This window comes from Phyllobacterium sp. CL33Tsu, assembly GCF_900113985.1.
GTDB lineage: Bacteria > Pseudomonadota > Alphaproteobacteria > Rhizobiales > Rhizobiaceae > Phyllobacterium > Phyllobacterium pellucidum.
Genome location: NZ_FORJ01000008.1, coordinates 1 through 57,671 on the forward strand (window position 1 = coordinate 1; position 57,671 = coordinate 57,671).

The window sequence follows — 57,671 nt, forward strand, 5'->3', positions numbered from 1 at the left end:
ACGCGCTTGTCTAGGAACTGTGGAAGCGAAATTCCGTGCGCTGCCGGTAGGTTTCGCCGGGCACGAGGATCGTGCTTGGAAAATGGGGCTGGTTGGGACTGTCAGGGAAATGCTGCGCTTCAAGACACAGTCCGGCGAACCGTCCGTAATTTCTGCCGCCAAGACCGACAAGCGAAGGAATCATCGCGCCGTCGTAGAACTGCAGGCCGGGCTCGCTGGTATGAACTTGCATGGCAAGGCCATTGCCGCCGGCAAGCGACGCGGCAAATCGCATGCCCTGGCTCAACGGTTCGGAGAGGACGAAATTGTGGTCATAGGGCGTCGATCCCTCGACGGCAATGCGGCGCGGCAAGCGGAAATCGTAAGGCGAACCGGCGACCGGAGCGATCTCCCCGGTGGGAATGAGACCCGCATCGACCGGTGTATAGGCGTCGGCGAGGATGCGCAGGCGGTGATCGCGAATGTCGTTCGAACCGTCGAGGTTGAAATAGCTGTGCTGCGCGAAATTCGCGACCGTCGGCGCATCGGCCGTCGCTTCGATATCGACGCGCAGCGTCGCATCTTCCACGAACCGATACGTGCAGCGCACATCGAGATTGCCTGGGAAACCCTGATCGCCGTCCGGAAGGTGGAGGGTGAGGGTTACCGCACTTTCGTCGTGGTCGACGATTTTCCAGAGACGCTGGGAAACGCCGTCGCTGCCCCCATGGAGAGTTTGGACACCCCGTTCATTGCGGTCGAGAACGATAGTCTTGCCGTCGAGCACGAAGCTGCCATTGGCGATGCGATTGGCATAACGCCCAACGAGCGCGCCGAAATAGGGTGAGCGCTGGGGGTAGGGGGTAAACTCATCGAAACCGAGCACCACGCGCTGGAGTGTGCCGTCGGCCAGCGGGACTTCCAGATCACGAATAACGGCGCCCCAATTCAATATGCGGGCAACCGCCCCCGCTGCAGAGCGAATGGTGACTTCCGATACTGGGTCGCCCTTGAACTCACCAAAGTCTTTCGTATTTGTGACGCCACGCAAAATCAGTGTTCTCCTGCAACGGTTCGGCTGCGCGCGGCAAGCTTTGCCTGCAGCATGACGACGACGAGCAGGAAGAGCCCGCGGATCACCGACTGCCAGTAGGCCGAAAGCGAAATCCAGCCCTTGCCGTTCTCGAAATTGAGGACATTGAACAGGATGCCCAAAAGGAGCACGCCGGCAAGCGTCGCCCCGACCGAGCCGACGCCGCCTGTCAGCAACGTGCCGCCGACAACGACTGCGGCAATGGCAAAGAGCTCCCAGCCGACACCCTCGATAGGCTGGCCGGCGCCGAATTGTGAGGCCAGGATCACGCCGGCAAGCCCGGCAAGCCCGCCGCTTCCGAGGTACACGAGGAACTTGATCCGGTCGGCCGGCAGACCCATAAGGCGCGTCGCGTCCTCATTGCCGCCGACGGCGAGGACGCCGCGACCCGTTCCCGTGAAGTTCAGCACGATCCAGCCGATGAGATAGGCGAGCATCGCGATCCAAGCGGGAATGGGAAAACCGAGGAAATTGTCTTGTCCGATCGAGGTGAAGCCGCTGTCATAGGATACGGATACCGACTGATTGTCGGCAAGCAGCAACGCCGTACCGCTCGCGGCGAGCATCATGGCGAGTGTGGCGACAAAAGGCATTATCCGCAGACGCGTCACGAGGATCGCATTGACGAGACCGACGCAGAGGCCAGCACCGACGCCGGCACCTAGTCCGATCCAGACTCCGTAGGGGCTGGCAAGCGCCGCAACGACACTGCCGAGCGCCGCAGTCGAACCGACCGAAAGATCGATGCCACCGGTCATGATGACGAAGCACATGCCGAGGGCGACAAGCGCAAACATGGAGTTGTAGCGGAGCACGCTGGTGATGTTGAAGAAGCCGAGAAAATAGTCGTAGCGCGCCCAGCCAAAGAGGACGAGCAAAAGCAACGCAACCACGACGCCATAACTTCCAAGCAGGGAGATCAATCTGGTTCTGGTCATGCGCGCCTGCCCTGTTGCTGTATCCAGACCGCGAGCACGATTATGCCAGCCTTGACGACGAGGGCCGCTGCGTCCGGCACGCCGTTGGCGAGCAGCGTATAGCGCACGAGCTGGATGGTCATGGCGCCGAGAAGCGTGCCGATGATGGTTGCCTTCCCGCCGCTGAGAAGCGTTCCGCCGACCGCGACGGCCGCGATCGCATCGAGCTCCATGCCGAGCCCCACGAGGTTGGCGTCGCTCGACGAGTTGATGGCGATGACGATGAGTCCCGCTATCCCCGCGCACAGTCCGCTGATGGCGTAAACCGCCAGCTTCACCTTCGACACCGCGATGCCCGCAAGTTCCGCCGCCCGTTCATTGCCGCCAATTGCGATAATCTGCCTGCCGAAGACGGTCCGTCTCAGCACCCAGGCGGCGGCGACGACCAAAAGCGCCATGAGAACCACCTGGACAGGAATGCCGAAGATGCGGCCGAGACCGATGAACTGAAACTCCGGCACGCGGAAGGTCTGCAAGTTACCGTTGGTCAGCACCTGGGCAATGCCGCGCCCGGCGATGAAAAGCACGAGTGTCGCGACAATAGGTTGAATGCGGAACTTGGCGATTAGCCAGCCATTAAAAAGTCCGAGCAGCCCGGCAATGCCGACCGAGACGATCATTGCCGCAGCAACTGCCAGGCCGACATTGTCGATCGGAATGATCTTGCCCAGGAAGATCATCGGTGCCAGCGCACCTGAAATCGCCATCAGCGAGCCGACGGAAAGATCGATACCGCCGGTTGCGATAACGAGCGTCATGCCCACCGCGACGATGACGATGGTGCAGACCTGCGTAAGGTTGACGTTGAGCGTCTGCATCGTCGCAAAATTACGGGTAAAAGCGAAATTGAAGATGAGGAGCGCGACGAGCGCAATCAGGGTACCGTAGCGCGCCATGAAATCCATGGGGACGAAGGGTCGCGAAACGCTCTGCTGCCGGGTCGTGTCGGTCAAGACAGGGCCTCCGCAATCGTTGGTGGGCTGCCATGCGCCATGGCCGACATCACCGCATCCTCCGTCGCCTCACTGCGGTCAAATGTGGCGACGCTCAAGCCTTCCCGCAGGACGAAGACCCTGTCGGCGCCCTCGGTGACTTCTTCGAGTTCGGATGAGATCATCAATACCGCGAGGCCTTCATCGGCGAGCGATTTGATCAATGACTGGATCTCGCCTTTGGCGCCGACATCGATGCCACGCGTCGGTTCGTCGAGGATGAGCAGGCGCGGGTTCATGGCGAGCCACCGTCCCAGAAGGACCTTCTGCTGGTTACCGCCGGAAAGTTCGCGCACTTTCTGGTCAGGTCCCGAACATTTTACGCCGAGTTGCCTGATGAAACGTTCGACGATTTCGCGCTGCGCCTTCTCGTCGATGATACCGGATTTGCTGAGTTTCGGCATCAAGGCCAGCATCATGTTTTCGGCCACGCTCATTTCAGGCACGATGCCTTCGCTCTTGCGGTCCTCGGTGCAAAATCCCATCCCTGCGGCAATGGCTTCTGCGGGGCCGCGTGGTGCGAATTTTTGCCCGTCGAGTTGCATCGTACCGGCGCGTGGCCGGTCGATGCCGAAGACAAGCCGCGCCGTCTCGGTGCGCCCCGCACCGAGGAGCCCAGCAAACCCCGCAATTTCGCCCTGCCGTACGTCGAAGGAAACATCCTGGACCGCCTGGTTGATTGCGAGATTTTCTGCCGACAACAGAACATCGCCGATCTTGCGTCGATCCCGCTCGCTGAAGGCGGTCGCATGCCCCTCGGCGCGGTCGATCGTGCGCCCCAGCATGGAAGAGACAAGCCCGATCTTGTCGATCTCGATCATCCGCGCAGATTTGATGGTCCGCCCATCGCGCATGATCGTGACGCGATCGCAAACTTCGTAAAGTTCGTCGAGCTTGTGGCTGACGAAAATGACCGAGACACCCTCTTGTTTCAATTGGCGGATAACGTCGAAGAGCACGCTCACCTCGCGTTCGTCGAGCGACGAGGTTGGCTCGTCCATAATGACCAGCTTGGCAGAAAAACCGATGGCGCGGGCAATGGCGACCATCTGCTGGGTCGCCGTGTTGAATTCCATCAACGGGCGGCGCACGTCGATACGCACGTTGAATCGCTGCAGCAATGTTTCGGCTTCCTGGTGCATGCGCTTCCAGTTGAGAAAGCCGAAGCGCCGTGCCTCCCGGCCAAGACAGATGTTTTCCGTGATGGAGCGATAGGGGACGAGGTTGATCTCCTGGTAGATCGTGCTGATGCCGCTCGCCTGGGCCTGATGTGGCGAAAAGACCTCGAACGGCCGGCCGTCAAACGTCACTTCGCCGGCATCGCGGCGATGATAACCGGTCAGCACCTTGATCAGGGTTGATTTCCCGGCACCGTTCTGGCCGATCAGGGCATGGACCTCACCGCGCCCCACTTCGAATGAAGCGCCGGACAGAGCCGAAATGCCGGCAAACCGCTTGTCGATCCCCGTCATCGATAGAAGTGTACCGGTGTTCATTACCAAGCCGTTTCTGCAGAACGTGGAAAAGCTTCGACGCCGAATAGAACACGTCGAAGGAGGGCCAGCGCCCTATTGAGCGCTGGCATGTTGATAAAATCAATAGGCGGTGCTCAGCAGTTCCTTGGCGTTACTGGCGTCATAGAACTGGTCCGGATTGATGAGCTTGGCAGGTATCTTTTCGCCGTTTGCATAGGCGACGGCCGTATCGAACGCTTTTGGACCAAACCGCGGATTGCACTCAACAACTGCCGCGATCTTGCCATCGACAACGCCCTGCACGGCTTCCTTGCCGCCATCGATCGAAAGCACGAGAATATCCTTGCCCGGCACCTTGCCCGCAGCCTCGATAGCCGAAATGGCACCAATGGCCATTTCGTCATTGTGGGCATAGACGACATTGGCGTCGGGATGGGCCTGGAGCAGAGTTTCCGCAACCTGACGGCCCTTGTCCCGAGCGAAGTCGCCCGTCTGCGAGGCTACGATCTTGAAGTCCGAGTTCTTGGCGATGACGTCGTCAAAACCTTTTTTGCGGTCGTTGGCAGGCGACGAACCGGTGGTGCCTTCAAGTTCGATGATCGTCGTCTTGCCATTTGCATTCTTGACGAGCCAATCGGCGACGCGCTGTCCTTCCTCGATGAAGTTGGAACCGATGAAGGTAACGTAATCCTCACCCGGCTTGGCAAGCGAGGCATCGACATTACGGTCGAGCAGAATGACCGGAATGCCGGCATTCTTGGCGGCCTTGATGGCCGGGATCAGCGGCTTTTCTTCGCGCGGGGCAAGGAAGATGAGGTCGACGCCCTGGGCGATCATAGAGTTGACGTCAGCGACCTGCTTTGCGGCGGAACTTGCGGCGTCGGTGTAGACGAGCTGCCAGCCGCGCTTTTTGGCTTCGTCCTGCATGCTGGCGGTCTGAGCGAGACGCCACGGGTTGTTGCTCTCGGTCTGGGCAAAGCCAACCTTGTAGGTATCTTTCTTCTTCAGCGGCGGCGATTCCGCGAAGGCGTTGGCGGCAAACACGGCAGCAGCAAATCCTGCGGCCGAAGTTAAAAGCAGAGTGCGGCGAGTGATGGTCATAAAAATTCCCTCCCAGAAATCAGCGGGGTCGTCCCACTAAGCGATCATCGCTGCTTATAAAAATTAGTCAATAATTATTTATATTGATTAGTCGGATCAACTGCTCCTAATATCGCCAGAGGTTCGGGGCGAGTCGATGCGCCGGGCAGGAGGGTGAACAACGCAAATGAGCGAAACAGTGGAAAAAGACCCCACTGAGAAAACCAAAAGGGCTCGCGTGACCACCCGCCGCAAGCGGGTCAGCAAACGCGTGACCATGACGGATATCGCCCGTGCGGCGGGATGTTCGCAGGCGACCGTCTCATTCGTGCTCAACAAGACTCCGGGTATCAAGCTCGCCGCTGAGACGCGCGAGCGCGTCATCGAAGCTGCGCGCACCCTCGGGTATGCCGCGCCGAGCTTTGCTCACATGGAACCTGGCGAGGCCCATATCCCCCGCATTGAAGGCAAGATCGGGTTCGTGGTCGATCAGCTTGCCACAAGTCCCGAGGCCGTCGTCGCCATCGAGGGTGCGCGGCAGGCGTCATGGAACGCCGGCAATATCATACTTGTTGCGCAGACGCTGAACGATCCCGAAATGGAGCCACGCACCATCCATGCCCTGCGCGAGCAAGGCATATCGGCGCTCATCTACATGGCGATCTTCACCCGCGAGGTGGTGCTTCCCAAGGCGGTCTATGAACTCGACGTGCCGGTCATACTCTTGAACTGCTACTCGGCCGATCACGCCTTTCCCGCCGTTGTGCCCAGCGAAATTGCCGGCGGCCAGCATTCGACCCGCCACCTCATTCACCATGGCCACCGCCGCATTGGCACGATCACTGGCGAACCGTGGATGGAAGCGGCCAAGGATCGCCTGAAAGGTTACAGGCGCGCCCTTGCCACGGCCGACATTCCCTTCGACCCGCAACTCGTCATCGAAGGCGACTGGTCGGCAAGTGCGGGCTATGCCGCGACGCGAAAACTGCTTGAGCTCGACGACAGGCCGACCGCCATTTTTTGCCAGAACGATCGCACCGCCATCGGCTGCTATGAAGCCCTGAAGGAAGCCGGCTTGCGCATTCCCGAGGATATTTCCGTTATCGGCTACGACGACGAGGAAATTTCGCGGCATCTGCATCCGCAGCTTTCCACCTCTGTTCTGCCGCATCGCGCCATGGGCCGTTGGGCAATCGAGCAACTCGACAGCTATCTTCACAACCCGGCCAAGCGCTATCCGGTGACGAAGCTCGAATGTCCGCTCGTCGAGCGACTGTCGGTGACCGATTGTGCTGACCGGAAAGCCGCATATCGCTAGGCCTCTGATTTTCTCTTCACATAGTCGCTTCGATCGATGCCGTGCCGTTGCAGTTTATCGTAAAACGTCTTGCGGGGTATGCCGAGCGCTTCAATTGTCGTTCGCACATCACCATGATTTGCTGAAAGGGCATCGCGAATAAGTTTCGCCTCGTACTTTTCCATGGTCTCAGGCAAGCTTTTCGGGTTAGGCGCCTGACTGGTTTTGGCGTCGGCAACATCGTGGAGCCCAAGCGCCATCCGCTCAGCAAAATGCGCCAGCTCGCGCACATTCCCCGGCCAGTCGTGCTCCATAAGCCGTGATCGAATCGCAGTGGTAAATTCGGGCGGTTCCGATTTGAAACGAGCGGTCGCGCGGTTGAGAAAGTGCGTGAAGAGAAGCGGGATATCGTCCTTGCGCTCGCGCAAAGGCGGAATAGAGACTGTGACGACGTTCAAACGATAGAACAGATCCTCACGAAAATTGGCTCGCTGCTCGGGACTGCCAAGATCGACCTTCGCGGCAGCAACGACCCGCAGATCGACGGAGCGGTGCTCATTGGTTCCGAGCGGCGCAACTTCGCGCGTTTCCAGAACGCGCAGCAATTTAACCTGTGTTGCAAGCGGCATGCTTTCGATCTCGTCGAGGAATAGCGTGCCGCCGCTCGCATGTTCGATACGCCCGACGCGTTTCTTCTGGGCCCCCGTAAACGCTCCCGCCTCATGGCCAAACAATTCACTTTCAATGACCGTATCGGGTAGGGCCCCGCAATTAAGCGCGACGAAATTTCCTTGCTTGCGGCGGCTCCATTCGTGCAACAGGCCGGCGGCCACATCCTTGCCGGTACCGGTTTCGCCGGCGATCAGCACATCGACATCGGCATTGGCGACATGGCGCAAGGTCTTGCGCAAATTCTGAATAACCGGGGTCTGACCGAGCAGAGGCATCGCCTCGTCGGACGATTCGAGTGCCAGGCGCAATTGGCGGTTCTCGATCACCAGCCGCCGTTTCTCCAACGCACGCCCTATGCTCTGCACCAGGCGCTCGGCGGCAAAGGGTTTCGCGATGAAATCATAGGCTCCTTGGTGCATGGCCTCGACGGCCATTTCGATATCTCCATGCCCGGTGATGAGGATAACCGGCAGATCCGGATCGACTGCGCCCAACCTCCGGAACAGTTCGAAGCCGTCCATATGCGGCATGCGCACATCCGTGACGACGATACCCGGGAAATCAGGCGTCAGAAACCGCAGCGCGCTCATCGCATCGGCAAAGGGAGCGACATTGAAGCCGGCAAGTTCCAGCGTCTGGCGATTGGCGTTGCGCAACTCGTCATCATCATCGACAAAAGCAACCGTTGGCTGGATATCCGTCATGCGACCCTCGGCAAATGCACCGTGAACGTCGTCCCGCTCGAACTAGATACGACTTCGATACGGCCTCCATATTCGGCGACGATGTCATGACAGATGACGAGCCCAAGGCCGAGGCCGCGCTCCTTCGACGTGTTGAACGGCGTGAACATCGCCTGCATGATCGCGTCCGGAATACCGGGGCCATTGTCAGAAACGATGAGCGCAACTTCGTCTTCGTTCACCGCATAGCGCAGATTGATACGGCTTTTTGGCCCACCTTCCGTCGCCTCGAGGGCGTTCTGCATGAGGTTGATGAGTACCTGTTCGAGCCGGATGCGATTGCCGTTCACCTTGATTTCGGGGGGCGGGATATCAGTCGTGATGTGTCCCACCGTCTGGCGAAACCGGCTACCGAGCAGAAGCATGGCACCATCGATGATGTCGCAGACGGCGATTCGACCGGTGTCGCCAGTGCCCTTGCGTGAAAACGTACGCAGTTCATCCGTGATGCTGCCGATCCGTTCGGTGAGTCCGGCAATCGATGCGAGATTTGCCTTGGCGGAATCGAACTGCGTGCGGTCAAGAAAGATCTGGGCGTTATCGGCATAGGCGCGGATCGCGGCGACTGGCTGGTTGATCTCATGGGCGACGCCGGCTGTGACCTGCCCGAGGATGGCGAGGCGGTTTGCCTGTACAAGTTCCTGCTGAACCGTTTGGAGCTTTGCTTCCGTCTTCTGCCGCTCTTCCGATTCCATGACGAGTTCCGCGTGGGCGGTGCTGAGATCGGCCGTGCGTGCGGCCACCCGGCGCTCAAGCTCGATCCGGGCCGCGTCCTGTTCGCGGGCCCGTCGCAGTGCAAGGCCCCGTCGTCGCATGACAAATGCCGCCAGTCCAGCCAACGGGGCGAGTACAAGGAGTGCGAGGGAAAGCGCCGTGCGGGTTGCTTCTGCCACGGCGGCTGTCGATGGCGTTAACAGCTGCAACGTCCAGTTGGTGGTTGGAACCGCAGCTTCGACACGCACGAACTCCGCGCTCTTGGTCGCGCCGGGCAAGCGCGCCGCCACGATATCAGGCTGGCTTTGCGGCAACGCAGGAGCGACATTAAGGGGCTCCAGCGGCGCATCGCCAAACTGGAGACTTTCGCGCAGCGGCCGCTTCTGGTCGGCGGGAACCGCCTCGCGAGTCATGAAGCGCCATTCAGGGAAACTGGTGATCAGGACGATGCCGCGTTGGTCGATGACAAAGGTCGGGTCGCTGTTTTTGCGCCAATCGGTTTCCAGTTCATCGAACTCGACCTTCACAACAATCACCCCGAGGAGACCGGAAGGACCGTCGATCCGCTTGGAAATATAAAGGCCAGGACGCTTGCTTATTGTTCCAAGTGCGTAGTGCTCGGCGCTGCCGGTTTCCACCGCCCGCGTATAATAGGGACGGAAGCTGTAATCGATACCGACGAAACTGGTGGGTTCACGCCAATTGCTCGCGGCAACGGCAAGGCCATTGGCATTGAGAAGGTAAATGACAGCCGCCCGGGTTCCGGGAACGAGGCTTTCGAGCCTGCCGCTAATCAGCTTGAACATGCTCTCACTGCCCGACGACAGGGCGCTGAGAACGTCACGGTCTTGCGAAAGGACCAGCGGCAGGGACCGCTGCTTTTCAAGCACCGTCCGCAAGAGGACGGCGTTAAGCTCGGCGCTGCTTTGTGCGCGAGCCCGCAGCGAGTCATAGGCGCGTTCGCGACCACAGCGCGCCGCGCCCAAAAGGCATGCGCCGATCAGGATTGCCGCAACGACGGCGAAAACATATTTCGCCACAGGCTTTGACTTGCCATAGGCGTCGACAGGACCGATTTCTGAAGCGTGCTCCATTTTTCCACCTGTGCATAAATCCGCACAAATAACAATAATTTCGTGCGAAACTTCGCACGGATACGCAGCAACCCATTCTTATGTGCAAATAATATCATTTGTTTTCAATGGTTTATTAAGTTGCACGAAACTGGCACGACGCTTGCAAAACCAAATCTCAAGGCATGGACCATTCCAGCCCTAACCGAGCCTCGGGAGGCTGACAGGCTTTTCTGCCAGACGCGGCTCATACCATGGAGGAAGTCATGAGTCCTGTGACAATCAACACAGCGCCGCAGCCATCGCGCGGCAAGACACCAATTTACGCCCATCTCTATTTCCAGGTCATCGTTGCCATCACAATCGGCATTCTGCTCGGCCATTTCTATCCGGAAATCGGCACGAGCATGAAGCCGCTCGGCGATGCTTTCATCAAGCTCGTCAAGATGATCATCGCCCCTGTCATTTTCCTGACGGTCTCCACCGGCATCGCCGGGATGAGCGACCTGAAGAAAGTCGGCCGCGTCGCCGGCAAGGCAATGATCTATTTCCTTACCTTCTCGACCCTTGCGCTCATCGTCGGCCTTATCGTTGCCAATCTCGTTCAGCCGGGCGCGGGCATGAATATCGATCCGGCGTCGCTCGATGCAAAGGCAGTGGCAACATATACGCAGCAGGCGCATGAACAGAGCGTCGTAGGATTCCTCACCAATATCATCCCGACAACGATCGTCGGTGCGTTTGCCTCCGGCGACATCCTGCAGGTCTTGTTCTTCTCGGTTCTCTTCGGCGTGTCGCTGGCAATGGTCGGCGAAAGGGCAGAGCCGGTCACGAACTTCCTGCAGGCTCTTGCCGCCCCGATCTTCAAGCTGGTTGCGATCCTGATGAAGGCCGCCCCCATCGGCGCTTTCGGCGCGATGGCCTTTACAATCGGCAAATACGGCATCGGCTCGGTCGCCAATCTGATCATGCTGATCGGAACCTTCTATCTGACCTCGCTGCTCTTCGTGTTCTTCGTCCTTGGCGCCGTCGCCTGGTATAACGGCTTCTCCATTCTCGCGCTGATCCGCTATATCAAGGAAGAACTGCTTCTGGTCCTCGGTACGAGTTCGTCGGAAGCGGCATTGCCGACACTGATGGCCAAGATGGAGAAGGCGGGCTGCAAGAAATCCGTCGTCGGCCTTGTCATTCCCACCGGCTATTCCTTCAATCTCGACGGCACCAACATCTACATGACCCTGGCAGCCCTGTTCATCGCCCAGGCGACCAACACACCGCTGACGCTTACCGACCAGGTGCTTCTGCTGCTCGTTGCCATGTTGAGTTCGAAAGGCGCTGCCGGCATTACCGGGGCGGGCTTCATCACCCTTGCTGCCACCCTATCGGTCGTTCCCGCGGTCCCCGTTGCCGGTATGGCACTCATCCTCGGCATCGATCGCTTCATGTCCGAATGCCGTGCCCTCACCAATCTCGTCGGCAATGCAGTTGCCACGATCGTAGTTGCCCGCTGGGAAGGCGAGTTCGACAAGAACCAGTTTGATCTCGCCCTCAACGGCGGCTTCAGCGAAGACGAGGCACTCGTCCCCGCGGAGTAATACTTCCAGCGCCTCGAAGCGAAGGCGGGCTCAATGGCCCGCCTTTTCATTGTCGGACAGTCGCTCACGCCATTCCGCGGCATAGGCCAGGAATTCTTCGCCAAGGGGCTCAACCATAGCGCTTGACTGTTGAAGATCGCATGTGGCGCCAGCGAGCAACGCAGCCCCGAGGCTGGTACCAGTCGAGCCTGGCAGCGCAATGATCTCGCGGCTCGTAAGCGAGCGCAGCGCCGAGAGGTAAACGCCGTTGCGCGAGAATGGGCCCTCCACGACAGTCGGCCCCGAAGCGCCGATCAGTCCAAGGCAGGTATGCGTCATCATGGCGGCATAGAGCGATGCTGCGGAATTTCGCTCCCAGCTACCGGAAGGTTCCCCGTTCGGCCAAACGGCTTTACGTTGCGGGAAGGGGCCGGACCCATTGACGACGCCCGGCAAAATCATCAGCCGTCTGTCCACAACATCGCGCAGCGTACCGGCATCGGGTTCGCGCTTGTCGCCTGCGGTGAGAATGTCGAATTCGCGCCCGCCCATGAACCGAGCGGAGGGCACGGCATGGCCGTTGGCATCGACATTGGCGAGCGTGTCCCGGTCAGGATCAAGGCGTTCGAGCTGCCCGCCGACAGCAAACGAAACGACCCAGGTTCCGGTCGATACGACCGCGAAGGGCGATTTTCGGGTCATAAGGTGGGGAAGCAGCGAAGCGTTGGAATCATGAATGCCGCAATAGACCGGGATAGCCCTGTCGCCGCCGATCTTACCTGCGACAGCGGGCGCCAAATTGCCGATCCGCTCAAAGGCCGAGCGAATGGGCGCCATCAGATCTCGAATACCCAAGGTATCGACGAGGCTCGAATAGGCATTTGCCTGCGGATTCCACAGATCGGTATGACAGCCGAGCGAGGTAACCTCGTTAACGGCAATTCCCGTCAACCGCCACACCCAATATTGAGCATAGGTCAGGATCGTGCGCACCTTGGCGAAGGCTTCAGGAAACTCGGTCTTCTGAAAATGTACCTGCGCACCGACATTCAATCCTCCGGAGAGACGCGGGGAACTGGTCTCCGCAAAGGGCGGGCGCAGCTTCCTGTAAGCGGAGCGCACGCTTTCCGGGTATTCATATTCGTAATCGATCACCGGCATGGCCAGCGCATCATCGCCGAGCAGCGCCGCCGCCGCCCCGTGTGCTGTAACGGAAATCGCATCGACACCCGGCGCCTTAACGAAACTTGCCAGTGCGCCCACAACAAAATCCCAGAGCATATCTACATCGTAATGCGGATATGGGCCCTCGCGGATGACGGTGTTGGCGACGCTGCGCGCCGCAATCTCGGCTCCGGTCGCGGCATCGACGACCACCACTTTGGCATTGGTCTTGCCTATATCGAGGACGGCTATGTTGTGGCGCGACGTCATGGCATATGGAACAGGCAGACAAGTTCGCTCTGCACCGGCGAGTTATCCTCATTGGTCGCCATGATGTCCGCCATATGCGCCCACCATTTCTTCATGACCGGATGATCGGGCAGACCTTGCATTCCGTGATCACTCGGGCGCGTCAAGACACCAAAGAGCGTGTTGGTTTCGCGGTCTAGATGAATCGAATAGTCGCTGACGCCCGCATCATGGAGAAGACTGACGAGTTCCGGCCAGATCGCATCGTGGCGGCGTCGATACTCGGCTTCCATGCCAGGATTGAGGTGCATCTTGAAAGCGTATTTTTCAAGCTCGCTCATGCTGGCTTCCTGCGTCCCAACCGGCGGATGATGATCGGCAGGGTAATCGTTGTGATCAGCAGCAACCCGATGAAGATCGACATGACGATGCCGGGCACATTGAGGAGCCCTAGTCCGAACGTCACGAGCCCCATGACGAAGGCTGCGATAACGACGCCGCCAATCGTTCCCGAGCCGCCTAGGATCGAGACGCCGCCAAGAACGACCATGGTGACGATCTCGAGTTCCCAGCCTTGCGCGATCGAGGGGCGTGTCGATCCAAGACGCGAGGTCAGGCAAACGGAAGCAATTCCCGCCATGAGACCCGTCAAAAGGAACAGGGTGAATTTGATGCGCTCGACATGGATGCCGGAGAAACGCGCCGCGAAATCGTTGTTGCCGATCGCATAGATGCGGCGACCGAAATTGGTCGCGTGCAGGACGACTGCGAAAATCACGGCAAGCACGCCAAAAAGAAAAAACTCGAAGGAAATGACCCAGAACACATAGCCCTGGCCGAAATAGGCGAAGGAAGGTGGGTAGCCGCCATAGGCCTGATCACCAAGCACGATGTAGGCGATGCCGCGAAACAGGCTCATCGTGCCAATGGTCACGACAATGGATGGCAAGCGCAGTCCTGCCACGAGAATACCGTTGATGAGGCCGCAGCCGAGGCCGACGCCAATGCCGATGAGGACGAGTCCGGGGGTGCCGATGCCTGCCTGCGCCGCCGCGCCCATGGCGGTAGAGGCGAGGGCGATAATTGCGGCCACCGAAAGGTCGATCTCGCCGGAAATGATCAGCAGCGCCATGGCAAAGGCGACCATGGCCTTTTCGGTGAAGTTGAACGTCGCGTCCGATAGATTCCATGCGTTGAGGAAGTAGGGCGAGCCGAAGGCGTTGGCGATGAAGATCAGTACCGCCACCATGAATAGGAGCGCTTCCCAACTCGCGAACAGCCGCGTCGTGGATGTGCCGAGGCGATCGGGAATCTGTCGTCTTTCGGAAACCGCGCTCATGCTGCCACCCCTATCTCTTCTGATGCACCGCGATCGCGCAGGATGATGCGGCCCCGGCGGCGTTCCTGGCGCGCGTTGAATATGACGGCGGCAATAATCACCGAACCCGAAATCGCCATCTGGGCGAAGGGCGATATGTCGATAACCGGCAGCGCATTCTTGATGACACCGAGAAACAGAGCTCCGAGCACCGCGCCCGCTACGGTTCCGATTCCGCCAAGGGTCGAGATTCCGCCGATGACGCAAGCTGCGACGGTATCGAGTTCGAAACCGGCAGCGATATCGACATAGGCCACCGCATAGCGCGATACCCAAAGATAGGCGCAGAGCCCGGCAAGCGTGCCGGAGATCACGAAAGCATAGAACCGCGTCCGCCCGACATCGATGCCTGCATAGACTGCTGCCGTGGGGTTACCACCGGAAGCATAGATAGCGCGTCCGAGGAACGTGCGCGACATGATGAGATACATGATACCGACGATAACGATTGCCGTCCAACCGAGAAGCGGCAAGCCGAGAAAGAGCTGCCGCGGCGTCTGCAAGAAGGGCTCGGTCATCTGGTGAGCGTTAACCCAGGCGCCCCCGGAAAGAACGAACGCCATGCCGCGATAAATCGTCAGGGTTCCGAGCGTGACGACGATCGACGGGATGCCCAGCTTCCAGACGAACAGACCGTTGATTGCACCAAGGACAGCGCCTATGCCGAGAGCCACAAGCACGATGGCGGCGAGCGGCAAATCGGGATGAGCCGCATTCAACATCCCCACCGCCATGCCGGTAAATGCCACGTTGGCGGCGACGGAAAGGTCGATAGACTTCGTCAGGATCACCGTCATCTGGCCGAGCGCGAGAATAATCAGGATCGACGTATCGTTAAAGATGTTCGCAAGATTGGCAGGGCGGGCAAAGCCGGGTGAGCGCGTGGAAAATGTTGCGACGAGAATGGCGATGACCACCACCAGCAGCATTTCGCGATATTTGAACAACTGTCTGATCATTTCACGCATTCCCGGTTGCGGCTCGAACCAGCGTCTCGGCATTGAGGTGGTTTCGCTCGTAGATGCCCGCCGAAAGCCCTTCGCGCATGACGAGCACACGGTCGGACATGCCGAGGATTTCCGGCAGCTCAGAGGAAACCATGATGATGCTGAGGCCTTCGCCGGCGAGCTCGCTGATGAATGCGTGAACGGCCGCCTTCGACCCGATGTCGATACCCTTGGTCGGCTCATCAAGGATGAGGATCTTCGGCTGTGTCGCCAGCCATTTGCCGATGACGACCTTCTGCTGGTTGCCGCCCGAGAGCGTTCCGACAGGAACAGAAAGCGCCGCGGCGCGAAGATCGAACCGTTCGGCATATTTCCTGGCAAGCGCGAACTCCGCGGCCGCCCGCAAAAAGCCCGAGCGCGACGTGCGCGTCAGCGAAGGCAGCGATATGTTCTGGTAGATCGGCAGTTCCAAAACCGCGCCGTGACGGCCGCGCTCTTCCGGAACGTAGACGATGCCAGCCTTGATCGCCTCGCCGGGAGAGCCGATCGTGATCTCTTCGCCATGAAGCCGCAGTTTGCCGCCAGACGGCCTGGTCACGCCAAAAAGGGATTGGCAGATCTCCGAACGACCGGCACCCACCAGGCCATAGATGCCGAAAATCTCGCCTTTCCTCAGCGTGAAGGTGATATCGCGAAATTCCGTCGGATGCGTGTAGTTCTCGACGGACAGCACCGCTTCACCGAGCGGAATCTCGACCTTGGGGAAGGCATGCTCGATGGAACGGCCAACCATCAGCCGCACGATCTCGTCCTGCCCGGTGCCGGCAAGCACGCCGCTGCCGACAGCCTTGCCGTCGCGGAACACCGCATAGTTGTCGGCGATTTCATAAACTTCGTCGAACTTGTGGCTGATGAAAAGAATCGCCTTGCCCTGTCCCTTCAGCCGCCGAACGATCTGAAACAGATCATCGACCTCCTTGCGCGATAGTGCCGCCGTCGGCTCGTCCATGATGACGATGCGAGCGTCGACGGAGAGTGCCCGCGCAATCGCCACGAGATGGCGCTGTGCGATCGAAAGATTCTTCAGGCGGGTGCGTGGATCGATATTGCTTTCAAGCGAATGCAACAGCGCAAGAGCCCGCGCATTGACGGCTTTCCAGTTGACGAAACCGAGCCTGGTCTTCGGCGCGTGGCCGAGAAAGATGTTTTCGGCCACCGACAATTCGTCGAAGAGCACCGTCTCCTGATGGATCGCCGTAACGCCGAAATCGATGGCGTCCTGCGCATTGGTGAAGCTGACGGCATCGCCATCGACGCGGATCTCGCCTTCATCAGACTGGTAAATCCCGGTCAGAATTTTCACCAGAGTCGACTTGCCCGCACCATTCTCGCCGATCAGCGCCGTCACCTTCCCCGCATATAGGGCAATGTTGACGTCGTTGAGTGCCTTGACGCCGGGAAACGACTTGGAAATTCCGCGCATTTCGAGAAGCGGCGTCTCCAAGCGTTGATCTGACATGGCAATCTGGTTCATCGAGCATTCCGAGAGTGAAGGAATGCCCGGCAGACGTGCTGCCGGGCGGGGGCAGTGTCGAAAATCAGAAGATTTTCGAGAACTGGTCGATGTTCGTTGCGTTGTAGACGAATGGATCGGCCATGGCGGCTTCGCCGTTCTCGCCCACCTTGATCTTGCCCATGCGGCCGGCATCGATTTCGCTGCCGGGCGCGCCGTCCGTCTCGCCCTTGACGAGGCGATAAGCGATTTGCGTGGCTGAGTAGCCAAGATCGATCGGGTTCCAGATGGCGAATTCCTTGGTAACGCCCGACTTGATCGCGCCGGCCATTTCCGAAGGCAGGCCGAGGCCTGTGACATAGACATCGCCGATCTTCTTGGCATCAGCGACGGCCTGCGAGGCCGCAAGGACACCGACCGTCGTCGGCGCGACGATGACCTTCACGTTCGGCTGCGAGGTGAGGATGCCCTGTGCTTCGCGGTAGCTCTTGTCGGAAAGGTCATCGCCATAGACCGTAGTGACGAGGTTGAGGCCCGGGAAGTTCGGCAACTGCTTTTTCATCTCGGCAATCCAGGTGTTCTGGTTGGTCGAGGTGGTGGTTGCCGAGAGAATGGCGAAATCACCCTTGCCGTCCTTCAGATGGTTGGCGGCGAGCTGCAGGCACATCTTGCCAATGAGTTCATTGGATGACGGATTGAGGTGCATGATGCGGCCGTCCTTGCCGACAGCCGAGTCCCAGGAAATAACCTTGATGCCGCGGGCCATGGCCTTCTTCAATGCCGGAACGAGCGCATCGGGATCGTTGGCCGACACAGCGATGGCGTTTACGTTCTGCGCGATCAACGCATTGATCACCTCGATCTGGCCTTCCGCCGTGGTCGAGGTCGGGCCGGTATAGATGACCTCGACGCCTCCAAGTTCCTTGGCAGCTTCCTGCGCGCCCTTGTTGGCAGCTTCGAAGAAGCCGTTGCCCAGCGATTTGACGACCAGCCCGATCTTTACCGTATCGGCGGCCTGCGCCTGCGTTGCGAGCATGGCAACGGCGAATGCCGATCCCAGTATGAGTTTCTTCAATAGTTTCATTGTCTGTCCTCCCAGAGTTTGAACCATGCGTTGGATAGTGACCGCTACGCCTTCAAGCGACCGAAGCGGAATTTCGTGACTTGTCCTGATTGACCTTGGCGACGATCAACTGAATGCCAGCATCCTCCACCATTTTCCGGTCAGCATCGGTAATGCCGTCATCGGTGATGATGGTCGCCACCCGTTGCAACGGACACAGAATCAGGCTGGAACGGCGCGCAAACTTCGTCGAATCGACCAGCAGCACCAGATCGTCGGCCTGGTTGATCAGCTTCTGCTCGCCCTGGATGATAAGCGCATCGGATTCCATGACGCCGAACGGACCAACGCCCTGCGCCCCCATGAACATGCGCTTTCCGTAGAAGTTGCGGGTCACGTCATTGTCGAAAGGCGACAGGATGATGCTCTGCTCGCGGTAGATGGCGCCGCCCGGCACGATCACCGAACTTTTGGAGTTCTTCACCAGATGTTCGGCAATGGCAAAAGAATTGGTCATGACCTGCAGCCGTCGCGACGCGAGGAAATGCACCATCTGGAAAGTAGTGGTGCCACCATTGATGATGATGGCGTCCCCTTCCTCGCACAGCGCCACCGCCTCCCTGGCAATGGCGCGTTTCTTGTCCGCGTTTTCGGATTCTGAAACATGGAAGTGCCTGCCTGCGAGCGGCGTTAGTTGCGGCGGATGGACGGCTTCGGCGCCGCCACGCACACGGCGCAGCTTGCCCTTGACGTGAAGCGAAGCGATGTCACGGCGGATCGTTGCCTCTGACGCTTCCGTCAGATCGGCGATGTCCTGAATGGTGATGACCGGCTTTTCCTGAACAGCGCTCAAGATGATGCGGTGGCGCTCACGCTCGTGCATTCGTCGTCTCCTCCTGCCAAGATTTATTGCGCAAAGTTGTGATCAGTGTCAATCAACTTCAATCAAATAATTTCATATTGCACTGCACAATGATGCTAATATGATTGGATTTGATTGTTTGTGATTGACAATAAAACCGGTTGTGCTCCATAGCTAAAGGAAATCGCGGCGCTGGCAAATCGCGCCAGACCGGCAATTGACCTATCGGGAGGCGAATATGGCAGACAGGGTCCAACTTCTGGAAAACCGCTGGGACGATGCAAAAGCAGCCGGGCTCGATGAGCCTGGCAAATTGCTCTATCGCTCCAATCTGCTCGGCGCCGACAAGCGCATTACCAATTACGGCGGTGGCAATACCTCGGCTAAAGTCAGCGAAACCGATCCGCTGACGGGCGCGACCGTTGAAGTCCTGTGGGTCAAAGGTTCGGGCGGGGATGTCGGCACCATCAAGCTCGATGGCTTCGCGACGCTGTATATGGACAAGCTGGAATCGCTGAAGTCGATCTACAGGGGCGTCGAGGATGAAGACCGCATGGTGGGGTTCCTACCACACTGCACATTCAACCTGAACAGCCGCGCCGCATCGATCGACACCCCCTTGCATGGTTTTGTGCCATTCAAGCACGTCGACCACATGCATCCCGATGCGATCATCGCCATTGCCGCCTCGAAAAATTCGCGCGAACTGACGCAGGAAGTGTTCGGCGACGAGATCGGCTGGCTGCCCTGGCGCCGTCCCGGGTTCCAGCTCGGTCTCGATCTCGGTGCCTATGTTGCCGCCCACCCCAATTCCAAGGGAGTCGTGCTCGAAAGCCACGGGCTTTTCACCTGGGCCAAAGATGCAAAAGAATGCTACGAACTCACGCTCGATATCATCAACAAGGCAATCGTCTGGCTTGACGCAAAGTCGGGCGGACGCGAGGCTTTCGGCGGTGAAGCCGTCGCGAGCCTCGATAAGCCAATCCGGCGCGCGATTGCCGCGCGCCTGATGCCGGAGATACGCGGTAAGATCGGGGTTTCGGAGCGCAAGCTCGGCCACTTCGACGACCAGCCCGCTGTTCTCGAATTCGTCAATTCGCACGATTTGCGCCCGCTTGCGGCGCTTGGAACAAGTTGCCCGGACCATTTTTTGCGCACGAAAATCCGTCCGCTGGTGCTCCAGTTCGATCCCGCCAATCCGGATGCGGATGCTGTCGTTGCTTCGCTTGACCAGGCGCTCGAAGACTACCGCACCGACTATGCGCGCTATTACAACGCGTGCAAACATGCAAACTCGCCCGCCATGCGCGATCCCAATCCGGTGATATTCCTTATTCCCGGCGTCGGCATGCTGTCCTTTGCCAAGGACAAGGCGACAGCGCGCATCGCCGGCGAATTCTATGTCAATGCGATCAACGTGATGCGAGGCGCATCCTCTGTGTCCGAGTACCAAGGGCTTTCCGAACAGGAGGCCTTCGACATCGAATACTGGCTGCTCGAGGAAGCAAAGCTGCAGCGGATGCCCAAGCCGAAATCACTCGCCGGTCGCGTCGCCTTCGTTACCGGAGGCGCCGGCGGCATCGGACGTGCGACGGCGGAACGCCTGCTCGGGGAGGGCGCCTGCGTGATGCTCGCGGATATCGATCAGGAGGCGTTGAAGCTCGCCCATGACGATTTTGCCAAGCGCTATTCATCTGATGCCGTGCGCAGCGTTCCCTTGAATGTGACTGACGAGGCCGGTGTCATCGCCAGCTATGCGGAAGCGGCCGTGGAATTCGGTGGTGTCGATATCCTGGTCTCGAATGCCGGCATAGCCTCCTCGGCTCCGATTGAGACGACCGAACTTTCGATGTGGAACCGCAACATCGACATTCTGGCGACGGGTTATTTCCTGGTCTCGCGCGAAGCTTTCAGGCTGTTCCGGCGGCAGAAGCTCGGCGGCAATGTCGTGTTCGTTGCCTCGAAGAACGGTCTTGCGGCTTCGCCGAACGCCAGTGCCTACTGCGCCGCGAAAGCCGCCGAGATACACCTTGCGCGCTGCCTGGCGCTTGAAGGCGCGGAGGCAGGAATCCGGGTCAATACCGTCAATCCCGATGCCGTGCTGCGTGGCTCGAAAATCTGGAACGGGGAATGGCGCGAGCAGCGTGCGGCTTCCTCGAACCTTCAGGTGGACGAACTCGAAGAGCACTATCGCAAGCGCTCGCTGTTGAAGCTCAACGTGCTGCCGGAGGATATTGCGGAGGCCGTATACTTCCTTGCCTCGGACGCGGCAGCCAAATCGACGGGCAATATCATCAACGTCGATGCCGGCAACGCCCAGAGCTTCACGCGTTAGGATTGTCTCGGGAGGACATGATGGCTGAACAGAAAATATCCGGCGACCTGGTCGCATCCGAGAACGACCGGCTGCTTGCCGCCCACGAGAGCGACTACGAGGCGCTTGGCGCTCATCTGGCGCGGCGCAACATCGACATCGGCGCAGTCACGAAAGAGGTAGCGCGATTTTTCGTTGCGGTGCCCTCATGGGGTGTCGGAACCGGCGGAACCCGCTTTGCGCGCTTTCCCGGCAACGGTGAGCCGAGGGGCATTTTCGACAAGCTCGACGATTGCGCCGTCATTCAGCAACTGACACGCGCAACCCCGACCGTGTCGCTGCATATTCCCTGGGACAAGGCTGATCCTGCGGAACTCAAGGCGCATGCTGACGCACTCGGTCTCGGCTTCGACGCAATGAACTCGAACACGTTTTCGGATGCACCGGGACAGACGAATTCCTACAAGTACGGCTCGCTCAGCCATGTCGACGCCGCCACCCGCGCGCAGGCCGTCGAGCACAACATCGAGTGCATCGAGATCGGCAAGGCAATCGGTTCCAAGGCACTCACGGTCTGGATCGGCGACGGATCGAATTTCCCGGGCCAGACCAATTTCGCGCAATCTTTCGAGCGCTATCTCGCTGCCATGCAGGAGGTCTACAAGGCGCTGCCCGATGACTGGCGCATCTTCTCCGAGCACAAAATGTACGAGCCCGCCTTCTATTCCACGGTCGTGCAGGATTGGGGCACCAACTACCTGATCGCACAGACGCTCGGACCGAAGGCGTTCTGCCTCGTCGATCTCGGCCATCATGCGCCCAACACCAATATCGAGATGATCGTTTCTCGTCTCATCCAGTTCAAGAAGCTCGGCGGCTTCCATTTCAACGATTCCAAATATGGCGATGACGATCTGGATGCCGGGTCCATCGATCCATACCGCCTCTTTCTCGTCTTCAACGAGTTGGTCGATGCCGATCATCGCGGCGTGACGGATTTCCATCCTGCGCACATGATCGACCAGTCGCACAATGTGACCGATCCGATCGAAAGCCTGATATCGAGCGCCAACGAGATCCGCCGTGCCTATGCCCAGGCCTTGCTCGTCGATCGGGAAGCTCTTGCCGGCTATCAGGACGACAACGATGCGCTCATGGCGTCCGATACGCTGAAGCGCGCCTATCGCACCGATGTGGAGCCAATTCTCGCGGAAGCGCGCCGGCGCGCGGGTGGGGCCATCGATCCGATCGCCGCCTATCGCCATAGCGGCTATCGGCAATTCGTAAGCGACAAGCGTCCCGCAAGCGTCGCGGGAAGCGGCGGCATCGTCTAGTCGATTTCCACTCTTGAGAATTACCGAGCAGCGCCCGGGCGCTGCTTTTTCCTTTTTTGAATTGACAGCCTTCTACACATTTGGTCTTATTCTACTATAAAGCATTATAATCCATTATAGTGGAATACGAAGGGAACTGTCATGAAGTCATTGAAGCTTGCGCTCCTTCTAGGTTCGGCACTTGTTGCTCTAAGCCCGTCGGCTTTCGCCCAGTCCAAGGGCGGCGTTATCAATGTTGCCACCATCGGCGAACCACCAACGCTCGATGCCATGGCCTCGACGGCCGATCTTGTCGGCATCGTCTCGCAGCACATTTTTGAAACGCTCTATACATTCGACAAGGCCTGGAACGTCACGCCGCTTCTTGCCGCGAGCCTTCCGGAAGTTTCGGCTGACGGCAAGGTCTATACGATCAAGCTGCGCACGGGCGTGAAATTCCACGATGGGACGGATATGGATTCGGCCGACGTCGTCGCATCTCTGCAGCGCTGGACGCAGATTGCCTCGCGCGGCAAGCAGACTGCCTCAATGATCACCTCGATCGAAGCTCTTGATCCCGCCACGGTCAAGATCACGCTGAATACGCCTTACGCGCCGCTGGTGTCGCTGCTCGCGTTCAACAACGCAGCTGCGATTATCCTTCCCAGCGAAAAGCAGCAGAACCCGATGACCGAACCGGTTGGCACCGGACCCTATATGCTGAAAGAGCGCAAGCCCGACCAGTATATCCAGCTAACCCGCTTTGACGGCTACAAGTCACCCGAAGGCAACGAGAACGGCTATGGCGGCGCGCGTCATCAATATCTTGATGAAATCCGCTTCGTTCCCGTACCGGACGCGAACACCCGCGTGCAGGGCGCTCTCTCGGGTCAGTTCGACTATGTCGACAGCCTGCCGGTCGAATCCTACGAACAGCTGAAAGGCCAGAAAACGACCGAGGCGGTCCTCCTCAAGCCTTTTGGCTGGCCGGTCTTCGTGATGAACACAAGTCAGGGCATCACCAAGAATCGGGATCTGCGCCTCGCTGTCCGTGATGCGCTCAGCGAAGAAGACATGTTGGCTGCCGCCTTCGGCAGCACCGACTTCTATGCGCTCAATCCGTCCATGTATCCTGATGGCTACAGCTGGAAAACCGACGCCGGAACGGAAGGCGCCTATAGTGTCGCCGATCCGGAGAAGGCTGCCGAGGAGTTGAAGAAGGCCGGCTACAATGGCGAGCCGCTGCGCATTCTCACCAGCCGCCAGTATGAATTCCATTACAAGATGGCGCAGGTTGCGGCGGAATATCTGAAGGCTGCCGGATTCACCGTCGATCTTCAGGTCGTCGATTGGGCGACGCTTACGCAGCGCCGTGCCGATCCCAAGCTCTGGGATATCTATATCAGCCACAGTCCGTTCCTGCCCGAACCGGCGCTGATCGGTGCCATGTCGACGAGCGCACCGGGCAATTGGGACACGCCGGCGCGCAAGGCCGCCGTCGATGCGTTCAACTCCGAGGTCGATCCGCAAAAGCGCATCGCCCTATGGGCCGAGGTGCAGAAGGTGATCTATGCCGAAGTACCGATCATCAAGATCGGCGATTTCAATGCGCTTTCGGCGAAGTCACCGAAGCTCGAAGGTTTCACGCCTGCACCGTGGCCATATTTCTGGAACGTATCGCTCAAGCAGTAGTGCTTTGCCGGGTGCGGTAGGCGACGTGCCAACTGCGCCCGGCTGCCCAGTCCTCGTCAATTTGGGATCGATTGGCCACAGATGCTCCGTTACATTATTCAACGCTTTATCGGCATGATTGTCGTGATGTTCCTGGTGGTGACGATTGTCTTCGTCATCGTCCGCGTCACGCCGGGCGATCCCGCCGCCGTCATGCTCGGGCCTGAAGCGACCGCCGCCGATATCGCCGAGCTGCGCCAGCGCCTCGGGCTCGACCAGTCGATACCGGTGCAATATGTGTTTTTCATCGGCAACCTTCTCAAAGGCGATCTCGGCCAGTCGATCTTTCTCAACCAACCGGTATTGCAGGCGCTCGCGCAACGGGCCGAGCCTACATTTTTCCTCACCATCTTCTCCCTGCTGATCGCCAGCGTGATTGCCATTCCGATCGGCGTCTACGCCGCCTATCGGCGGGGCTCGCTGTTCGACCAGGCGGCAACGGCCCTTGCCATGCTCGCCGCCAGTATTCCGAGTTTCTGGCTCGGCCTCATTCTTATGCAGGTTTTTGCCGTGCGCTTCGGACTGTTCCCGGTCTCCGGTTATGGCGGCCCGGGAACCTCGCTTGGCGAACGCCTGTCTTATCTGGTCCTCCCGGCCTTCGCGCTCGGCATCGTATCTTCCGCGCTGATCATGCGCTTCACCCGCGCCTCGATGCTTGACGTGCTCGGCGACGATTACATTCGAACCGCTCGAGCCAAGGGCGTCGGCGAGGCGAGCGTCGTCCTGGAACACGCTTTCAAGAATGCACTCATTCCGATCCTTACCGTTCTCGGCCTTACCGCCGCGGTGCTGATTTCCGGCGCGGTCGTGACCGAAACCGTGTTCGGACTTCCGGGCGTCGGCAGCCTTGTCGTTTCGGCGGTGCTGCGCCGCGATTACCCGGTGATCCAGGGCGCATTGCTGATTATCGCGGCGCTCTACGTTCTCATCAATTTCGCCATCGACATGCTCTATCTCGTCGTTGATCCAAGGGTGCGCTACTGATGACCGAAATCGTGTCCACCGCGCCCGTCAGCGAGCGCTCCAAATTCTTCCGTGTCCTGATCCGCCGCAAGACTGTGCTGTTCGGCATGATCGTGCTGGCCATCTTCGTGCTGCTTGCCGTTTTTGCACCGCTGATCACGCCGTTCTCGCCAAGCAAGCTTTCGATCGTCAACCGGTTGAAGCCGCCGGACATGAAGTTCCTCTTCGGAACCGACGAGTTCGGCCGCGACGTCTTCTCGCGCACGATCTACTCGGCGCGCCTCTCGCTTCTTGTCGGTTTCGCAGTGGTCGTCCTTGCCTCGCTTATCGGCGTCACGCTCGGCCTGCTCGCCGGCTTCTTCCAGAAGCTCGACGCGCCGATCACGCGTCTCATCGATGCGATGATGGCGTTCCCGGATATTCTCCTCGCCATCGCGCTCGTTGCTGCGCTTGGGCCATCGCTCACGACCGTGATCGTGGCGCTCAGTATCGTCTATGCGCCGCGCCTTGCCCGTATCGTGCGGGCCTCGACACTCGTCATTCGTGAACTCCCCTATGTGGAAGCGGCGACATCGCTCGGGATTTCCACACGCCACATCATGACCCGGCACGTATTGCGCAATCTTCTTTCTCCCATTCTCGTGCAGGGCACATTCCTCTTCGCCAGCGCCATGCTGGCCGAAGCCGGACTTTCATTCCTCGGCCTTGGTGTCAGCCCGGAAGTACCCACCTGGGGGACGATGATTGCATCAGGTCGCCAATATATCGGCAAGGCCGACTGGATGACCCTCTTCCCCGGTATCGCGATCGTGCTCGCCGTTCTGTCGCTGCAGATGGTCGGCGACGGCTTCCGCGATCTTCTTGACCCCCGCCTCAGAAAGGATCTCTGATCATGTCTGCCTCCCCCGCAACCGATGGTCGCCTGCTTGTGACCAACGTAAGGCCGGTTGCCTTCGGACCCGGTATGCCGTCGTCCCGCATTGACATTCTTGTCGATGCCGATGGCAAGATCGCTGCATTCGGCCCCTCGCTGAATGTTCAGGACGACATTCGCCGTATCGACGGCAACGGCGCCTGGATTTCCCCAGGCTGGGTGGATCTGCATACACATATCTGGCATGGCGGCACCGACATTTCTGTGCGCCCACAACTATGCGGCGCCGAGCGCGGCGTTACGACGATCGTCGATGCGGGATCGGCCGGAGAGGCCAATTTTCACGGCTTTCGCGAATATATCATCGATCCGGCGCGCGAGCGCATCAAGGCCTTCCTGAACCTCGGCTCCATCGGCCTCGTTGCCTGCAACCGCGTCAGCGAGCTTAGCGATATCCGTTCGATCGACATCGACCGTACCGTCGCCTGCGTCAACGAAAACCGCGACCATATTGTCGGCCTCAAGGTCCGCGCCAGCCACGTAATCACCGGCTCATGGGGCGTTACGCCCGTCAAGGTCGGCAAGAAGATCGCCAAGATCCTCAAGATACCGATGATGGTGCATGTGGGCGAACCGCCCGCTCTCTATGATGAAGTACTTGAGATTCTTGGACCCGGCGATATCATCACCCATTGCTTCAACGGAAAGGTCGGCAGCAGCATCATCGAGGATGAAGACCTGTTCGAACTCGCGGCGCGTTGCGCCGGGGAGGGCATCCGCCTCGACATCGGCCATGGCGGTGCATCCTTCTCGTTCCGCGTCGCGGAAGTGGCGATCCAGCGCGGTCTTCTGCCCTTCTCGATCTCGACGGACATACACCTGCGCAGCCTCAACTTTGCCGTCTGGGATCTGGCGACGACCATGTCCAAGCTTTTGAACGTCGGCATGCCCTTCGACAAGGTCGTCGAGGCCGTGACCCTTTCGCCTGCCTCGGCCATTGGACTGCCTACCGAAAACCTGCTTTCCGTCGGCACCCGCGCCGATTTCACCATCTTCGAGCTCGACGACTCCGATCTCACCGTCATCGACTCCATGGGCTACGAAGCGAGGCTCGAAAAGCTCTTCGAACCGCGCTGGGCGGTGCTCGGCAACGAATTGGTCAAGGCAGGTCGTCACCAGCCGGCCAAACCTGAAACTTCGGGCGCGATAGCGCCCTATTCTTACCGCTGAGGAACACGTCTTGAGCACCATACCCAGCCCGGCGGTCAGCGCCGGCAAATCACCCTACGATCGTTTGAAGGCGCTCGGGCTGACCCTGCCGCCGGCGCCAAGCCCGATCGCCAATTTTGTCACCCATATCCAGGAGGGTAACATGCTCTACCTGTCCGGGCAGGGACCGCGCGAGAACGATGGCTATCTTCACACCGGCAAGGTCGGCGGCAATGTTTCGGTCGAGGAGGCATACGAGCATGCCCGCCTCACCGGCATCAATCTCCTTGCGGTCATGCATTCGGCGCTGGGTGATCTTGGCAGGGTGAAGCGGGTCGTCAAGCTGCTGGGGATGGTCAATGCCGTTCCCGACTTCGCCGATCACCCCTCGGTCATCAACGGCTGCTCGGACCTTTTCATCAATGTCTTCGGTGAAGCCGGCAACCATGCGCGCTCGGCAGTGGGCTTCGGCTCGCTCCCGGGCAATATAACCGTCGAGATCGAGGCGATCGTCGCCCTCAAGAACTGAATGCCAGGAACCTACGAATGACTGCGCCAGCCCATTACCGTTTCGATCCGCTCCGCCGAGGCCTTCACCTCGTTGGTATAGCGTTCGGGGTTGTCGCTGACCTTCTGTTCCGGCAGAACGATGGAAATCGTGGCGATGCATGCGCCCTTGTCGTCGCAGATCGGCGCGGCAACGCAGGCAACGGCATAATCGGACTCTCCGGCCTGAATGGAAAGCCGCGCGTCGAGCGCCTGTCTGGCGGACGCCGAAAGTACGGCGGGGTCAATGACGGCGCGGCCGGTCGGCGAGGACTTGGCGCAATGCTCGAAAAGGTCGAGGCGCTCGGCTTCCGGCAGATGCCCTACGAGCAGGCGCCCCGACGCCGTCCAGTTGAGCGGAACGCGCGTGCCGACGCGGGACGTCACCTGAAAATGACCCGGACCATCGGCCATGGCAAGAACCAGCATATGGTCGCCATCGCGCCCGCACACCTGCACCGTCTCGCCGGATATGCGGCTGAGATTGTGCATTTCGTGGTTGGCGACGTTGAGAAAATCCAGCGAGCGAGCATAGGCAAGACCGTAGTGATAAAGCCGCGCGCCAAGCCATACCGAACTGTCGCTGTTGCGCGACAGCATGTTCTTTTCGACAAGGTCATCGACGATCACATAGACCGTGGAGAGCGGTGCTCCAATTGCCTTGGCGATCGCGTAGACACCCGCCGGGCTGCCGGTCTCGTAAAGATAATCGATGACTTGCAAGGCACGGTCGATGCCGCTCACACGCGAGCGGCGCGCCTTCGCGCTGTCTTCCTTCGCGATGCCGCCGGTGCTCTCCATGTCTGAAATCTTTGCGTCCACGCCACACTCCGCACCGTTCGAGTCATTCAACGAATTATTACATTATAAAGGCATAGCTGCCAAGCCGATGGAATACTTGCCGGCCGGCACCTCAAGGGGAAGACCATGACAGACCAACAAACACCGTCCGATATACGCGAATCCCTCGGGCTTCGCCGCGTCATCAACGTATCCGGCACGATGACCTCGCTTGGCGCTTCGATCGTCGTACCGCAAGCAATCGCGGCCATGAGTTCCATACTGCCGCAATTCGTCGAAATCAACGACCTGCACCGCATGGCAAGTCCCGTCATTGCCCGTCTGACAGGCGGCGAGGCCGGTTTCGTTACGGCGTCCTGTTCCGCCGGCATTACCCTGGCGGTTGCCGCGACAATGACCGGACCTGATCTCGCCGCGATCGAGCGCCTGCCTGATGCAACCGGACTCAAGAATGAGGTCCTTATTCAGACCGGCCATGTGGTGAGTTACGGGGCTCCAGTCGATCAGGCAATCAAGCTTGCCGGCGCCAAGGCCGTACTGGTTGGCCAGGCTACGTCCTGTTACCCCTATCATCTGGAAGGGGCAATCAATGAGCGTACGGCTGCGGCCGTCTTTGTTGTCTCGCACCATACCGTTCAGTACGGCCTCGTTGCGCTGAAGAAATTCGCTGAAATATGCCACGCCCGCAAGGTGCCGGTGATTGTTGATGCGGCATCGGAATATGACCTCAGGATTTTCCTCGCCGAAGGCGCTGACATAGCGATCTATTCCTCGCACAAGTTCCTCGGCGGCCCCACGGGAGGCATTGTTTCCGGGCGCAAGGATCTCGTGCGCAGTGCGTTCCTCCAGAACATGGGCGTCGGACGGGGCATGAAGCTTGGCAAGGAGAGCATCCTCGGCACGATCGCAGCGCTCGAAGCCTGGGAGAAGCGTGACCATGCCGGCATTCGCGAGAAGGAAACCGGCTACCTCCACCTCTGGAAGCAGACCCTGACCGGAAAGCCGGGCGTTACCGCGGAGATCGAAGCTGATCCGACCCATAACCCTCTGGATCGGCTGCGGGTTACCATCGATCCGCGCGAGGCGCATATCACCGCCTGGGACTTCGCCGACGCATTGGCGAAAGGCGAGCGGCCGATCATCGTCCGCGATCACGAGGCCGAGCATGGGTACTTCTACATGGACCCGTGCAACCTCCATCCGGGCGAAGAAACGATCGTCGCCGGCCGCCTCGAAGAGGAACTTCGCAAAGCGAGAGCGTCCAACGAGATCATCGCAACTCCGTTCGAAGAGCGCTACGCCCGTCGTATCTCCGGCCTGATGCGCTGGCCGGACTGATTTGAGAGGACAGCTTATGGAAAAGCCCGCCGCCCCCGTTCTTTCCGTCTCGAACCTCACCACGTCCTTCCTTGGTGATGGCCAGTGGCGACCGGTCGTGCGCAATGTCTCCTTCGACGTAGCGCCGGGGGAGACGGTGGCGATTGTCGGCGAATCCGGCTCCGGCAAGAGCGTGACGTCGCTCTCGATCATGCGGCTTCTGCAAAAGGATAAAAGCCGCATCGAAGGCAAGATCATGCTGGGTGGAAAGGACATTCTCGCCTTGCCGGAGAGACAGATGCGGTCCGTGCGCGGCAATGACGTTGCCATGATCTTTCAGGAGCCGATGACCAGCCTCAACCCGCTTTTCACGGTCGGACGCCAGATCAGCGAGGCCTTGCTGTGTCATCGCGATATCTCGCGGGCAGAGGCAAAGGCCGAGACGATCCGGCTTTTGGAAAAGGTTCGCATACCCGCGGCTGCTTCGCGGTTCGACGAATATCCGCACCGCTTTTCGGGCGGCATGCGGCAGCGCGTGATGATCGCGATGGCTCTCGCCAGCAAACCGAAGCTGCTGATTGCCGATGAGCCGACGACGGCACTCGACGTTACGATCCAGGGACAGATCCTCGATCTCATCAAACTTCTGCAGGAGGAGGAAGGCACCTCCGTCCTATTCATCACGCACGATATGGGGGTCGTGGCGGAAATCGCCGACCGCACGGTCGTCATGTATAATGGCGAAGCGGTCGAAACCGGCAACACCGACGAAATCTTCGCGAACCCGCAGCATCCCTATACGCGTTCACTGCTTTCCGCCGTACCCGTTCTTGGCTCGATGAAAGGGCACGCGCGGCCGCTGCGCTTCCCGGTGGTCGATCGTGCGACTGGCACATCGGATATGCCCGTCGAGACCGCCGATACGGTGCAGGCCGACAAGCCGCCCCTGCTTGAGGTCCGCAACCTGACGACGCGCTTCAATATTCACTCCGGCATGTTCGGCCAGCTGGAAGGGCGGGTCCACGCGGTTGAAAACCTCTCCTTCACCCTGCAGCCTGGAGAAACGCTCTCGCTTGTCGGCGAGTCTGGCTGCGGCAAATCAACGACCGGCCGCTCGATCATGCGCCTCGTTCAGCCGCAGAGCGGCGAGGTGCTGCTCAACGGTCAGGACGTCCTCGGCATGGATCCGAAGCAGATGCGAGACATGCGCCGCACCATGCAGATGATCTTCCAGGATCCCTTCGCCAGCCTTAATCCACGCATGACCGTCGGCGCCGCCATTGCCGAACCCTATCTCGAGCACAGGCTTGGAACCCGCACACAGGCCCGCGACCGCGTCGCCGATCTCCTCGAACGTGTCGGGCTCAAGGCGGATATGGCCGGACGCTATCCGCATGAGTTCTCCGGCGGGCAACGCCAGCGCGTCTGCATTGCCCGTGCGTTGGCGCTCGATCCGAAGCTTATCGTTGCGGACGAATCCGTTTCCGCCCTCGACGTTTCCATCAAGGCGCAGGTCATCAACCTGCTCCTCGACCTGCAGGCCAGCCTCAACCTCGCCTATGTCTTCATTTCGCATGACATAGCGGTTGTCGAGCGCGTCAGCCATCGCATCGCTGTGATGTATCTCGGGGAAATCGTGGAGATCGGGCCGCGGGCCGCGATATTCGAGAATCCGCAACATCCCTATACGAAGAAGCTGATTTCGGCCGTTCCGGTGCCTGATCCCGCGCGTCGCGGCGTCAGGCGCCCGGTTTCCAACGACGAAATCAAAAGCCCGGTGCGCGCCCCGGACTTCGTCGTTCCGTCGCGCCAATATGCGGAAGTCTCAAGCGGACATCTAGTGCAGATGTAGGAGAGGCCGCGGCAAGTTCGCCGCGGCTACCCAACCTCTATGCTTATTGTGCTTTCTTCTGCGACCCGACGAGTTCGTCCCACTTGCGGAACGCCAAGACCATCTGGTCCGGCTTCAGCGGAAGTTCGATGGGGTTGTTGGCAATGAGGTCGGCATATTCAGGCCTGCCGAACTCCTTGATGACATCCTGGCTGTGCTGCGGCGCCATGCTGATCGGCACGTTCTTTACGGCCGGGCCCGGATAGAGATAGCCTTCATCATAGGCATAGGCCTGCGCCTTGGGGGTGAGCAGGAAGGCCATCAAATCAAGCACGACAGCGACCTTGTCGTTCGCGATGCCGTTCGGCATGCACATGAAAAACGCATCCGACACCCAATGGAAGCCCTTCAGCGTACCGATCTTCGCCGTCTCGGGCACAATGCCGAGGGCACGGGGATTGATGTCCCATCCGGTCGTGCTGATGATGATGTCGCGCGAACCCTCGCCGAATTCCTTCATGGTCGCGCCGGTACCCGCCGGATAATAATCGATATACTGGCCGATCTCGGTAAGATAGGCCCAGGTCTTTTCCCAGCCATTGACCGGATCGTGCGGATCCTTGTCGCCGAGGAGATAGGGCAGGCCCATCATGAAGGTCCGGCCCGGTCCGGAATTGGTCGGACGCGCATACATGAAGCGGCCGGGGTTGGCCTTGGCATAGGCGAGGAGTTCCTCGGCGGTCGTCGGCACCTGCTTGACGCGCTCGGGATCGTATTCGATCAGTGGCCCCGACGGGTAGTAATTGACGACCACACCGAAACCCTGGCCTTGAGCCTTGTGCAGGGCGAGCGCCGCCGGCTCGTAGTTTTCTTCGAGGCCGGGGAGCTTGTCGGCAAAATCCGGCAGGATTTTCATCCAGGTTTCGTTGGCGAGACCTGCCGCCAACCCATCGCTGCCAGTCAGCACGACGTCGATGTCAACGCTCTTTGCCGCCTGCTGCGCCTTCAGCTTGCCGGCAAGTTCCGTTACCGGCGCCTTGGTAAAGACGATGCGGGAGGCCCGTTCAGGATAGGTCTTGGCATATTCCTCGAAGGCCGGCTGCATCAGGGCGAGTGCGCCGCCGACATCCATGACGGTGATCAGGACAGGAGCGGCGGGCAGTGCAGGCGCCGCCGCCCATGCGCCTGTGATGCCGCCTACTGCGGATACGGCGATACCGCCGAGTACCGTACGGCGGTTGATGCGAGTAAAATTATTTGTCATGTCAAATTCCCCTGTGTTTTATCGCGTTCACTTGAAAGTCCGTTCTTCGCTGCCGATCCGGACGCGGCGTATGTTCATCGCGTCCGTCCATTCGATTTCCGCGGCAGGCAAGGTGATTCCCCGCGCGCTGAGAACAGGCGCCAGCGCATCGACAAGCCGGCGGGATGCCATTTCCACGGCCTGCTCGAAGGTGGTGATGTTCCAGTGAACAAGGTTGCGCACCGCATCGTCGAGGCGAAGCGCCGATCCGGCAAGCCCGGCGAGCCCGGCCAGTCCGACGCTGCCGTCGGCCGAGCGGCGGATGCGCATGCCGGCAAAGTCATAGTCGCCGGGTTCGGCAGCGGCAGCTGCCGTCGCGTCGGTCACCAACGCCGACCGCGCGAAACCCTTGGCGCGGATGAGCGCCTTCAGCGCCGGCGGCGGAACGTGAATGCCATCGGCGATGAATGTTGCGAGCAGCCGATCGTCGGCAAGCTGCGCGAAGAGCGGATTGGCAAGCTTTGGCAGTACCTGCGGCAGGCCGTTGCCGAGATGGGTGGAAAGGCCCGCGCCGGCAGCGACCGCTGCATCGACACCTTCAAAATCGAGCGCGGAATGGCCAATCGACACAAGCCTGTCCTGGCCAACCATGGCTTCGATAAATCCGATCCCATTGCCCACTTCCGGAGCGACAGTGACGAGCAAAATCGGCCGTTTCAACTTTTTCTCAAGGTCGAGGACGAGCGCCGGATCAGCTGCGGTCATGGCGCTCGCCGGATGGCACCCCGAAAATCCGTCAGCGGGGTTGAGAAAGGGCCCCTCCAGATGGTAGCCCGGACACATCAGCGGACCGAGCCGGCTTTCTGCAACGCTCCGGTCCAGGGCGGCGAAGCGGGCGTCGAGTTCCGCCGGGGTGGCTGTAATGATCGTCGGAAGGCAGGTCGTCACGCCGCTCGCCAGCATCGCTTCGAGCGCTCGGTCCAAGGCTTCTGCGGTCAGGCCAGCGTCGTTGAAATCGACACCGGCAAAGCCATTGACCTGGATATCGACGAGGCCGGCCGTGATCATGCGAGCAGCGACGCCGAGGTGGGATCGAGCAAGAGCACGACATTGGGATGTTCCTGCACGATCGAGGCGGGATGGCGCGGATCCACCTCTCCTTCGATCGCATCCTTTACCGCCTGCGCCTTGCGCGCATCGGGCACCGAGAGGACTATGAACTTGCTCTTCATGATCTGCCGGATGCTCATTGAAACCGCCTGCTCGGGAACCGCAGCGAGATCGGGAAACCAGCCTTCGCCGAACTGCTGCTTGCGGCAGGCTTCATCAAGGGTCACGACGTTATAGGGCTCTTCGGTTTCGAAATCGGCCGGAGGATCGTTGAACGCGAGATGACAGTTTTCGCCGATCCCGGCAAAGCATACATCTATCTCGTGCCCGCTGATAAGCTTACTGATCCGCTCGGCTTCCGCGTGCGCATCACTCTCCGCGTCGATCGGATAAAACGTCACCTTGCCTGCAAGCGGTTCGACAAAGCGTTCGTTCAGATATTTGCGGAAACTTGCCGGATGGCCAATGTCCATGCCGACATATTCATCAAGGTGAAAAGCCGTCACTTTCGACCAGTCTATGTCCTTCGCCGCGACGAGATTGCGCAGGACCTCGAACTGGCTCGCGCCCGTAGCAACGATGATCGACGCCTTGCCTTTCTCCGTGATCGCCCGTCGAATGACTTCAGCGCCAAGATCGGCAGCAGCGACGCCCAGCGCCTCCTTGTCGTTCAAAATGCGTATATCCACCATCAATTTTCCGTTCATCTGCTTGTGCTTTATCGGGCTGCGGGCAATGTAACCACAGCTGCCCCTGGCATCGCAAGCATTTTCGAATAATATTGTTCAAAAATAAGGATCAGGTTTTTCTGGCATGATTTTGACGATTGACGAGACCCGCTATGAGGATGCCCACCAACGCGATTGCGCGCGGGTTGCGGCCTTGCTTTCAGATGGAGAATCGCATTCGCGTCCGAATGTGAGCGAAGCGTTGCAAATGACGTCGACGACGACATCGCGTGTCGTCGCGGATCTGCTGGAGCGCGGCCTCGTCATCGGGGAAGCAGGCGAAAAGAGCGGCCGCGGCCGTCCTGCGATCCAGATTGCCCTGAACCATTCACGCCTGGGCGCGACGGTCATTCTCATGAGCAGCCGTTCGCTGCTCGGCGTATTGGTCGATCTGAGTGGCCGCGTGATCGGACGCTGCACTGCCGACGTGCCCGAAAGTGCGGACAATGACACCATGGCTGCGCGGATGCGCGGTCTTATAAACTCTCTGCTGAAGGATTTGCCGGCGGGCATGAGCCACATGGGAACCTCGGTGTCGGTCTCCGGTGTCGTGAACGTGCGTGACCGCAAATGGCTAATCACATCACGCTGGCCCCATGTCCGCGATCTTGACCTTGCTGCCGCTCTAGCGCCGGTTACGCCTGTCGTCATCGTCTGCCGTCATCTCGATGCCGAATTGACGGCGCGGACCATGCAGGACGGTGCGCAGGGCCGGGACAGCACGCTCCTCTTGCACTGGGGCTGGGGTGTAGGACTTGCGTACAGCGTCGAAGGCGAGCCTTTCATGTCGGCGAGCAATCCCTTTGGCGAAATCGGCCACTGGCGCTTCAATATGCTCGATCAGCGACAATGCGGCTGCGGCAACCATGGCTGCCTCGAAACGGCTGCGGCGCTCTGGGCCCTATTGCCTCAGCTGCGAGCAAGCTGGCCGGAGCTTTCGGAGGACGAGGAACGGGTTGCCGGGCAATTGACCAGCCTTGATATCGCTGAAAGACCGGAGATTGCGACGGCAATCCACCTTATGGCTCGATCGCTTGGCAATGTTTGCCGCCTGCTGTTCCCGAAGAGAGTTATTGTCACCGGTCCCTTTGTCGGCAATACCGCACTCTGGCAAGCGTTTTCAGATGCATTCCAGGCGGAAGGAATCATGAGCGGCCTGGCGCTTCCCGTTCTGGTTGCCGACCGGTCCAGCGAGGAATACGCTATCCTCGGTGCGGTTCGGCCCTTGCTCAATCTGGGGCTTGAGACATTCATCCGATCGTGAGATGAGAACCGCTATAACGGATGTACGCATGAAGCGGGAATAATCATGACCAAGCCATTTATCGACCATTTGTCGCGGGAACTCGCCCAGTTGAAGGAGACCGGCCTTTACAAGAGCGAGCGCGTCATCGTCTCCAAGCAGGCAGGCCAAATCGAGATCTCGACGGGTGCGAAGGTCCTGAATTTTTGCGCCAACAATTATCTTGGCCTTGCCGACAATGAGGAACTCGCCTCTGCCGCAAAATCGGCACTCGACCGCTACGGCTACGGCATGGCGTCAGTGCGCTTCATCTGCGGCACACAGGAAGAGCACAAGCAACTGGAAGCGCGCATCTCCTCTTTCCTCGGCCTTGAGGATACGATCCTCTACTCCAGCTGCTTCGATGCCAATGGCGGACTGTTCGAAACCCTGCTTGGCGAAGAAGACGCGATCATTTCCGATGCGCTCAATCATGCTTCGATCATCGATGGGGTGCGCCTCTCCAAGGCCAAGCGCTTCCGTTACGCCAATAACGACATGGCCGCGCTCGAAGAAGAATTGAAGAAGGCCGAAGGCAGCCGTTTCAAGCTCATCGCTACCGACGGCGTGTTTTCGATGGACGGCATCATTGCCAACCTGCAGGGTGTTTGCGATCTTGCAGAAAAACATGGCGCTATGGTCATGGTCGATGACAGCCATGCGGTGGGCTTCGTCGGCAAAAATGGCCGCGGTTCGGCCGAACATTGCGGTGTGGAGGGACGTGTCGACATCATTACCGGCACGCTCGGCAAGGCGCTCGGCGGCGCGTCGGGCGGCTATACGTCCGCCAAGACGGAAGTAGTCGACTGGCTGCGCCAACGCTCGCGTCCGTACCTTTTCTCCAACACGCTGGCGCCGGTCATCGCTGCTGCCTCGCTCAAGGTTTTCGACCTCATCGACAACGGCGCGGACCTTCGCGCCCGGCTGATAGCCAACGCGCAACATTTCCGGCGCGACATGTCGAAGCTCGGCTTCACCCTCGCCGGTGCCGATCACCCGATCATTCCGGTGATGCTGGGCGAAGCGACGCTCGCGCAGGAAATGGCGGCGCGGATGCTGGAGAAGGGCGTTTATGTCATCGGTTTCGCCTTCCCGGTGGTACCGCGCGGCCAGGCTCGCATCAGGACGCAGATGTCTGCCGCTCACACCACGCAAGACGTCGCCCGGGCGATCGAGGTTTTCGCCGGAGTCGGGCGTGATCTCGGCATCATCAAATAGGAAAACACCATGTCGAACATGATGAAGGCACTGGTCAAGGCGAAGGCGGAGCCTGGCATCTGGATGGAACGCGTGCCTGTTCCGGAACCCGGACCAAACGACGTACTCATCAAGGTCAGGAAGTCGGCCATCTGCGGAACCGATGTGCATATCTACAATTGGGATAAGTGGGCGCAGGCGACGATCCCCGTTCCCATGGTCGTCGGACACGAATTCAGCGGCGAGATCGCCGAGATCGGCTCGGCCGTGACCAAATACACCGTCGGCCAGCGCGTTTCCGGCGAAGGTCATATCGTGTGCGGAACGTGCCGCAATTGCCGCGCGGGCAGGGGACATCTCTGCCGAAACACGCTCGGCGTCGGTGTTCACCGTCCGGGATCTTTCGGCGAGTATCTCTGCATTCCCGAGGCCAATGTCGTGCCCATACCGGACGACGTTCCCGACGAAATTGCGGCGATCTTCGATCCGTTTGGCAATGCCGTTCACACCGCGCTTTCCTTTGACCTCGTCGGTGAAGACGTGCTGGTAACCGGGGCCGGCCCGATCGGCATCATGGGCGCGCTGGTGGCAAAGCGCTCCGGTGCCCGCAAGGTGGTGATCACCGATATCAATCCTTCGCGCCTCGCACTGGCACAGAAGCTCGGCATCGATTACGTCGTCGATGCCTCCAAGCAGAACCTGGCGGACGTCATGCGCGAAATCGGCATGACCGAAGGATTCGATGTCGGCCTCGAAATGTCGGGCGCGGCACCCGCCTTCCGCGACATGATCGACAAGATGAACAATGGCGGCAAGATCGCAATTCTCGGCATTGCTCCGACAGGGTTCGAGATCGATTGGAACAAGGTAATCTTCAAGATGCTCAATCTGAAGGGCATCTATGGCCGCGAAATGTTCGAGACCTGGTACAAGATGATAGCCTTTGTGCAGGGCGGCCTCGACCTATCGCCCATCATCACGCATCGCCTGCCGATCGACGATTTCCAGGAAGGCTTCGACGCCATGCGATCCGGCAGCTCCGGCAAGGTCGTGCTGGACTGGCAATAACCAATTTGCATGCACTCTTTTCAACAATGATGGGACGCCGACGGCGTCCCATCATTCATTTTCATGGTCAGAGGACCATCGCTCGATAAAATCATCGAGTTACTTTTCGTACATCAAAGCAGCGAACGGAATTAACCCGCCGGGGTGATGCCCTCCGAGGCCAAAAACAGGTATTTTGTTGGCAATGCTGTGGGGCACTTTCGCGAAAGCAGCCCACGCGGCAATGGGGACCAACGAACATGGCTGCGACCAAATACAGATTTCATCTGGATTCGCCAGCATTGTGCCTGATGCTGTTTGCAACGCTGCTATTTCTTGCCGCAATGCTTCCAGCAGTACCAGCCTTGGCTGCAGCGGCCGAATTCCGGGAAACGCCGTGCTGGTTTGCCTTGCCCAAGGACCGGGACATGCGCTGCGGGCATCTGCTGGTCCCGGAAAACCGCAGCAAGGCCGATAGCGCCACCATAGAACTTGCAGTGGTGATCTTCGAACCGGACCGCGTTCGCCATGACCCGGTCGTTTATCTTAATGGCGGGCCCGGACAGGCTGCACGCATCGAGACGCGCGAGGAGATCGACGATTGGTGGAGCTTCATCGACAACGGCGACTGGCTGCGCGGACGGCGGCTTGTCGTAGTGGACCAGCGGGGCGTCGGTCTTTCGAAGCCGTCGCTGAGCTGTGCCGAACATTACAGCCCGAAGGTCTGGGGCGGCATCATGTCCCGCCCGGAGGAGATTGTCGATTTCGACGGGGCGCAGAAGAACGAGGTTAAAGCCTGCCGCGACGCGCTTCAGGCCAGGCACATCGACCTTTCCGCCTATAACACCGCCGAGAATGCAGCCGATATCCATGACTTGCGCAGCGCTCTCAATATCGACAAATGGGTCGTCTTCGGCATTTCCTACGGTACAAAACTTGCCTTGCAGGTTCTGGAAGATCATCCGGAGAACCTCGTTGCAGTGGTCCTCGATTCCACGCTGCCGCTTGACGTCGACTATGTCGACCAGGACGCCGCCAACTTTGACGGGGTCCTGAAGAAGCTTGAGAAGGACTGCGCGGCGCGCCAGGAATGCGGATCTGACGGCACAAGCCTTAGAACGATGATCACCGAAATCGTTCAGCAACTCGACGCCCAGCCCGTGCTTCTGCGCCTCAAGGCGGCGGGAGAACCCAGTGCATTCACGCGCGTATCGGGCAACGACTTCCTCGAGGTCCTGTTCAACCAGTTTTATGATCGCGACTCGATCGAACTCCTGCCGCAGCTGATCAAGGACACGGCCAATCAGAACTATGGCCCGCTGGCGGAAATGATAGGCTTGAGCGGTGACGACGGCGACGCCTTTGCTGACGGCATGCATCTTTCCATCGTTTGCAATGACGGTGTCTCGGCGGCGGCGTCCTTTGCGGCGTTTCCGCTTCTCGACCGCTGGGCGCAGAACAATTTCTACAGCTGGGCCTGCCCACTATGGCCTACCGCCACGCCGAAGAGAGCTTATAAATCATTGGCCCAGAACAGGGTGCCGGTCTTGCTGCTCGCCGGCGATTACGATCCCGCGACCCCGACAAGCTGGGCAGAGCGCGTGATCAGGACAACCGGCCATAGTCAACTGGTGCTCTTCCGCGGTGTCGGCCATGATGTGCTTGATACGACCGAATGCGGCGGGGAGGTGGTTGCCGACTTCCTCGACAATCCCAACGCGAAAGTCAGTACACCCTGTATCGGCGATATGACCGAACCGCACTTTGGGCCGCCCGACGATAAGCCCTCGGTGCTGCTTACCGGATCAGCCCAGCCTGCGATGTTGCACAGATAACGGCATTTGCCAGCCATCTTTCCATTCGCATCCCGAATGTCTAGGCTGTTTTTTAGAAACACGCTGGACAGGGACGCGGCCGCTTGCAATTTCTCACCGATGGAACAGCCTTCCTCGAACCCTACATCCGGCAATATGGCCTCTACGCCATCTTCGTCATCATTTATCTGGAATCATTCGGCGCCCCACTGCCAGGCGAAAGTGCGCTGGTGGCTGCTGCGCTTCTCGCAACGCGCGGCGACTTTGCCATAATTGAACTCTTCCTGGCCGTCTGGGTCGCTGCCGTTATCGGCGACAGTACCGGATATGCCATTGGTCATTTCGGCGGTCGTCCATTGCTCCGTCGCTATGGCTGGATCGTGCGTCTCACGCCAGAGCGGCAACGATCCCTGGAAGAGCTTTTTGAAAAGCGCGGTCCGATCATTGTCTTCGGCGCCCGCTTCGTCGTCATCCTGCGCCAGTTGAACGGGCTCGTGGCCGGCTCGGTCGGCATGCATTTCGGACGCTTTCTAATCGCCAATGCGCTTGGCGGCCTGCTTTGGGCGAGCGTGTGGACCTTCGGACCTTATTTTCTCGGCGATGCCTTCATGCAATGGCGCCATTGGGTCGGTTGGGCTTGAAGCGCCGGCAAAAGTAGTATATTTATAGAAAAATATACTAGATGGAGAATGCCGTGCGTGTTACCTATATGACAAGCGCTTCCTTCAATCAGAATCCAAGTCGGGCCAAGAAGGAAGCCAATGAGAGGCCCGTGGTCATAACAGACCATGGGGAGGCGAGCTATGTGCTCTTGCGCTACAGCGAATTCGAAGCAAACTGGAACAAGCCCAGGACCCTCTACGAGGCGCTTCGCGATCCTGATGCTCCTAAGACCAAGGAATTCGATCCGGAACGGATAGAATTCGATCGCAGGACGCCCAAGTTCTGATGGCACTGCTGCTCGATACCAATGTGATTTCGGCAGCAAGGCGGCCGGAGAAGCAAGACCGTGCTTTCCAGCAATTCCTGCAGGAATTCGACGTTGCAACTGCGTACCTTTCTGCGATCACGATCATGGAGATCAAATTCGGTATTGAACGGGAAAAGCGGAACGACCCGGCCTTTGCCGCCGATCTCGAGCGCTGGCTGGATGGGATCGTATTGCCAAGCTTCGCCGGCCGTATCCTGCCGTTCGACCTCGATGTCGCCATGCGCGCAGGCACGCTTGTAACCGCGGGAAAACGCCCGTCAGCGGATGCCATGATTGCTGCGACGGCTCTCGAACATGGACTGCGGATTGCCACCCGCAATATTGCGGACTTCACGCCATTCGAGGTCGCATGCTTCGATACATGGAAGCACGAAGCATCCAAGGCACCTTGAGCGTCAATAGCGCCCTTTGCTTTCCCTCGGACAGCCATTCGTGCTATTTCATTTGGTCAGGCCGACTATTTTGTTGTCAGAACAGGAAGCAAGCCATGTGCCGCAACATCAAGACACTTTTCAATTTCGATCCTCCGGCAACACAGGACGAAATCGATGCATCCGCACTGCAATTCGTGCGCAAGCTCTCCGGCTTCAACAAGCCGTCGCAGGCTAATGCCGAAGCATTTGACCGCGCAGTGGCGGAGGTATCCGCTTCCGCGCGCCGTTTGCTGGCGTCACTCCATACGCACGCGCCGGCACGTGACCGGGAGGTCGAGGCCGAAAAATTGCGCGAACGTTCGCGTGCTCGATTCGCCTAGGGAAAGCCGCCGACCGCACTCAAAATGGGAGGGACCGGTATGCACAAGTGGACTCTTGTTTCAGCGGTTCTCGCCCTTGGTGTGTTCAGTGCGGGGCCGGTGCTGGCGCAAACCTGCGAGCGGGCTACGGCTACCTATGAGGCTGCAGTCGACGACTATCTGGGCGCAAAGTTCGCCCTCGACAGGGCTACCCAGCTTCTCGCCTCTGCGCGCTATGCAAGCATTATCGGAAAGATGAAGATCAACATCGCATTGCAGGAGACCGACGTCGCGCGCGCACTGCCCGGCTACATTGCATCGCTCGGCCCGGCCTACGCGGCGATCAATTCCATCGATGCGGCGTGTTCCACCGATGTGCTGGCCACACAGCATCGGCTGCCCGCGCAATTCAAGCAGAGGATCGATGACGACCTCGCTTCGTTACTGCAAGGCGGCGTCGACAAGCTTGCAAACGATCAGATGGCGGATACCAAGAGCATGTTCGATAGCACGAACAAGAAATAGGCGCTCGCTGCCACCGCCCTCATTAAGGATTCGCCGCATTTGCGCAGGATAGCCTCAGACGTCCGGGTGGACGTCAAATCGTTCATCATCGCGAACATGGAGGTGCGTCGGGCACCGCACGTTCCGGAACTTGACCTGTATAGGGCGCATCCTGGAAGCGGGCTCGGACGGCTCGTCGATTCAGAGAACGCCCCGGCACCCTATTGGGCCTATCACTGGGCAGGCGGGACGGTCATTGCCCGCCATATTCTCGATCACCCGGAGGTAGTCTCGGGATTGCGTGTCCTCGACCTCGGATCAGGCTCAGGCATTGTCGGCATCGCCGCAGCAATGGCTGGCGCCGGGAAGGTAATCGCCGCGGACACCGATCCGAACGCGCTTGTCGCGACACAGCTTAACGCACTCATTAATGGCGTGAATATTGAAGCGATCAATGGCGACGTCACGATTGGTGACCCGCCCGGTGTCGATCTGATCCTTGTAGGCGATCTTTTCTATGATGAAGCAACGGCACGCCAGGTCACCGGGTTTCTGCTTCGCTGCGCGGCTGCCGGCATGCAAATTCTCATTGGCGATCCTGGCCGCTCCTATCTGCCCCGCGCGCACCTGCGTCTCATCGCTGAGTACTTCGTCAGCGACTTTGCCGACGCCGAAGGTCGTGCCATGAAGCCAAGCGCGGTCTATGCCTTCGCCCAGCCGTCAATTTAATATTGACTGTTCAACTCATGTTTATTAACCCGTCGAGGCATGACAACCCAAAATAGCAACGCTGCCCTGATCGGCGGCACCACATTCCACGATTTGGTATCGGCAGAGAACGGGGCAACGTACCGCGTTTTCATCTATCGCCCGCATGGCGATGCGCCCAAGGAAGGCTGGCCCGTTATCTACATGACCGATGGCAATGCCGTGATCGGGACCGCGGTCGATGTGATACGTGCCCAGGCTGATTATCCGAGCGGCACCAATGTTGCGCCAGGGGTGATTGTGACGATCGGTTACCCGGTCGATGCCGCATATGATCCCTTGCGCCGCTCGTGGGATCTCGGCGTGCCGCCCGGCAAGACCTATCCGCCCTTCTATGAAAATACGCCGCCTGTTAAGACCGGAGGCGCCGAGGATTTCATCACGTTCATCGAGTATCAGATCAAGCCGATGGTCGAAGCGACCGTTCCGATCGATCGTAAGCGTCAGGCGTTGTTCGGCCATTCTTTCGGCGGCCTCTTCGTTCTGTACAGCCTCTTCACACGTCCCTCGGCATTCACCACCTGGATTGCGGCCAGCCCTTCGATCTATTGGGAAGACCGCGCCATCGAACAATTCTATCCGGCATTCGCGGCGGCACCCGACACCAACGCTGGCGCGGCGCTGTATCTTTCCTGCGGCGCGTACGAGACCGAGAACCTGGCGCCGTTTCAGATCGGCGCACCCGACGAGGCGGAGCGCCTTGCACAAAAGAAGGTTACGCTCAACGATGTGTTGGCGATCGAAATGCGGGATCGCCTGAACAATTTGCCGGGCCGTCCGATCAGCGCCTCGTTCGAGCTTTACTCGGGTGAAACCCACATGTCGGTGCTGCCCGTGGCGGTCAATCGCGCCATTCAGCACGCCTTTGCCATCCGCAAGGTCCCATCCGACTAGCGCGCCCGCCGCCGCGATGGGGGCGTCGCGAAATCGAGCCAGGTCAAGCCGCCTCGTCCCGCGTGTAACATCAAAGTCACACCCTTGATTGCAACCACGAGGCGCGCACGGGAAAACCACACGCACAGCTTGACTAATATAATATGACAAATGTAGTCATGTTTGAACATGAGTACGGCACTCATGAAACTTCCAGCAATGTCAATGGATTATACATAGGGTGGGTTATGCGCGTTCACGAAACCGATAGACGGTCTTTCAATTCGGTAGCGCCAAAGCAATTGACGTTCCTGTTGATGTCGACAGCGGTCGCCAGTCTGATGATGGCCGGCGTCGCGCGCTCCCAGGACGCAGGCAATATCCAGCTCAATACGATCGTCATCGATGGCGACAGCAACCCAGTCGGTCCTGATAAGGGCTATATCGCAAAGAACACCCTGACGGGCTCGAAAACCAACGTGCCGATCCGCGAGATTCCGCAATCGATTTCCGTCGTTACGCGCGAGCAGATGGATGACCGCATTGTCGACCGCGTCGAAGACGCCATAGCTTACACGTCGGGCGTTACGGCATCGCCCTGGGGGGTCGACGAGCGCTTCGATCAGTTTCTGATCCGCGGCTTTGACGTTGGTACCTATGCCGTATTCCGCGATGGTCTGCCGCAAAAAGCCATCGACTTTTCCGGCTTCAAATCCGAACCCTATGGAATGGAACGAGTCGAAGTCCTCAAGGGACCGTCCTCGGTTCTCTACGGCGAAAATGATGTGGCCGGCCTCGTCAACCTGGTGACGAAGCGACCGACAACCGACCCGTTCTACAGCGCCTATGCCGGCTATGGATCATTCAACACCTATGAACTTGGGATCGACGCCGGTGGACCGCTCGATAAGGAAGGCGTCTGGACCTATCGCTTGACAGGCCTGCTGCGCGACGGCGAACTGGAGACCGGTTTCTCCCAGAACGATCGCGTGTACATCGCCCCGGCAATTACCTGGTCGCCCAGCGCTGACACGTCGCTGACAGTCCTTGCCAACTACCAGTGGGACAAGCTCACTCCCAATGCATTCCTTCCGGTTGCCAACCCGGCATTTCCCGACCTGCCGAAATTCTCGCGCAGCTTCACCACTGCACAACCGGGCTTCAACGACTTCGACGCCAATCACGGCTCAATCGGTTATCTTTTCGAACACAGCTTCAACGACGCATGGAAGGTTCGGCAGAACCTTCGCTATTCATCGCAGGATACCGACTATCGGCATCTCTACTATTCAAGCATGGCTGACGATACGACCATGAACCGGACGCTGTTCACGGTGGATGAGACAGCGACGATCTTCAGCGTCGACAACAACGTGCAGTACGATTACGAAAATGCCCGCATCAAGAACACATTGCTGATGGGTCTCGACTATACGCGCCAGACTGTCGACGGCCACAACGGCTACGGTGAGGGTCCGACTCTGGACATCACCAACCCCGACTACCATCTCGACATCGAATCGCCCGCAATCTATGTCGACCGCAAGCAGACGGTCGATCAAATCGGACTTTATGGACAGACCCAGACCAAGTTCGACGATCATTGGCTTCTTACGCTGGGCGGGCGCCAGTCGTGGGTGACGAACAAGAATTTCGACCGGTTGAGCGACACCTCCGATACCCAGGACGACAACGCCTTCACCGGTAAGGCCGGCCTCGGCTATCTCTTCGATAACGGCTTCACGCCCTACATCAGCTATACGGAATCGTTCAGCCCGGTCATTGGCCAGGGCTCCAGCGGCCAGACCTTTGCGCCTTCGGAAGGCAAGCAGTACGAAGCCGGCGTCAAATACGAGCCCGACTATTTCCCGGGCACGGTGACAGGCTCGGTATTCGAGATCACCAAGTCCAACGTGCTGACACCCGACCCGGTGGACCCGACGTTCCAGGTGCAAACCGGCGAGGTCCGACATCGCGGCTTTGAACTCGAATCCGTCGTCAACCTGTTCCATGGCGTCAGCCTGATCGCGAGCTACACCTATCTCGACGCCGAAATCACGTCGAGCAACATCGACGGGGAGGTTGGCAACCGTCCGGCGCTGGTGCCCGAACACCAGGCGGGTCTCTGGGCCAAGTATACATTCGAGACCGGCGCTCTCGAGGGTCTTAACGTCGGCTCGGGTGTACGCTATGTCGGAAGTACGTATGGCGACAACGCCAATCTGATCAAGGTAGACAGCTACACGCTTGTCGACGCGCTTATCAGCTATGAGAAGAACGGCTGGAAGGGATCGCTGAAGGCGAGCAACATCTTCGACAAGGAGTATTACTCGACCTGTTCGAGCGACGACATCGGCAATCCCATGTGCATTTATGGCGAGGGCCGGGCCATCAAGGCCACGCTTTCGGCGAAGTTCTGATGGCTGCAATAACTGGAACCTCCTTCTCGCTCGATGGCATTGGCTTCGAGGTCGATGGCAAGGCACTGTTGCATCCATTGACGTTGAGCGTTCCAACCGGGGAGGTCGTCGGCATACTCGGGCATAATGGTTCGGGAAAGTCCACGCTCCTGAAGATACTGGCCCGGTTTCAGGCCCCGACAGCGGGGCGGGCGGAATATGCCGGACAGGATCTGGTATCGTTTCGCACCAAGGACTATGCACGGCGCGTGGCTTATCTGCCGCAGCAGACGCCTGATACGGATGGCATGACGGTGCGCGAGGTCGTTGCCCTCGGACGTTATCCCTGGCACGGCGCGCTTGGCCGCTTCTCTGCCCTAGACAAGCTCAAGGTGGCGGACGCGTTGAAGCTTACTTCAATGACGGCGCTCGCCGACCGCGTCGTCGATACGCTTTCGGGCGGCGAGCGTCAGCGGGCCTTTGTCGCCATGCTGATCGCGCAAGATACTGAATGCCTGTTGCTGGATGAGCCGATATCGGCGCTCGATATCAGCCACCAGATCGAGGTCATGGAGCTCATTCGCATGCTGGCGCATGAGCACAAGAAAACTGTGCTGATCGTGCTCCACGATATCAACATGGCGGCGCGCTACTGCGACCGGCTCATCGCGCTTTCCGGTGGCCGTCTGGTGGCGCACGACGAAACCGCCGCATTGATCACGGCGGAGCGTCTCGATGCGATCTACGGCGTTCGCATGGGCATTTTTCCGCACCCGCAGACGCAATCGCCAATCAGCTACGTTCTCTAGCCATGGCTACCCTCTCACGACGCGCATTTCTTCTCGGCACCATGGCGCTCGCGCCCACGCTTTCCATTGCGAGAAGCGGCGCAGCGACACTCCGTGTCGTCAGTCTCGACTATGGCCTGGCGCAAACGCTGATCGAAATCGGCGTTACCCCCATCGGCCTGATCGATACCCCAAGCTGGCCCATCTGGGCTGTCGAGCCCCCCCTCCCGCAAGGGATTGCCAACATGGGCTCGGCCCATGAGATCAACATGGAGCTTCTGCAGCTCCTGAAGCCTGACCTTATCCTGTCGACGCCCTATCTCGAATGGGTCAGGCCGCAGCTCGAACTGATTGCGCCTGTGAAATCCTTTCCTATCCATGCGACAGGTACCTCGCCCTATCCCAATATCGTGGCCGCGACGCGCGAGCTCGGGAGCCTGCTCGGCAGAACGGCGGAAGCGGAAGCCCTTATCGAGCGTACCGCAAGCGAACTTGAGGCCGCCAAGGCCAAAGCGCAACATCTTGGCAAGCTCGCCGTCATGACCTTCATGGATGCTCGCAACATCCGCTTCTATGGACCGGGTGGCAATTTTCAGGATGTTCTCGACCGCCTGGGTCTCGAAAATGCCTGGAAGCGCCCAACCAATGAATGGGGTTTCAGCGATGGCGGCATCGCCGACCTCATTGAAGTCGGCGATAACTGGCTCTTCTACATGGATCCGGTGCCACCGGATGTGTTCGCCACGCTTCCCGGAAGCCCGCTTTGGCAAAGCATGCCGTTCGTCCAGAAAGACCGTGCGCGACGCATGGACAGTGTGCTCATGTTCGGCACCTTGCCCTCGATGACCCGCTTTGCGCGCCTGCTGGTGGAAGCCACCACATGAAACGTAAAGACGCCCAGCCATGGCTATGGATCGGCGCCCTCTGGGCCGCCGCGCTTGCCATTACCGCTTTGAACCTTTTGCCATCGCTGGAAGGGCTCAGCCTCGGCAGCCTGTTCTCGACCCCATCACCCGACGACAGCCGTTCGGTACTCGCGCATTACAGCCTGCTTCCCCGTCTCGCGATGGCAGCCATCTGCGGCTTCGCACTTGGACTTTCGGGCATGCTGTTCCAACACGTCCTGCGCAATCCGCTCGCATCGCCGTCAACGCTCGGCATCGAGGCCGGCGCGCAACTCAGCCTTGGCGTTGCCATGCTCTGGTTTCCGGCAATCCTCGGCTGGAGCCGGGATATTTCCACTGCCTTTGGCGGGTTCGCCGCTGTCGGCATCGTATTTGCCGTGGGCTGGAAATATAGATTCAATCCCGTCGTCGTCATTCTGACGGGCATGGTCACGGGGCTCTACTGCACTGCAGTCGTCACTTTGCTGACCCTCATGAACGACCACTACCTTGCCGGCCTTTTCATCTGGGGAGGCGGTTCGCTAAATCAGAACGACTGGCGGCAGGTGGCGACCCTCACACCAAAAATCATCGGATGCTCTGTTCTCGCACTCCTGCTGGTCAAACAGCTCAGTGTTCTGACGCTCGGAGATGCCGCACAGGCCCTCGGCGCCAAGATACAAAGCATTCGCGCCGGCGCGCTCTTCGTTGCCGTGGCGTTGACTGCATTTACGGTCAGCGCGGTGGGGATCATTGGTTTCCTCGGTCTGGCGGCGCCGGCCATCGCGCGGGCCATCGGGGCAAGGCGCATCGCAACGCGGTTGATCGCGGCTTCGCTTGCAGGCGCGGCACTTCTCATCATCGTCGACCAGCTTGTGCAGTTTTACGGGGCGGTATCCGGGGTTAGCCTTCCGACCGGTGCAGTCACTGCAGTCATCGGGGCACCTTTCTTGTTGTTTCTGATGTTGAGGCGCAACGTGCCTAACGCGATCGCGGTTCAGGGGAAAGCGCTTATCGTAGCCACTCCACGGCCTCGCTTGCTGCTGGCATTGCTTTTGTTGCTTTTGGCGGCGGCTGCGTTGGTTGCGATCTTTGTTGGCCGCGACATCAATGCAGGATGGGCAAGCCAGGCGGGCGAGACCCTGCAGTCGTTGTTGCCATGGCGCGTGCCGCGTCTTGTTGCCGCCATTTCGGCGGGTGTTCTGCTTGCCCTCTCGGGAAGCCTTCTGCAGAGGCTGACGGGCAACGCCCTCGCAAGTCCCGAGGTGCTTGGCGTGAGCGCCGGCACGGCCCTGGGATTGCTGTGCATGCTTTTTCTTGTCGGGCAGCCGACCTATGCTCACAGGCTGATCGGCGGCTTTTCCGGTGCTGGCGTGGTGCTCATGATCCTCTTTGCCGTCAACCGGCGATCGCATGCGGGCAACCAGTTTTTGATCTTTGGCGTATCGCTCGGGGCACTTTTGACGGCGCTCGTTTCTGTCATCCTTGCTTCCGGCGATCCGCGCGCGCTCTTCCTTCTCAGTTGGATGGCCGGTTCTACCTATGGCGTTACGCCCCTGCTGGCATGGACGTCCGCGGCATTTGCGATCGCCGGCCTCTTCGCCGTGATAATGCTCGCGCGGCCCCTGCAGCATTTTGCGTTGGGGGACATCTCCGCCCATGCCCATGGCGTCGACATCAAGCGCTTCCGCGCCCTGATCCTGAGCCTTTCCGCACTATTGACAGCTATCGCGACCCTGGTCGTCGGACCGTTGAGTTTCGTCGGATTGATGGCGCCTCATCTCGCGCAACGCGTCGGCTTGCCGCGCGGGACGACGCACATCCTGGGGTCGGCGCTCTTCGGGGCATTGCTGATGGCGGCAGCCGACTTTATCGGCCGAACCATTTATTTCCCGTGGCAATTGCCCACGGGTCTCGTTGCAACATTGCTTGGCGGACCGATCTTTGCGGCGCTGATTATCCGCGGCAGCCGCCAGTCCATGCAACATTAACGTCGCCTTCTGGTTGCGAATAGCGCCCCAACGAGGGAGACATCGATCATATCCGAAAGGCGATCCGTACAGGTCGACCCAATGGGGCGAACATGTTAAGCGGGTCAACGATATGATTGAGAACGGAGGCATTCATGAGCCGGCTTGACAGCTTCATTCACCGCTTGACCGCGCAACGCGATATTCTCAACGATATTCACGAGACGGTGGACGAAATTGAAGGGCTGGTGCTTGAACTCGGACTTGGAAACGGCCGGACATTCGATCATCTCCGCGCGTTGTTTCCAGACAAACGCATCATCGCGTTCGACCGGGCGGTCGGCTCGCACAAGACGTCGACGCCCGCGCCCGAAAACATCGTCCTTGGCGAAATTCGCGAAACCGCCCAGACCTTCGTCGGCGTCGGCGCCGCGCTCGTCCATGTTGATATAGGCACCGGCTATGACGACAAGGATGCGATCACACTCACCTGGTTGCCGCAACTCGCTGCTGGCCTGCTTCGTCCGCAAGGCCTTGTCGTGAGCGGTCTCGAACTGCTTCACCCGCAACTTGAAGCATTGCCCATTTGCTCAAGCGTCCCGGTCGGCCGTTACTTCCTTTATCGCCGCATCGAATAACAGCAGGTCGAATTGCCGTTCATTGACAGGGATCGCGGCGACCTTCGAGGCCTCAATGCTTTCCTCACGGAAAATCAGGCAATCCTCGTAGAATTTGGCCAGATATTTGACAAAGTCAGCAGCTCGTCCCTGGCCGTAGAAGGCCGGCGAAAATTCAAGGTAGACGGGGACACGCCGCGCGAGAAGCACTTCCATTGATCGGCAAGCCTGCGGTTCGTAGCCCTCTATGTCCATCCAGACCAGACCAATTTCCTCGCACCTCACCTGTGCTTCCTGCAGGATCGCTTCGACAGGCTTGACGGCGACAACGATGCAATGATCCTTGCTGCTTTGCCGGATCATGCTGCTTTTGCCGTGATTGTCGCGGTGCTGGAAAAAATCGATCTGACCGTCCGTGTCGCCCGCAGCGCAATTGAGGAGCGTAACACTGTCCGTCAGCCTGTTCTGTTCGATGTTGAGTTGGAGGAGTTCGAAATTGCGCGGATCGGGCTCAACGCTGACGATGTGCCTGAATGTTTTGCTTAAGGCGAAATAGACAGTTTGGGTGCCGATATTGCCGCCAAGTTCCAACAGCGTGGTTTGGGGCCCGAGCAAGCGTTGGTCGCGGAGAATGCCAAGCAGGCGATCGACGTGGTCGCGGTCGAAATTGCCTTTGCGGAAGACTTTCCTGCCGATGTAGTCGGACGGGGAAAAGCTCATGACGTGGTCGCCGCAATCCACTGTCATGGTAAGGACACGCGGTCCAATTCCGTGAATAAGGACTTCGCGACCTAGCCGCGTATTGAACATTCGCCGGGCTACTCGATCCCGAAGTCTGCACCAGTGCCTGCCAAATGGCTTGTTAGCGAACATGTATGCCGTCCCGATTATGCAAAACGCACGGTCAATTCCTGAGGGATGATGTAGACACGAAGCGGTTCGACACGGCCCCGAATGGCAATCTCACGGCTTTCAAGCGTTTCGGTATCGGACCCGGCGAGACGGATGGTCGGCTCGGAGACGACAATGGTCGCATCGAGCTCCTTCGCGATCGTCTCAAGCCTGCTCGCGACATTGACGGTATCGCCGATCGCCGTAAGGTTCTTCACCGTTCCGTAGCCCATGGCACCGATAATCGCGGGCCCGGCGTGAACGCCGATGGCGACACGTATCGGCATCGACAGTTCTCCAGCAAGTTCCTCATTCAGCCGTTCCATCTCATGCGTGATCGTCGCCGCCGCCTTCAGCGCATTCCGGCAACCCTCCTCCGCCGAGCCGTTCAAGCCGAACAGCGCCATGGCACCGTCGCCGATAAACTTGTCCAGACGGCCACCCGACCGCTCGACAGCCTGCCCGACAATGGCGAAATAGCGATTGAGGAGGAAGACAATGTCGTATGGAAGGCGCGCCTCCGTCAGCATGGTAAAACTGCGGATATCACAGAAGAGGATTGCAATTTCCTGCTCGCGTCCAGGATTGGTTTGCTGGCTTCCGACGGGCACGATGCCCTCGTTTGACGGCTGCAGGAGAGGGACGACACTGATGTCGCCAGAGGGGCGCAATTGACAGGCCAGCCGCACGCCGGGTTCTGCGCCGATACGCTTCAACGTCGCAAGTTCAGTGGATTCGGGCTGCGGAAGCTTTGATACACCCTCAATGACCTGAACCCGGCAGGTGGAACATCGCCCCTTGCCACCGCAGACTGCATAATGCGGTATTCCGCCAAGGCGGCTTGCTTCGAGAACGCTGAATCCACGCGGAACCCGCACCGTTTCACCGCCCGGATAGCGAACCTCGATCTGGTCGATGCGCTCCCGCAAGCTTCGGCGTGTGCGCAAGCCGATAACGCTGAGCAGCGTTGCGGCGAAAGCACCGTAGAGCGTGTATTTGACGGTCTGAACGTCTTCAAGCCTCGCTTCGCGAAGGTGCCTTGCAGGCGCCGGTTCCACGGCCCGGCCGTAACTTGACTGAATTGGCTCGCTTTCGAGAACGCGGCCCGTATCGGCAAATCCAAGCAGTGCAAGAACAGGAAGCAGGATGGCAACGGTCAGAAGGTACGGCGCAGCCTTGTTGTACCAGGAGCGATAACGCAGCCAGAAGTGGACGCCGATACAGGCATGGGTCCAGACTATGAAGAGGGCAATGCTTTGCCGCAGGCCATTGGCTGGCGAGTCGATCCACAATCCACGAATGACGCTTTCGTAGGTCGGCTCAATTCCCGCGAGATCGAAGCGGATGCGTGTCGCCGCCACGTGTTCAATGATGAAGAGAGGGATGAGCAATCCAAGCACGATCTGCAGCGCTTCGCGCGCGGGCATTACCAGGGTGCGGTGCTGATAGAGCGAACGCATGACCAGCGCCACGTGGACGACAACCGCTCCATAGAGCAGCACCGTGCCAGGCGGGCTGCGCCAGATGGCAATGAACCACAGACGACCCTCTTCCGCAGCACTGAGCGAAATGAGGTTGAGTGCGTGGTTGGCGAGATGGAGTGATACGAAGACAAGCATGATCAAGCCGGAGGCCAGCCTTGTCCGGCGCAAGGATCGTTCTGAAATGCCGGTCGGCTTGGTCGTGGCGGCTGCTGTCATAAACACCTGATTTTCCTCGACCAGTCTATGCGAAGCCCGGCCCTTTGGCGAGACGGGCTGTATAACTCAAACGCAAGCTTGGTGGTCTACAACAATGGCTTTTTGAATATTCCAGACCGCGCAAACCATCAAAATATCGTTAGCAACATCCGAAGCAATTGGCGCCGCGCTGGAAATCGTGCCATGCAGATTCCATCAGGGTGGCAGTTGCTGCCGACAGAAGGTCAATCATTGCTCATGCGCATAGCCTTCTATGCACCATTGAAATCGCCCAACCATCCGGTCCCGTCGGGTGACCGTCAGATGGCGCGGCTATTGATCGCTGCTTTGGAGCTTGCCGGCCATAGCGTCGATCTGGCATCGGAGTTGCGGAGTTTTACCGCCACTCCCGAGGATAGCAGGCGCGGGGAGATAGCAGCCGCAGCGGCGCAGGAGGTAGAGCGGCTTGCCCGCCGGTCGGAGCAGAGGCCGGATGTCTGGCTCTCCTACCATCCATATTATAAGGCGCCGGACCTCATCGGCCCTCGAGTGGCTGCCGCGTTGAACATACCCTATGTCACGGCGGAGGCCTCCTTTTCGCATCGGCGCGACAAGAGCGGATGGGCAGCCCTGCAATCGCTCGTGGCGGACGCCGTGCGGCAGGCGGACGTCAATCTCTGCTTTACCGAGCGGGACCGGCAGGGTCTTGCGGCGGCGATCCCCGAGGCGCGGCTCGAACGTCTGTTTCCATTCATCGATGTCGCGCCCTTCAAGATGTCAAAAGCGCAAAGAGAGCCGCGAAAGCTGATGACAATCGCCATGATGCGCAGCGGCGACAAGCTAGAGAGCTATAGAATATTGGCGGACGCCCTGATGGCGATCGAGGACGAGCACTGGACATTGACGATCATCGGTGACGGACCGGCGGCCTCCGAGACAAGGGCGCTTTTCTCGAAGTTCAAGCCTGAACGCATCGAATGGCTTGGAGAACAGTCTCCAGCCGTCATCCGGAGCGTCCTGCAACAGGCGTCCGTCTACGTTTGGCCGGGTGTCGGCGAAGCCTATGGGATCGCCTACATGGAAGCGCAGGCAGCAGGGGTGCCAGTCGTGGCGCAAGCCGTAGCAGGTGTTCCCGAAGTCGTAAAAGATGGTGAGACCGGCATCCTCACTCCGGCCGGTGACACCCAGGCATATGCCCGGGCCATCGCCACATTGCTTGACGATGAGGCAAGGCGCACACGTATGGGCTCGGAGGCACACCGCTTCATTGCGCAAGAGCGTTCCCATGAAGGTGCGTCGGTGCGGCTTGATCAAATTTTGCGACAATATCTGGGACAGCATAATGGGAATTGATGCGACCTGGCAGCCTCTGCAGGCCGAATTACAGCGCTGGTTCGACGCCGGGCGCCAGGCGCAATTCTGGCTGCGCGATGACGATGCGGTCAAACCAACATCCGCATTGGAGCGGCTGCTTGAGCTCAGCAACAAGAATGACGTGCCAATGACCTTGGCGGTGGTCCCTGCTCATGCCGAGGCGACGCTTGCCGAGCGATTGACCGATGAACAGCGCATTCTTGTCGCCGTCCATGGCTGGTCGCACCAGAATCACGCCCCGATCACCGAGAAGAAGCAGGAACTCGGCTCGCATAGACCGCGCCAAATGGTCCTCGGCGAAATCGGCGAAGGTGTCGCGCGTATTCGCACGCTGTTCCCGCAGCGCTTCGTGCCGGTGCTGGTGCCACCCTGGAATCGCATCGACCAAGGATTGATTGCCGAGTTGCCTCGACTTGGATTTGACGCGCTTTCCGTTTTCGGCCCTGCCAAGGCGAAGCAGACGGCATTCATTCCCGTCGTCAACACCCATGTCGATCTCATGGACTGGCATGGAACGCGCGGTGGCCGCAATCATGAGGAACTGGTTGCCGCTATCGTCAAGGAACTTCAGAGCAGATTTGACGGCCTGGGCGAGCCCATCGGAATTCTGACCCACCACCTTGTCCATGACGAAGCGGCCTGGCAGTTCCTGCATAAGCTCTTTGCGATCATCGCGGCAGCGCCGAATGCCCGCTGGGCCGCGCTCGGCGAGCTCATTCAGGGTCGATGATCTACAGATCGATCTCCTGAAAATCGCGCGCGGAAAACGCACCCGGAAAGTGCTCCCTTGCCAGATGTTCGAACTCATCGAGTTCGTCATCTGTGCGCGACGGCGCATGGTGAAACAATGCAAACCTCTTCACGTTTGCTGCCTTCGCAAGAAGGACGCCATGCTGCCAGGTTGAATGTCCATAGCCAAACCGGCGCGGCATTTCATCTTCCGTATAGGTGCAATCATAGACGACAAGATCGGCGCCCTTGATAAGCCGCATCACCTCGGGGTCAAACTTCCCGGCCTCGTGCTCGGTGTCGTAGATCAATGCCAGCACTTTGCCTGCCCATTCGATGCGATAGCCGATGCAGCCGCCCGGATGATTGAGACTACCCGTCTCGATCCTTACACCCTCAAACGGCTCCAGCACGTCGCCGGAACGGAAATCGCGAAAGCCCAGACATGCCTTGCAGATTTCCGGCTCGACAGGAAACCAGGGCGGACGCATGAATTGCTTGACGATCTCGCGCGTCGACATGACGCCGGCAAGATGGCCCGACCAGATGCGCACATTCATCATTGGATTGTAGAGCGGCGCAAAATAGGGCAGGCCGATGATATGATCGTAGTGGCAGTGGGTGAAGATGATATCCAGCTCATCGGCGCCTTCCCGCGTCAGAGCTTCCCCTGCCTGCCGCACGCCCGATCCGGCGTCGAAAATCAGCCTGTGCTTGCCGCACTGAACTTCAATGCACGCGGTGTTTCCACCGTACCGCTCGAACTCGGGTCCCGAAACGGCGACGCTGCCACGCGTCCCCCAGAATTTTACCCGAAACACTTCGTCGTTCATTCCGATTTTTACACCCAATCCCCCGCGCCTGTCGGGTATCGTAGCCAAACCGCTTTCCTAATGCGAGCGTTGGCTTTCGAATTAGTTGCCATGGGCGCAATAAACACCCAAAACACAACGTATATAAGCGATAGTCATACGCTTTTTAAGCTTCATGACAATTGTCGATACAAATGTATAAGTTTGCGTATCTTTCCACCGGAATGCTTCGTTCATGTCGTCTTCGCAATTCCCGCCCATTGCTATCATCGCGGATGCACATTTTCACGATCTCTACGGCGATTATGATTTCAGCGGCATCGATGTTGCCGGGCGCAACATGTCCGCGCGGCGGCTGACCGACACCGTAAGGTCGACCCGTGTCTTCAACGAAAGCTATCGCGCCTTGCGCGCGGCCCTGGACACGGTGATCGAGCGCGGCATGAAGCATGTTGTGCTGCTCGGCGACTATTCGGACGACGGGCAGGCGGCGACCATACGCGCCCTGCGCGAGGTTCTTGATGGATATACGCGCGATCACGGGCTTAATTTCATCGCAACTCCTGGAAATCACGATATTTTCGGCCCCACCGGACGCCACCATGCCAAGCGCCTTCTCAATCCGGACGGCACCTATACGATTGTTGCCAGCGACGGTGACTTCGTCGACGATGATGCGGACGGCGTGGTGACGACGGACAAAATGTATTGCTCCGGCTATCCGGCCGGGCTGAGCGCGCTGCCCGATCTCGGCTTCTTTCGAAAGGCATCCGACCTGCACTGGGAAACACCGTTCGGGACCGACGACCGACCCGAGAGGCGGCTTTACGCGGTGCGCTCGAATGATGGCCGCAACGAATACCGCTTGATGGATGCTTCCTATCTGGTTGAGCCAGAGCCGGGCGTTTGGCTGCTGATGATCGACGCAAACGTATTTGAGCCGCGCAATGGCGAGTTCGTCGAGGGCCATGCAGGCGCGTTTGTCGATAGCACCAATGCCGGCTGGAATGCCATGCTCAAGCACAAGGCGTTCATCCTCGATTGGGCGAAAGACGTCGCTGCAAGGGCGAGGCTCAACGGCAAGACGTTGCTTGCCTTCTCGCATTATCCGGCGCTCGACATGCTCGACGATACGATGGATGACGAGCTTGCAGTGATCGGCAGAACGAGTTCGATTGAACGCATACCCTCCCGCGCCGTTGCGGATGCGCTCATCGATGCAGGCATCCACATCCACTTCAGCGGCCACCTGCATGTCAACGATACGGCACGCGCGGATCGGGATGACACATTTCTTATCAACATCGGCGTACCATCGCTTGTCGCATTTCCCCCGGTCTTCAAGATCATCACGTTTGGCGAGGACAGCCTCAAGGTCGAAACCGTGGCGCTCGATAAAGTGCCCATCGATCCGCTCCTGATCGAGCAATACCGTGTCGAGATTGGCGTAACGGGTAAAAAGGTCGGCCAAATACTCGATGCACCCGATTACGG

51 protein-coding genes (1 of these 51 running past the window's edge) are annotated in these 57,671 nt (G+C 59.2%); 30 read left to right on the forward strand and 21 right to left on the reverse strand.

The genetic code is table 11. The features are described 5' to 3' along the window. Window positions 1-10: 10 nt before the first annotated feature. The 5 genes from BM074_RS20685 to BM074_RS20705 all read right to left on the reverse strand — a co-directional run bounded on the left by BM074_RS20685 (window position 11) and on the right by BM074_RS20705 (window position 5,617). Window positions 11-1,030: an aldose epimerase family protein gene (locus tag BM074_RS20685; RefSeq protein WP_091924942.1), complete on the reverse strand. Its 1,020-nt coding sequence runs from the start codon at window positions 1,028-1,030 to the stop codon at window positions 11-13. A 2-nt stretch (window positions 1,031-1,032) separates the two neighbouring features. Then, complete coding sequence (locus BM074_RS20690; RefSeq protein WP_091924945.1) at window positions 1,033-2,010, reverse strand: ABC transporter permease; 978 nt, start codon at window positions 2,008-2,010, stop codon at window positions 1,033-1,035. Next, complete coding sequence (locus tag BM074_RS20695; RefSeq protein WP_091925266.1) at window positions 2,007-2,954, reverse strand: ABC transporter permease; 948 nt, start codon at window positions 2,952-2,954, stop codon at window positions 2,007-2,009. The genes BM074_RS20690 and BM074_RS20695 overlap by 4 nt, the downstream gene beginning before the upstream one ends. 44 nt (window positions 2,955-2,998) lie before the next feature. After that, entirely contained in the window at window positions 2,999-4,537 is a 1,539-nt protein-coding gene (locus BM074_RS20700; RefSeq protein WP_091924948.1) for a sugar ABC transporter ATP-binding protein, read from the reverse strand. A gap of 99 nt (window positions 4,538-4,636) precedes the next feature. Further along, complete coding sequence (locus BM074_RS20705) at window positions 4,637-5,617, reverse strand: ABC transporter substrate-binding protein (RefSeq protein ID WP_091924952.1); 981 nt, start codon at window positions 5,615-5,617, stop codon at window positions 4,637-4,639. Window positions 5,618-5,783: 166 nt separating this feature from the next. Here BM074_RS20705 and BM074_RS20710 point away from each other — a divergent pair, with 166 nt between their 5' ends. Beyond that, on the forward strand, window positions 5,784-6,914 hold the full coding sequence (locus BM074_RS20710; protein ID WP_175499086.1) for a LacI family DNA-binding transcriptional regulator: 1,131 nt from the start codon (window positions 5,784-5,786) through the stop codon (window positions 6,912-6,914). On the opposite strand, the gene BM074_RS20715 is transcribed toward BM074_RS20710, so the two are convergent. Continuing rightward, complete coding sequence (locus tag BM074_RS20715; protein ID WP_091924955.1) at window positions 6,911-8,269, reverse strand: sigma-54-dependent transcriptional regulator; 1,359 nt, start codon at window positions 8,267-8,269, stop codon at window positions 6,911-6,913. The genes BM074_RS20710 and BM074_RS20715 overlap by 4 nt on opposite strands. Next, window positions 8,266-10,116, reverse strand: coding sequence for a sensor histidine kinase (locus tag BM074_RS20720; protein ID WP_091924957.1), 1,851 nt, complete (start codon window positions 10,114-10,116; stop codon window positions 8,266-8,268). The genes BM074_RS20715 and BM074_RS20720 overlap by 4 nt, the downstream gene beginning before the upstream one ends. Window positions 10,117-10,361: 245 nt before the next feature. Between BM074_RS20720 and BM074_RS20725 the strand changes: the two genes are divergently transcribed. After that, window positions 10,362-11,690, forward strand: coding sequence for a dicarboxylate/amino acid:cation symporter (locus BM074_RS20725; protein WP_051615333.1), 1,329 nt, complete (start codon window positions 10,362-10,364; stop codon window positions 11,688-11,690). A 30-nt stretch (window positions 11,691-11,720) separates the two neighbouring features. Here BM074_RS20725 and BM074_RS20730 read toward each other — a convergent pair whose 3' ends face one another. The 7 genes from BM074_RS20730 to BM074_RS20760 form a co-directional block, all read right to left on the reverse strand. Next, a complete protein-coding gene (locus tag BM074_RS20730) occupies window positions 11,721-13,103 on the reverse strand; it encodes an FGGY-family carbohydrate kinase (protein ID WP_091924960.1) in 1,383 nt (460 codons plus the stop codon). Next, a complete protein-coding gene (gene rhaM, locus BM074_RS20735; protein WP_027233151.1) occupies window positions 13,100-13,423 on the reverse strand; it encodes an L-rhamnose mutarotase in 324 nt (107 codons plus the stop codon). Before rhaM ends, BM074_RS20730 begins: the two co-directional genes overlap by 4 nt. Further along, window positions 13,420-14,421 (reverse strand): ABC transporter permease, encoded by a 1,002-nt coding sequence (locus BM074_RS20740; RefSeq protein ID WP_091924963.1) that lies wholly within the window; start codon window positions 14,419-14,421, stop codon window positions 13,420-13,422. Before BM074_RS20740 ends, rhaM begins: the two co-directional genes overlap by 4 nt. Further along, window positions 14,418-15,428 carry an ABC transporter permease gene (locus tag BM074_RS20745; RefSeq protein WP_091924966.1) on the reverse strand — a complete coding sequence of 337 codons (1,011 nt, stop codon included), beginning with the start codon at window positions 15,426-15,428 and terminating at the stop codon, window positions 14,418-14,420. The genes BM074_RS20740 and BM074_RS20745 overlap by 4 nt, the downstream gene beginning before the upstream one ends. Beyond that, window positions 15,421-16,941 (reverse strand): sugar ABC transporter ATP-binding protein, encoded by a 1,521-nt coding sequence (locus tag BM074_RS20750; RefSeq protein WP_091924969.1) that lies wholly within the window; start codon window positions 16,939-16,941, stop codon window positions 15,421-15,423. The genes BM074_RS20745 and BM074_RS20750 overlap by 8 nt, the downstream gene beginning before the upstream one ends. 64 nt (window positions 16,942-17,005) lie before the next feature. Then, the gene (gene rhaS / locus BM074_RS20755) at window positions 17,006-18,004 is read right to left on the reverse strand and encodes a rhamnose ABC transporter substrate-binding protein (protein ID WP_091924972.1); all 999 of its coding nucleotides are present in this window, start codon (window positions 18,002-18,004) and stop codon (window positions 17,006-17,008) included. A 52-nt stretch (window positions 18,005-18,056) separates the two neighbouring features. Further along, window positions 18,057-18,866, reverse strand: coding sequence for a DeoR/GlpR family DNA-binding transcription regulator (locus tag BM074_RS20760; protein WP_027233146.1), 810 nt, complete (start codon window positions 18,864-18,866; stop codon window positions 18,057-18,059). Window positions 18,867-19,083: 217 nt separating this feature from the next. Between BM074_RS20760 and BM074_RS20765 the strand changes: the two genes are divergently transcribed. The 7 genes from BM074_RS20765 (at window position 19,084) to BM074_RS20795 (ending at window position 27,778) form a co-directional block, all read left to right on the forward strand. Beyond that, a complete protein-coding gene (locus BM074_RS20765) occupies window positions 19,084-21,180 on the forward strand; it encodes a bifunctional rhamnulose-1-phosphate aldolase/short-chain dehydrogenase (protein WP_091924974.1) in 2,097 nt (698 codons plus the stop codon). 20 nt (window positions 21,181-21,200) lie between these two features. After that, the gene (rhaI, locus tag BM074_RS20770) at window positions 21,201-22,493 is read left to right on the forward strand and encodes an L-rhamnose catabolism isomerase (protein ID WP_091924977.1); all 1,293 of its coding nucleotides are present in this window, start codon (window positions 21,201-21,203) and stop codon (window positions 22,491-22,493) included. Between the two features lie 141 nt (window positions 22,494-22,634). Further along, window positions 22,635-24,164: an ABC transporter substrate-binding protein gene (locus BM074_RS20775; protein ID WP_091924980.1), complete on the forward strand. Its 1,530-nt coding sequence runs from the start codon at window positions 22,635-22,637 to the stop codon at window positions 24,162-24,164. Between the two features lie 81 nt (window positions 24,165-24,245). Then, the gene (locus tag BM074_RS20780) at window positions 24,246-25,187 is read left to right on the forward strand and encodes an ABC transporter permease (RefSeq protein WP_175499087.1); all 942 of its coding nucleotides are present in this window, start codon (window positions 24,246-24,248) and stop codon (window positions 25,185-25,187) included. Beyond that, a complete protein-coding gene (locus BM074_RS20785) occupies window positions 25,187-26,056 on the forward strand; it encodes an ABC transporter permease (protein WP_027233141.1) in 870 nt (289 codons plus the stop codon). Before BM074_RS20780 ends, BM074_RS20785 begins: the two co-directional genes overlap by 1 nt. A 2-nt stretch (window positions 26,057-26,058) precedes the next feature. Then, window positions 26,059-27,270 (forward strand): amidohydrolase/deacetylase family metallohydrolase, encoded by a 1,212-nt coding sequence (locus BM074_RS20790; protein WP_091924982.1) that lies wholly within the window; start codon window positions 26,059-26,061, stop codon window positions 27,268-27,270. A gap of 10 nt (window positions 27,271-27,280) precedes the next feature. After that, window positions 27,281-27,778: a RidA family protein gene (locus BM074_RS20795; RefSeq protein ID WP_051615331.1), complete on the forward strand. Its 498-nt coding sequence runs from the start codon at window positions 27,281-27,283 to the stop codon at window positions 27,776-27,778. Between the two features lie 11 nt (window positions 27,779-27,789). Here BM074_RS20795 and BM074_RS20800 read toward each other — a convergent pair whose 3' ends face one another. Continuing rightward, window positions 27,790-28,596: an IclR family transcriptional regulator gene (locus BM074_RS20800; RefSeq protein ID WP_091925274.1), complete on the reverse strand. Its 807-nt coding sequence runs from the start codon at window positions 28,594-28,596 to the stop codon at window positions 27,790-27,792. A 126-nt stretch (window positions 28,597-28,722) separates the two neighbouring features. Between BM074_RS20800 and BM074_RS20805 the strand changes: the two genes are divergently transcribed. After that, window positions 28,723-29,934: an aminotransferase class V-fold PLP-dependent enzyme gene (locus tag BM074_RS20805; protein WP_091924985.1), complete on the forward strand. Its 1,212-nt coding sequence runs from the start codon at window positions 28,723-28,725 to the stop codon at window positions 29,932-29,934. Between the two features lie 16 nt (window positions 29,935-29,950). Then, entirely contained in the window at window positions 29,951-31,765 is a 1,815-nt protein-coding gene (locus BM074_RS20810) for an ABC transporter ATP-binding protein (protein ID WP_091924988.1), read from the forward strand. Between the two features lie 43 nt (window positions 31,766-31,808). Here BM074_RS20810 and BM074_RS20815 read toward each other — a convergent pair whose 3' ends face one another. The 3 genes from BM074_RS20815 to BM074_RS20825 are packed head-to-tail and all read right to left on the reverse strand — an operon-like array spanning window position 31,809 to window position 34,804. Further along, a complete protein-coding gene (locus BM074_RS20815) occupies window positions 31,809-33,008 on the reverse strand; it encodes an extracellular solute-binding protein (protein ID WP_091924991.1) in 1,200 nt (399 codons plus the stop codon). A gap of 27 nt (window positions 33,009-33,035) precedes the next feature. Further along, the gene (locus BM074_RS20820) at window positions 33,036-34,055 is read right to left on the reverse strand and encodes an amidohydrolase family protein (protein ID WP_091924994.1); all 1,020 of its coding nucleotides are present in this window, start codon (window positions 34,053-34,055) and stop codon (window positions 33,036-33,038) included. Next, on the reverse strand, window positions 34,052-34,804 hold the full coding sequence (locus tag BM074_RS20825) for a glucosamine-6-phosphate deaminase (RefSeq protein WP_244533027.1): 753 nt from the start codon (window positions 34,802-34,804) through the stop codon (window positions 34,052-34,054). Before BM074_RS20825 ends, BM074_RS20820 begins: the two co-directional genes overlap by 4 nt. 106 nt (window positions 34,805-34,910) lie before the next feature. Between BM074_RS20825 and BM074_RS20830 the strand changes: the two genes are divergently transcribed. From BM074_RS20830 to BM074_RS20905, 16 genes are all read left to right on the forward strand, one after another. Then, a complete protein-coding gene (locus tag BM074_RS20830; protein ID WP_091925001.1) occupies window positions 34,911-36,089 on the forward strand; it encodes an ROK family protein in 1,179 nt (392 codons plus the stop codon). A 45-nt stretch (window positions 36,090-36,134) separates the two neighbouring features. Next, window positions 36,135-37,325, forward strand: a complete 1,191-nt coding sequence (locus BM074_RS20835) for a glycine C-acetyltransferase (protein ID WP_091925004.1) — start codon at window positions 36,135-36,137, stop codon at window positions 37,323-37,325. 9 nt (window positions 37,326-37,334) lie between these two features. Continuing rightward, a complete protein-coding gene (tdh, locus tag BM074_RS20840; RefSeq protein ID WP_027233130.1) occupies window positions 37,335-38,372 on the forward strand; it encodes an L-threonine 3-dehydrogenase in 1,038 nt (345 codons plus the stop codon). A 239-nt stretch (window positions 38,373-38,611) separates the two neighbouring features. Next, window positions 38,612-40,186 carry an alpha/beta fold hydrolase gene (locus BM074_RS20845; protein ID WP_091925007.1) on the forward strand — a complete coding sequence of 525 codons (1,575 nt, stop codon included), beginning with the start codon at window positions 38,612-38,614 and terminating at the stop codon, window positions 40,184-40,186. Between the two features lie 83 nt (window positions 40,187-40,269). Further along, the gene (locus tag BM074_RS20850) at window positions 40,270-40,806 is read left to right on the forward strand and encodes a DedA family protein (protein WP_027233128.1); all 537 of its coding nucleotides are present in this window, start codon (window positions 40,270-40,272) and stop codon (window positions 40,804-40,806) included. Window positions 40,807-40,859: 53 nt separating this feature from the next. Then, window positions 40,860-41,114 carry a type II toxin-antitoxin system Phd/YefM family antitoxin gene (locus BM074_RS20855; RefSeq protein WP_228020220.1) on the forward strand — a complete coding sequence of 85 codons (255 nt, stop codon included), beginning with the start codon at window positions 40,860-40,862 and terminating at the stop codon, window positions 41,112-41,114. Further along, on the forward strand, window positions 41,114-41,548 hold the full coding sequence (locus tag BM074_RS20860; RefSeq protein ID WP_091925012.1) for a type II toxin-antitoxin system VapC family toxin: 435 nt from the start codon (window positions 41,114-41,116) through the stop codon (window positions 41,546-41,548). The genes BM074_RS20855 and BM074_RS20860 overlap by 1 nt, the downstream gene beginning before the upstream one ends. Window positions 41,549-41,643: 95 nt before the next feature. Further along, complete coding sequence (locus BM074_RS20865) at window positions 41,644-41,910, forward strand: DUF2277 domain-containing protein (RefSeq protein ID WP_027233125.1); 267 nt, start codon at window positions 41,644-41,646, stop codon at window positions 41,908-41,910. A gap of 39 nt (window positions 41,911-41,949) precedes the next feature. Beyond that, window positions 41,950-42,414 (forward strand): hypothetical protein, encoded by a 465-nt coding sequence (locus tag BM074_RS20870; protein WP_027233124.1) that lies wholly within the window; start codon window positions 41,950-41,952, stop codon window positions 42,412-42,414. Between the two features lie 39 nt (window positions 42,415-42,453). Next, the gene (locus tag BM074_RS20875) at window positions 42,454-43,122 is read left to right on the forward strand and encodes a class I SAM-dependent methyltransferase (protein WP_228020226.1); all 669 of its coding nucleotides are present in this window, start codon (window positions 42,454-42,456) and stop codon (window positions 43,120-43,122) included. A gap of 39 nt (window positions 43,123-43,161) precedes the next feature. Further along, entirely contained in the window at window positions 43,162-44,055 is an 894-nt protein-coding gene (locus tag BM074_RS20880; protein ID WP_091925015.1) for an alpha/beta hydrolase, read from the forward strand. Window positions 44,056-44,282: 227 nt separating this feature from the next. Beyond that, entirely contained in the window at window positions 44,283-46,454 is a 2,172-nt protein-coding gene (locus BM074_RS20885; RefSeq protein WP_175499088.1) for a TonB-dependent siderophore receptor, read from the forward strand. Then, window positions 46,454-47,242 carry an ATP-binding cassette domain-containing protein gene (locus tag BM074_RS20890; protein ID WP_091925018.1) on the forward strand — a complete coding sequence of 263 codons (789 nt, stop codon included), beginning with the start codon at window positions 46,454-46,456 and terminating at the stop codon, window positions 47,240-47,242. Before BM074_RS20885 ends, BM074_RS20890 begins: the two co-directional genes overlap by 1 nt. A gap of 2 nt (window positions 47,243-47,244) precedes the next feature. Then, a complete protein-coding gene (locus BM074_RS20895; RefSeq protein WP_091925021.1) occupies window positions 47,245-48,105 on the forward strand; it encodes an iron-siderophore ABC transporter substrate-binding protein in 861 nt (286 codons plus the stop codon). Then, window positions 48,102-50,096: a Fe(3+)-hydroxamate ABC transporter permease FhuB gene (gene fhuB / locus BM074_RS20900; RefSeq protein WP_091925024.1), complete on the forward strand. Its 1,995-nt coding sequence runs from the start codon at window positions 48,102-48,104 to the stop codon at window positions 50,094-50,096. Before BM074_RS20895 ends, fhuB begins: the two co-directional genes overlap by 4 nt. Window positions 50,097-50,230: 134 nt before the next feature. Then, window positions 50,231-50,713: a class I SAM-dependent methyltransferase gene (locus BM074_RS20905; RefSeq protein WP_091925026.1), complete on the forward strand. Its 483-nt coding sequence runs from the start codon at window positions 50,231-50,233 to the stop codon at window positions 50,711-50,713. Here the strand turns inward: BM074_RS20905 and BM074_RS20910 are convergent. Together BM074_RS20910 and BM074_RS20915 are read right to left on the reverse strand one after the other, a co-directional pair. Continuing rightward, complete coding sequence (locus BM074_RS20910; RefSeq protein ID WP_348271673.1) at window positions 50,666-51,502, reverse strand: FkbM family methyltransferase; 837 nt, start codon at window positions 51,500-51,502, stop codon at window positions 50,666-50,668. The genes BM074_RS20905 and BM074_RS20910 overlap by 48 nt on opposite strands. Before the next feature lie 77 nt (window positions 51,503-51,579). Then, window positions 51,580-53,283 (reverse strand): adenylate/guanylate cyclase domain-containing protein, encoded by a 1,704-nt coding sequence (locus BM074_RS20915; RefSeq protein ID WP_244533028.1) that lies wholly within the window; start codon window positions 53,281-53,283, stop codon window positions 51,580-51,582. Between the two features lie 237 nt (window positions 53,284-53,520). Between BM074_RS20915 and BM074_RS20920 the strand changes: the two genes are divergently transcribed. Further along, window positions 53,521-54,615, forward strand: coding sequence for a glycosyltransferase family 4 protein (locus BM074_RS20920; RefSeq protein ID WP_091925283.1), 1,095 nt, complete (start codon window positions 53,521-53,523; stop codon window positions 54,613-54,615). Beyond that, complete coding sequence (locus BM074_RS20925) at window positions 54,605-55,366, forward strand: polysaccharide deacetylase family protein (protein ID WP_091925031.1); 762 nt, start codon at window positions 54,605-54,607, stop codon at window positions 55,364-55,366. The genes BM074_RS20920 and BM074_RS20925 overlap by 11 nt, the downstream gene beginning before the upstream one ends. Before the next feature lies 1 nt (window position 55,367). On the opposite strand, the gene BM074_RS20930 is transcribed toward BM074_RS20925, so the two are convergent. Then, window positions 55,368-56,198 (reverse strand): MBL fold metallo-hydrolase, encoded by an 831-nt coding sequence (locus BM074_RS20930; protein WP_091925286.1) that lies wholly within the window; start codon window positions 56,196-56,198, stop codon window positions 55,368-55,370. Window positions 56,199-56,412: 214 nt separating this feature from the next. On the opposite strand from BM074_RS20930, the gene BM074_RS20935 reads away from it, so the two are divergent. Next, window positions 56,413-57,671 carry the 5' portion of a metallophosphoesterase family protein gene (locus BM074_RS20935; RefSeq protein WP_091925034.1) on the forward strand. 514 nt of this gene lie beyond the right edge of the window, so the window shows 1,259 of its 1,773 coding nt (coding positions 1-1,259); the start codon lies at window positions 56,413-56,415; its stop codon lies beyond the right edge, outside the window.

Coding starts and splice junctions, on each gene's coding strand:
- BM074_RS20715 (WP_091924955.1), bottom strand. CDS start 8,269: ATGACGGATATCCAGCCAACGGTTGCTTTTGTCGATGATGATGACGAG.
- BM074_RS20825 (WP_244533027.1), bottom strand. CDS start 34,804: ATGAACGGAAAATTGATGGTGGATATACGCATTTTGAACGACAAGGAG.
- BM074_RS20720 (WP_091924957.1), bottom strand. CDS start 10,116: ATGGAGCACGCTTCAGAAATCGGTCCTGTCGACGCCTATGGCAAGTCA.
- BM074_RS20920 (WP_091925283.1), top strand. CDS start 53,521: ATGCGCATAGCCTTCTATGCACCATTGAAATCGCCCAACCATCCGGTC.
- fhuB (WP_091925024.1), top strand. CDS start 48,102: ATGAAACGTAAAGACGCCCAGCCATGGCTATGGATCGGCGCCCTCTGG.
- BM074_RS20785 (WP_027233141.1), top strand. CDS start 25,187: ATGACCGAAATCGTGTCCACCGCGCCCGTCAGCGAGCGCTCCAAATTC.
- BM074_RS20810 (WP_091924988.1), top strand. CDS start 29,951: ATGGAAAAGCCCGCCGCCCCCGTTCTTTCCGTCTCGAACCTCACCACG.
- BM074_RS20760 (WP_027233146.1), bottom strand. CDS start 18,866: ATGCACGAGCGTGAGCGCCACCGCATCATCTTGAGCGCTGTTCAGGAA.
- BM074_RS20750 (WP_091924969.1), bottom strand. CDS start 16,941: ATGAACCAGATTGCCATGTCAGATCAACGCTTGGAGACGCCGCTTCTC.
- BM074_RS20695 (WP_091925266.1), bottom strand. CDS start 2,954: ATGGATTTCATGGCGCGCTACGGTACCCTGATTGCGCTCGTCGCGCTC.
- BM074_RS20865 (WP_027233125.1), top strand. CDS start 41,644: ATGTGCCGCAACATCAAGACACTTTTCAATTTCGATCCTCCGGCAACA.
- BM074_RS20830 (WP_091925001.1), top strand. CDS start 34,911: ATGATTTTGACGATTGACGAGACCCGCTATGAGGATGCCCACCAACGC.
- BM074_RS20775 (WP_091924980.1), top strand. CDS start 22,635: ATGAAGTCATTGAAGCTTGCGCTCCTTCTAGGTTCGGCACTTGTTGCT.
- BM074_RS20860 (WP_091925012.1), top strand. CDS start 41,114: ATGGCACTGCTGCTCGATACCAATGTGATTTCGGCAGCAAGGCGGCCG.
- BM074_RS20690 (WP_091924945.1), bottom strand. CDS start 2,010: ATGACCAGAACCAGATTGATCTCCCTGCTTGGAAGTTATGGCGTCGTG.
- BM074_RS20710 (WP_175499086.1), top strand. CDS start 5,784: ATGAGCGAAACAGTGGAAAAAGACCCCACTGAGAAAACCAAAAGGGCT.
- BM074_RS20730 (WP_091924960.1), bottom strand. CDS start 13,103: ATGACGTCGCGCCACAACATAGCCGTCCTCGATATAGGCAAGACCAAT.
- BM074_RS20780 (WP_175499087.1), top strand. CDS start 24,246: ATGCTCCGTTACATTATTCAACGCTTTATCGGCATGATTGTCGTGATG.
- BM074_RS20870 (WP_027233124.1), top strand. CDS start 41,950: ATGCACAAGTGGACTCTTGTTTCAGCGGTTCTCGCCCTTGGTGTGTTC.
- BM074_RS20740 (WP_091924963.1), bottom strand. CDS start 14,421: ATGAGCGCGGTTTCCGAAAGACGACAGATTCCCGATCGCCTCGGCACA.
- BM074_RS20765 (WP_091924974.1), top strand. CDS start 19,084: ATGGCAGACAGGGTCCAACTTCTGGAAAACCGCTGGGACGATGCAAAA.
- BM074_RS20745 (WP_091924966.1), bottom strand. CDS start 15,428: ATGCGTGAAATGATCAGACAGTTGTTCAAATATCGCGAAATGCTGCTG.
- BM074_RS20885 (WP_175499088.1), top strand. CDS start 44,283: ATGCGCGTTCACGAAACCGATAGACGGTCTTTCAATTCGGTAGCGCCA.
- BM074_RS20700 (WP_091924948.1), bottom strand. CDS start 4,537: ATGAACACCGGTACACTTCTATCGATGACGGGGATCGACAAGCGGTTT.
- tdh (WP_027233130.1), top strand. CDS start 37,335: ATGTCGAACATGATGAAGGCACTGGTCAAGGCGAAGGCGGAGCCTGGC.
- BM074_RS20910 (WP_348271673.1), bottom strand. CDS start 51,502: ATGTTCAATACGCGGCTAGGTCGCGAAGTCCTTATTCACGGAATTGGA.
- BM074_RS20800 (WP_091925274.1), bottom strand. CDS start 28,596: ATGGAGAGCACCGGCGGCATCGCGAAGGAAGACAGCGCGAAGGCGCGC.
- BM074_RS20895 (WP_091925021.1), top strand. CDS start 47,245: ATGGCTACCCTCTCACGACGCGCATTTCTTCTCGGCACCATGGCGCTC.
- BM074_RS20790 (WP_091924982.1), top strand. CDS start 26,059: ATGTCTGCCTCCCCCGCAACCGATGGTCGCCTGCTTGTGACCAACGTA.
- rhaI (WP_091924977.1), top strand. CDS start 21,201: ATGGCTGAACAGAAAATATCCGGCGACCTGGTCGCATCCGAGAACGAC.
- BM074_RS20915 (WP_244533028.1), bottom strand. CDS start 53,283: ATGACAGCAGCCGCCACGACCAAGCCGACCGGCATTTCAGAACGATCC.
- BM074_RS20820 (WP_091924994.1), bottom strand. CDS start 34,055: ATGATCACGGCCGGCCTCGTCGATATCCAGGTCAATGGCTTTGCCGGT.
- rhaS (WP_091924972.1), bottom strand. CDS start 18,004: ATGAAACTATTGAAGAAACTCATACTGGGATCGGCATTCGCCGTTGCC.
- BM074_RS20705 (WP_091924952.1), bottom strand. CDS start 5,617: ATGACCATCACTCGCCGCACTCTGCTTTTAACTTCGGCCGCAGGATTT.
- rhaM (WP_027233151.1), bottom strand. CDS start 13,423: ATGAGCGAGCTTGAAAAATACGCTTTCAAGATGCACCTCAATCCTGGC.
- BM074_RS20890 (WP_091925018.1), top strand. CDS start 46,454: ATGGCTGCAATAACTGGAACCTCCTTCTCGCTCGATGGCATTGGCTTC.
- BM074_RS20905 (WP_091925026.1), top strand. CDS start 50,231: ATGAGCCGGCTTGACAGCTTCATTCACCGCTTGACCGCGCAACGCGAT.
- BM074_RS20835 (WP_091925004.1), top strand. CDS start 36,135: ATGACCAAGCCATTTATCGACCATTTGTCGCGGGAACTCGCCCAGTTG.
- BM074_RS20925 (WP_091925031.1), top strand. CDS start 54,605: ATGGGAATTGATGCGACCTGGCAGCCTCTGCAGGCCGAATTACAGCGC.
- BM074_RS20815 (WP_091924991.1), bottom strand. CDS start 33,008: ATGACAAATAATTTTACTCGCATCAACCGCCGTACGGTACTCGGCGGT.
- BM074_RS20845 (WP_091925007.1), top strand. CDS start 38,612: ATGGCTGCGACCAAATACAGATTTCATCTGGATTCGCCAGCATTGTGC.
- BM074_RS20805 (WP_091924985.1), top strand. CDS start 28,723: ATGACAGACCAACAAACACCGTCCGATATACGCGAATCCCTCGGGCTT.
- BM074_RS20880 (WP_091925015.1), top strand. CDS start 43,162: ATGACAACCCAAAATAGCAACGCTGCCCTGATCGGCGGCACCACATTC.
- BM074_RS20725 (WP_051615333.1), top strand. CDS start 10,362: ATGAGTCCTGTGACAATCAACACAGCGCCGCAGCCATCGCGCGGCAAG.
- BM074_RS20930 (WP_091925286.1), bottom strand. CDS start 56,198: ATGAACGACGAAGTGTTTCGGGTAAAATTCTGGGGGACGCGTGGCAGC.